General features: G+C 64.1%; 44 protein-coding genes, 1 other RNA gene and 3 pseudogenes (1 of these 48 running past the window's edge). 25 read left to right on the forward strand and 23 right to left on the reverse strand.

The window, feature by feature from the left end:
• A partial coding sequence (locus tag F7R02_RS11355; RefSeq protein ID WP_151210039.1) for a transposase occupies window positions 1-187 on the reverse strand: 187 nt, incomplete at its 3' end.
• A gap of 145 nt (window positions 188-332) precedes the next feature.
• Between F7R02_RS11355 and F7R02_RS11360 the strand changes: the two genes are divergently transcribed.
• Entirely contained in the window at window positions 333-677 is a 345-nt protein-coding gene (locus tag F7R02_RS11360; protein WP_003482129.1) for a hypothetical protein, read from the forward strand.
• A 206-nt stretch (window positions 678-883) separates the two neighbouring features.
• On the opposite strand, the pseudogene F7R02_RS11365 reads toward F7R02_RS11360, so the two are convergent.
• Window positions 884-2,160, reverse strand: a pseudogene (locus F7R02_RS11365) (DNA topoisomerase IB).
• Between the two features lie 56 nt (window positions 2,161-2,216).
• On the opposite strand from F7R02_RS11365, the gene F7R02_RS11370 reads away from it, so the two are divergent.
• The 4 genes from F7R02_RS11370 (at window position 2,217) to F7R02_RS11385 (ending at window position 9,322) form a co-directional block, all read left to right on the forward strand.
• Entirely contained in the window at window positions 2,217-2,597 is a 381-nt protein-coding gene (locus tag F7R02_RS11370) for an I78 family peptidase inhibitor (protein WP_003482133.1), read from the forward strand.
• Between the two features lie 202 nt (window positions 2,598-2,799).
• Entirely contained in the window at window positions 2,800-7,272 is a 4,473-nt protein-coding gene (gene gltB, locus F7R02_RS11375) for a glutamate synthase large subunit (protein ID WP_078589026.1), read from the forward strand.
• A gap of 131 nt (window positions 7,273-7,403) precedes the next feature.
• Window positions 7,404-8,885: an FAD-dependent oxidoreductase gene (locus F7R02_RS11380; protein WP_078589028.1), complete on the forward strand. Its 1,482-nt coding sequence runs from the start codon at window positions 7,404-7,406 to the stop codon at window positions 8,883-8,885.
• Window positions 8,886-8,890: 5 nt separating this feature from the next.
• Window positions 8,891-9,322 carry a nucleotidyltransferase domain-containing protein gene (locus F7R02_RS11385; protein ID WP_139370868.1) on the forward strand — a complete coding sequence of 144 codons (432 nt, stop codon included), beginning with the start codon at window positions 8,891-8,893 and terminating at the stop codon, window positions 9,320-9,322.
• A 98-nt stretch (window positions 9,323-9,420) separates the two neighbouring features.
• Here the strand turns inward: F7R02_RS11385 and F7R02_RS11390 are convergent, their stop codons facing one another.
• Complete coding sequence (locus F7R02_RS11390; RefSeq protein ID WP_003482139.1) at window positions 9,421-10,479, reverse strand: NAD(P)-dependent alcohol dehydrogenase; 1,059 nt, start codon at window positions 10,477-10,479, stop codon at window positions 9,421-9,423.
• A 307-nt stretch (window positions 10,480-10,786) separates the two neighbouring features.
• Here F7R02_RS11390 and F7R02_RS11400 point away from each other — a divergent pair, with 307 nt between their 5' ends.
• The 3 genes and pseudogenes from F7R02_RS11400 (at window position 10,787) to F7R02_RS11410 (ending at window position 13,692) form a co-directional block, all read left to right on the forward strand.
• A complete protein-coding gene (locus tag F7R02_RS11400; protein ID WP_078589032.1) occupies window positions 10,787-11,860 on the forward strand; it encodes a glycoside hydrolase family 5 protein in 1,074 nt (357 codons plus the stop codon).
• Between the two features lie 306 nt (window positions 11,861-12,166).
• A pseudogene (locus F7R02_RS27520) lies at window positions 12,167-12,510 on the forward strand (hypothetical protein).
• 129 nt (window positions 12,511-12,639) lie between these two features.
• Window positions 12,640-13,692, forward strand: coding sequence for a glycoside hydrolase family 5 protein (locus tag F7R02_RS11410; RefSeq protein ID WP_003482146.1), 1,053 nt, complete (start codon window positions 12,640-12,642; stop codon window positions 13,690-13,692).
• Window positions 13,693-13,696: 4 nt separating this feature from the next.
• Here F7R02_RS11410 and F7R02_RS11415 read toward each other — a convergent pair.
• Window positions 13,697-13,769, reverse strand: a non-coding RNA gene (locus F7R02_RS11415) — sX9 sRNA.
• 559 nt (window positions 13,770-14,328) lie between these two features.
• Here F7R02_RS11415 and F7R02_RS11420 point away from each other — a divergent pair.
• Entirely contained in the window at window positions 14,329-15,462 is a 1,134-nt protein-coding gene (locus tag F7R02_RS11420; protein WP_078589034.1) for a glycoside hydrolase family 5 protein, read from the forward strand.
• Window positions 15,463-15,754: 292 nt separating this feature from the next.
• The gene (locus F7R02_RS11425) at window positions 15,755-16,198 is read left to right on the forward strand and encodes a PepSY domain-containing protein (RefSeq protein ID WP_011050031.1); all 444 of its coding nucleotides are present in this window, start codon (window positions 15,755-15,757) and stop codon (window positions 16,196-16,198) included.
• Between the two features lie 319 nt (window positions 16,199-16,517).
• On the opposite strand, the gene F7R02_RS11430 is transcribed toward F7R02_RS11425, so the two are convergent.
• Complete coding sequence (locus F7R02_RS11430; RefSeq protein WP_078589037.1) at window positions 16,518-18,275, reverse strand: M28 family metallopeptidase; 1,758 nt, start codon at window positions 18,273-18,275, stop codon at window positions 16,518-16,520.
• A 161-nt stretch (window positions 18,276-18,436) separates the two neighbouring features.
• Window positions 18,437-19,093 (reverse strand): DUF4097 family beta strand repeat-containing protein, encoded by a 657-nt coding sequence (locus F7R02_RS11435; RefSeq protein WP_003482163.1) that lies wholly within the window; start codon window positions 19,091-19,093, stop codon window positions 18,437-18,439.
• A gap of 97 nt (window positions 19,094-19,190) precedes the next feature.
• Between F7R02_RS11435 and F7R02_RS11440 the strand changes: the two genes are divergently transcribed.
• The gene (locus F7R02_RS11440; RefSeq protein ID WP_172397188.1) at window positions 19,191-20,489 is read left to right on the forward strand and encodes a murein hydrolase activator EnvC family protein; all 1,299 of its coding nucleotides are present in this window, start codon (window positions 19,191-19,193) and stop codon (window positions 20,487-20,489) included.
• A gap of 104 nt (window positions 20,490-20,593) precedes the next feature.
• Window positions 20,594-22,120, forward strand: coding sequence for a S41 family peptidase (locus tag F7R02_RS11445; RefSeq protein WP_078566658.1), 1,527 nt, complete (start codon window positions 20,594-20,596; stop codon window positions 22,118-22,120).
• A gap of 165 nt (window positions 22,121-22,285) precedes the next feature.
• On the opposite strand, the gene F7R02_RS11450 is transcribed toward F7R02_RS11445, so the two are convergent.
• The 3 genes from F7R02_RS11450 to F7R02_RS11460 all read right to left on the reverse strand — a co-directional run bounded on the left by F7R02_RS11450 (window position 22,286) and on the right by F7R02_RS11460 (window position 24,399).
• Window positions 22,286-23,278 carry a D-2-hydroxyacid dehydrogenase family protein gene (locus tag F7R02_RS11450; RefSeq protein WP_078589039.1) on the reverse strand — a complete coding sequence of 331 codons (993 nt, stop codon included), beginning with the start codon at window positions 23,276-23,278 and terminating at the stop codon, window positions 22,286-22,288.
• Entirely contained in the window at window positions 23,278-23,598 is a 321-nt protein-coding gene (locus F7R02_RS11455) for a DUF1820 family protein (RefSeq protein WP_003482171.1), read from the reverse strand. Before F7R02_RS11455 ends, F7R02_RS11450 begins: the two co-directional genes overlap by 1 nt.
• 108 nt (window positions 23,599-23,706) lie before the next feature.
• Window positions 23,707-24,399, reverse strand: coding sequence for a rhomboid family intramembrane serine protease (locus F7R02_RS11460; protein WP_003482177.1), 693 nt, complete (start codon window positions 24,397-24,399; stop codon window positions 23,707-23,709).
• Between the two features lie 218 nt (window positions 24,400-24,617).
• Here F7R02_RS11460 and F7R02_RS11465 point away from each other — a divergent pair, with 218 nt between their 5' ends.
• The 3 genes from F7R02_RS11465 to F7R02_RS11475 all read left to right on the forward strand — a co-directional run bounded on the left by F7R02_RS11465 (window position 24,618) and on the right by F7R02_RS11475 (window position 28,237).
• Window positions 24,618-25,958: an outer membrane protein transport protein gene (locus F7R02_RS11465; protein ID WP_078589041.1), complete on the forward strand. Its 1,341-nt coding sequence runs from the start codon at window positions 24,618-24,620 to the stop codon at window positions 25,956-25,958.
• A gap of 269 nt (window positions 25,959-26,227) precedes the next feature.
• The gene (locus F7R02_RS11470) at window positions 26,228-26,929 is read left to right on the forward strand and encodes a 2OG-Fe(II) oxygenase (RefSeq protein WP_078589043.1); all 702 of its coding nucleotides are present in this window, start codon (window positions 26,228-26,230) and stop codon (window positions 26,927-26,929) included.
• A 180-nt stretch (window positions 26,930-27,109) separates the two neighbouring features.
• Window positions 27,110-28,237 (forward strand): PA0069 family radical SAM protein, encoded by a 1,128-nt coding sequence (locus F7R02_RS11475; RefSeq protein WP_078589045.1) that lies wholly within the window; start codon window positions 27,110-27,112, stop codon window positions 28,235-28,237.
• A gap of 210 nt (window positions 28,238-28,447) precedes the next feature.
• On the opposite strand, the gene F7R02_RS11480 is transcribed toward F7R02_RS11475, so the two are convergent.
• Both F7R02_RS11480 and F7R02_RS11485 read right to left on the reverse strand, forming a co-directional pair.
• Window positions 28,448-29,038 (reverse strand): hypothetical protein, encoded by a 591-nt coding sequence (locus tag F7R02_RS11480; protein ID WP_005912457.1) that lies wholly within the window; start codon window positions 29,036-29,038, stop codon window positions 28,448-28,450.
• Window positions 29,038-29,667 (reverse strand): hypothetical protein, encoded by a 630-nt coding sequence (locus tag F7R02_RS11485; protein ID WP_078589049.1) that lies wholly within the window; start codon window positions 29,665-29,667, stop codon window positions 29,038-29,040. The genes F7R02_RS11480 and F7R02_RS11485 overlap by 1 nt, the downstream gene beginning before the upstream one ends.
• 472 nt (window positions 29,668-30,139) lie before the next feature.
• Between F7R02_RS11485 and cls the strand changes: the two genes are divergently transcribed.
• The 3 genes from cls (at window position 30,140) to F7R02_RS11500 (ending at window position 32,719) form a co-directional block, all read left to right on the forward strand.
• Window positions 30,140-31,600: a cardiolipin synthase gene (cls, locus tag F7R02_RS11490; RefSeq protein ID WP_005912453.1), complete on the forward strand. Its 1,461-nt coding sequence runs from the start codon at window positions 30,140-30,142 to the stop codon at window positions 31,598-31,600.
• 74 nt (window positions 31,601-31,674) lie between these two features.
• Window positions 31,675-31,944: a hypothetical protein gene (locus F7R02_RS11495; protein WP_005912451.1), complete on the forward strand. Its 270-nt coding sequence runs from the start codon at window positions 31,675-31,677 to the stop codon at window positions 31,942-31,944.
• A gap of 7 nt (window positions 31,945-31,951) precedes the next feature.
• The gene (locus F7R02_RS11500) at window positions 31,952-32,719 is read left to right on the forward strand and encodes a pyridoxine 5'-phosphate synthase (RefSeq protein WP_003482190.1); all 768 of its coding nucleotides are present in this window, start codon (window positions 31,952-31,954) and stop codon (window positions 32,717-32,719) included.
• 260 nt (window positions 32,720-32,979) lie between these two features.
• On the opposite strand, the gene F7R02_RS11505 is transcribed toward F7R02_RS11500, so the two are convergent.
• From F7R02_RS11505 to dnaA, 11 genes are all read right to left on the reverse strand, one after another.
• On the reverse strand, window positions 32,980-33,393 hold the full coding sequence (locus F7R02_RS11505; RefSeq protein WP_005912449.1) for an ExbD/TolR family protein: 414 nt from the start codon (window positions 33,391-33,393) through the stop codon (window positions 32,980-32,982).
• Between the two features lie 2 nt (window positions 33,394-33,395).
• Window positions 33,396-33,818 (reverse strand): ExbD/TolR family protein, encoded by a 423-nt coding sequence (locus F7R02_RS11510; RefSeq protein ID WP_005912447.1) that lies wholly within the window; start codon window positions 33,816-33,818, stop codon window positions 33,396-33,398.
• Window positions 33,819-33,864: 46 nt separating this feature from the next.
• Window positions 33,865-34,626 (reverse strand): TonB-system energizer ExbB, encoded by a 762-nt coding sequence (exbB, locus tag F7R02_RS11515; protein ID WP_005912445.1) that lies wholly within the window; start codon window positions 34,624-34,626, stop codon window positions 33,865-33,867.
• Between the two features lie 85 nt (window positions 34,627-34,711).
• Window positions 34,712-35,380, reverse strand: a complete 669-nt coding sequence (locus F7R02_RS11520; protein ID WP_005921855.1) for an energy transducer TonB — start codon at window positions 35,378-35,380, stop codon at window positions 34,712-34,714.
• A gap of 153 nt (window positions 35,381-35,533) precedes the next feature.
• Window positions 35,534-36,727 carry a tetratricopeptide repeat protein gene (locus F7R02_RS11525; protein WP_005912441.1) on the reverse strand — a complete coding sequence of 398 codons (1,194 nt, stop codon included), beginning with the start codon at window positions 36,725-36,727 and terminating at the stop codon, window positions 35,534-35,536.
• A 277-nt stretch (window positions 36,728-37,004) separates the two neighbouring features.
• Window positions 37,005-37,811 carry a M48 family metallopeptidase gene (locus F7R02_RS11530; RefSeq protein ID WP_078588824.1) on the reverse strand — a complete coding sequence of 269 codons (807 nt, stop codon included), beginning with the start codon at window positions 37,809-37,811 and terminating at the stop codon, window positions 37,005-37,007.
• A gap of 183 nt (window positions 37,812-37,994) precedes the next feature.
• On the reverse strand, window positions 37,995-38,831 hold the full coding sequence (locus tag F7R02_RS11535; protein WP_003482209.1) for a CPBP family intramembrane glutamic endopeptidase: 837 nt from the start codon (window positions 38,829-38,831) through the stop codon (window positions 37,995-37,997).
• A gap of 67 nt (window positions 38,832-38,898) precedes the next feature.
• Window positions 38,899-41,343, reverse strand: coding sequence for a DNA topoisomerase (ATP-hydrolyzing) subunit B (gene gyrB / locus F7R02_RS11540; protein WP_078588822.1), 2,445 nt, complete (start codon window positions 41,341-41,343; stop codon window positions 38,899-38,901).
• A 114-nt stretch (window positions 41,344-41,457) separates the two neighbouring features.
• Entirely contained in the window at window positions 41,458-42,564 is a 1,107-nt protein-coding gene (gene recF, locus F7R02_RS11545) for a DNA replication/repair protein RecF (RefSeq protein ID WP_078588820.1), read from the reverse strand.
• Window positions 42,565-43,616: 1,052 nt separating this feature from the next.
• Window positions 43,617-44,717, reverse strand: coding sequence for a DNA polymerase III subunit beta (dnaN, locus tag F7R02_RS11550; protein ID WP_005912436.1), 1,101 nt, complete (start codon window positions 44,715-44,717; stop codon window positions 43,617-43,619).
• Between the two features lie 276 nt (window positions 44,718-44,993).
• Window positions 44,994-46,322, reverse strand: a complete 1,329-nt coding sequence (dnaA, locus tag F7R02_RS11555; protein WP_005912430.1) for a chromosomal replication initiator protein DnaA — start codon at window positions 46,320-46,322, stop codon at window positions 44,994-44,996.
• A 242-nt stretch (window positions 46,323-46,564) separates the two neighbouring features.
• Between dnaA and rpmH the strand changes: the two genes are divergently transcribed.
• The 5 genes and pseudogenes from rpmH (at window position 46,565) to mnmE (ending at window position 53,215) form a co-directional block, all read left to right on the forward strand.
• Window positions 46,565-46,705, forward strand: a complete 141-nt coding sequence (rpmH, locus tag F7R02_RS11565) for a 50S ribosomal protein L34 (RefSeq protein WP_002805908.1) — start codon at window positions 46,565-46,567, stop codon at window positions 46,703-46,705.
• A 38-nt stretch (window positions 46,706-46,743) separates the two neighbouring features.
• Complete coding sequence (gene rnpA / locus F7R02_RS11570; protein ID WP_005912413.1) at window positions 46,744-47,181, forward strand: ribonuclease P protein component; 438 nt, start codon at window positions 46,744-46,746, stop codon at window positions 47,179-47,181.
• Between the two features lie 25 nt (window positions 47,182-47,206).
• Window positions 47,207-48,931, forward strand: coding sequence for a membrane protein insertase YidC (yidC, locus tag F7R02_RS11575; protein ID WP_005921867.1), 1,725 nt, complete (start codon window positions 47,207-47,209; stop codon window positions 48,929-48,931).
• 85 nt (window positions 48,932-49,016) lie between these two features.
• Window positions 49,017-51,717, forward strand: a pseudogene (locus F7R02_RS11580) (polysaccharide deacetylase family protein).
• 157 nt (window positions 51,718-51,874) lie between these two features.
• On the forward strand, window positions 51,875-53,215 hold the full coding sequence (gene mnmE, locus F7R02_RS11585; RefSeq protein ID WP_033484753.1) for a tRNA uridine-5-carboxymethylaminomethyl(34) synthesis GTPase MnmE: 1,341 nt from the start codon (window positions 51,875-51,877) through the stop codon (window positions 53,213-53,215).
• A 162-nt stretch (window positions 53,216-53,377) separates the two neighbouring features.
• Here the strand turns inward: mnmE and F7R02_RS11590 are convergent, their stop codons facing one another.
• Window positions 53,378-54,235, reverse strand: a complete 858-nt coding sequence (locus F7R02_RS11590; protein WP_078588819.1) for an acid phosphatase — start codon at window positions 54,233-54,235, stop codon at window positions 53,378-53,380.
• 192 nt (window positions 54,236-54,427) lie between these two features.
• Here F7R02_RS11590 and F7R02_RS11595 point away from each other — a divergent pair, with 192 nt between their 5' ends.
• Together F7R02_RS11595 and F7R02_RS11600 are read left to right on the forward strand one after the other, a co-directional pair.
• Complete coding sequence (locus tag F7R02_RS11595) at window positions 54,428-56,728, forward strand: TonB-dependent receptor (protein WP_078588817.1); 2,301 nt, start codon at window positions 54,428-54,430, stop codon at window positions 56,726-56,728.
• 251 nt (window positions 56,729-56,979) lie between these two features.
• Window positions 56,980-57,671, forward strand: the 5' portion of a protein-coding gene (locus tag F7R02_RS11600) for a glycerophosphodiester phosphodiesterase (RefSeq protein WP_139370858.1). It continues 403 nt past the right edge of the window; the window shows 692 of its 1,095 coding nt (coding positions 1-692); the start codon lies at window positions 56,980-56,982; the stop codon falls past the right edge of the window.

The raw sequence follows: 57,671 nt of genomic DNA on the forward strand, positions 1-57,671 counted from the left end.
AACGGTTCATGCGTGTGTAGACCGTATGCCAGTTGCCAAAGCGCTTGGGTAGGCCGCGCCATTTGCAGCCATGCTCGGCAACGTAAAGGATGGCGTTGACCACTTGCAGGTTGGTCATGCTGACATTGCCGCGCTGCGCCGGCAGGCAGTGTTCGATCAGAGAAAATTGTGCTGGCGTGATCTCCATGCCCAATAGTTTAATCGCTCGGGCCATTAGTGTTAACAGGCCCTAGCGGCGATGTCTGTTTCTGAAAGGCTGTGGCGCAGCATCTTCATGCCATCCCGACAACGCCACCTTCACGCTTGCGGCATTCTTGCCCTGGAGATTCCCGATGATCCGTATCCTCGCCCCACTCGCTGCCGCTGCGTTGTTGTCGGCCTGTGCCTCCAACCAGGTCGCGCAGATACAGCCCATCGACGGCGCCATCTCCGGCCAGTGCCATAGCGACAAGGTGCGTGGTGCGGTAGGTCTGGCGGCAGCCGCGCAGACAATCGAACGTGCGCGCGTGGATAGCGACAGCCAGACGGTCATCGTCCGTCGCGGCGAGCGCGCAACCGGTGGCACCACCGCCAGCGGCCTGGCCGATCCGGCCCAGGGCGCCAGCGAAAGCGGCGGCGATCAGCTCACCATCGAAACCGGCCCGAACAACAGCATCACGGCGATCTATTGCGGTTGATTGTTGCGACTCGGGATTCGGGAAAGCATTGCGGATTTCCGGCTCACGGGTCTGCCGTTGCATTGACTGACAACGATATCGAGCGATCGCCGGCGGGCGTGGACCGCCGGCAGCGCGGCGTGCGCAGTACATCGCACCGAGCAGCGGCAGCGCTCATCTGCTGGCAAGCGCAGTGGTCGTTGACGGCAATTCTACGGATTCCGCTTCTATGCGGACTTCCGCTTCGACGCCGGCTTTGCCTGTGCCTTGAGCTTGCTACGCGAAGCGCTCAAGAACCTCAGCGTGGCCGCTTCCCACTGGCGCTCGCCACGCACACCGGTGGCCATGGCCTGCAGCTGGCCCGCACGCCAGCCTTCGAAGACGCATGGGTCGATGTAGGCCTTGCGACACACCGAGGGCGTGTTGCCCAAGGCATCGGCTACCTCACGGATGACATCGTTCTGCACCTGCGTCAACGCGCGTTCGCTGCTACGCTCGGGCAATGGCAGGCGTGCCAGCCGCTGCAATGCAGCCAAGGTGCCGCCCCAGGTGCGGAAATCCTTGGCGGTGAAGTCTTGGCCCATCGCCTCGCGTAGATAGTCGTTGACCTCACCCGAATCCACCGGCTGCAACTGGCCATCGTCGTCGCGGTACTGGAACAGCGATTGCCCCGGCAGCTGCTGGCATTGCCGGATCAGTTTGACCAGCTGCTTGTCGTCCACTTCGATATCGTGGTCCTGGCCGCTCTTGCCGCGGAACTTCAGCCGCGCGCGTCCGCCTTTCAGAATTCCATGTGCCGGTTGCGCAGTGTGGTCAGTCCGTACGAGCGATTGCTGCGCGCGTATTCGGCATTGCCGACGCGCACCAGGGTGTCGGCCAGCAACGCCACCACGATCGCCAGCACCTTTTCGCGTGGAAATCCCGGCAGCAGCAGATCGCGACGCAACCGCCGCCGCAGTTTGGGCAGCGCGGTACCGAAGGCGATCACGCGTTCGAACTTGCCTTCGCCACGCACCTGCGCCCAGTCGGCGTGATAGCGGTATTGCTTGCGCCGCCGCGCATCGCGCCCGGTGGCCTGCAGATGGCCATTGGGCTTGGCGCAGATCCACACTTCGGTATAGGCCGGCGGAATCGCCAGCGAACGGATGCGCTGCAAGGTCTCGGCATCGGCAATGCGTTGCCCGTCGGCATCGCGGTAACTGAAGCTCTTGCCGGCCTTGCGGCGGCTGATGCCGGGCTGTTGATCGTTGACATAGGTCAGCCCGGCCGCACGCGCGGTCGCCTTGGCCTGCGCCACCGCTGCCGCGCTTGCCACGGCGGCTGTGGCGACAGCCGCGCCGGTGGCGACCGCCGCGAGCTTGCCGGCAGTACTGGCGGCCACTGTGGCATTGCGAAGAACACGTTTTGCTTTCATTGCGCACAGGTCGAAGGACTGGCCGCGATTGTTGGGTGCAGCAAGACTAGGCTGCGTCAACGCAGCGACAACGCCGTGTGCGCAAGCCATGCCCGTCGCGTGACTTTGTGCTTATGCTTGCGCGTCCCCCTTTGCTGGAGTCATCGATGCGCGCTGTCCTGCCTATTGCCCGCCTGGCTTGCACCCTGGTTGTGCTGACTGCATTGACTGCCTGCAACAAACCGCAACCCGATGAGCAGGAAGCCGTCACCGCCAAGGCCCAGCACGCGGCCGAACAAGCCTCTGCGCCCGCACCGGATGCAGCGCCGGAAGCGCCGCCGATCGGCAGCTGCGATGCCACCCAGGTGCAATCGCTGGTGGGCCAGCCGTTGACCGATGCGGTGGGCGAACAGGCACGCAGCGACGCCGGCGCCAAGTCGGTGCGTGTACTCAAGCCCGGCCAGATGACCACCATGGAATTCAATGGCGAACGGCTCAATCTGGAAGTGGACGCCAAGAACGTGATCAGCTCGGTGCGCTGCGGCTGAGACGGCGTTGGCGCCTGTCGCAAGACCGGCGCCAAGCCTTCTGGCACAAGGGATTGCAGTGTTTCTCGTTGCAGCTGTAACGGTGTATTGCGGCACCGCATCAACTGTGGTCTAGTCGATCATCCGGTGACCTCTTCGAACGCTCCACGGATCGAGCGCTGCAACGTCGTCGCCGCTCTCCTAAGATCGCAAAGAGGCAGACATGGCCCCCCGCACTCGCCAAGGGCTCAACGACGACGGTCTCTACAACAGCGTGCGCGACGAGCGCGACGCCTGTGGTTTTGGCATGGTCGCCCAGTTGGACGACCAACCTTCCCGCGCGCTGGTGGATACCGCGATTGCGGCGCTCTCGCGCATGACCCACCGCGGCGGTGTCGCCGCCGACGGGCTCACTGGCGATGGCTGCGGCCTGCTGATTCGCAAACCCGATGCGTTCTTGCGCGGGCTGGCGCGCGATGCCGGCATCACCCTGGGCACGCGCTACGCAGCCGGTGTGGTGTTCCTGCCGCTGGACGAAGCCGATGCTGCGCGATGTCGGGCCGAACTGGAAGCGCAGCTGCACAGCGCCGGCGTGCACTTCCGCGGCTGGCGCGTGGTGCCCACCGATGACAGCGTGTGCGGCCAGCTGGCACGCGATACCTTGCCGCGCATCGAACAGGTCTTTGTCGATGCCGGTGCCGAACAGACCGAAGACGGCTTCACCCTGGCGCTGTTCCTGGCACGCCGGCGCGCCGAGCAGGCGCTGCATGCGGTCGAACATTTCTACGTCACCACCCTCTCGCCCAACGGCATCAGCTACAAGGGCATGGTGCTGCCGGACAAGCTAAGCACGTTCTACCCGGACCTGCAGCGCAGCGATCTGTCCTCCAGCGCAATTGTCTTCCACCAGCGTTTTTCCACCAACACGCTGCCGCGCTGGCCGCTGGCGCATCCGTTCCGGCTGCTCGCGCACAACGGGGAAATCAACACCATCGAAGGCAACCGGCGCTGGGCGCAGGCGCGCAGCAAGGTATGGCAGACCCCGCGCTTCGACATCGCGCAGTTCGATCCGGTGATCTCCATGCACGGCTCCGATTCGCAGAGCCTGGACAACATGCTGGAGTTGCTGATCGCCGGTGGCATGGACCTGCTGCAGGCGCTGCGCATCCTGGTGCCGCCGGCCACTCAATCGCTGGAGTTTAAGGACGCCGATCTGGCCGCGTTCTACGAGTTCTACGGCCTCAACACCGAACCGTGGGACGGCCCGGCCGGCATCGTCGCCTGCGACAGCCGCTACGCGGCCTGCATGCTCGACCGCAACGGCCTGCGCCCGGCACGCTGGATGCTGACCTCCGACCGCCACTTCCTGGTGGCCTCCGAAGCCGGCGTGTGGGAGCTGCCGGCCGAGCGTATCACCCGCAAGGGCAAGCTGGGCCCGGGCGAGATGATGGCGATCGACCTCAAGCGCGGCGACCTGCTCGATTCCGATGCCATCGACCGCATCAACCGTGCGCGCGCCCCGTACAAGCAATGGCTGCAGCAGGGCGTGACCTATCTGCAGACCGAATTGATCGACCCCTCGCTGGTGGAGGAGCCCTTCAGCGAGCAGACCCTGCGCAGCTATCACAAGCTGTTCCAGCTCAGCACCGAGGAAGTGGAACAGGTGCTGCGCCCGCTGGCAGAAACCGAGCAGGAAGCCACCGGCTCGATGGGCGACGACACCCCGATGGCGGTGCTCAGCCGCCAGACCCGGCCTTTGTACGACTACTTCCGCCAGGCGTTCGCGCAGGTCACCAACCCGCCGATCGACCCGCTGCGCGAAGGCATCGCGATGTCGCTCACCACACAGCTCGGCAGGGAGACCAATATCTTCCACGCCGGTGCGGAGACGGTGAACCACGTCATCCTCAATTCGCCGGTGCTCAGCCAGCGCAAACTGCGCCAGCTGCTGAAGATGGAGCAATACGTCGAGCGCAACCGCCTGATCGACCTGTCCTACAGCCTGGAAGAAGGCCTCAAGGCCGGGCTGGAACGCATCTGCCAGGAGGTGGAAGCCGCAGCGCGCGCCGGTGCGGTGATGCTGCTGCTGTCCGACCGCTACCCGGTGCCGGACCGGCCGATGGCGCATGCGCTGCTGGCCACCGGCGCGGTGCATCACCACCTGTGCAAGGTGGGCCTGCGCTGCGACGTCAACCTGATCATCGAGACCGGCACCGCGCGCGACCCGCACCACATGGCCTGCCTGCTCGGCGTCGGCGCCACCGCGGTGTACCCGTACCTGGCCTACCAGACCCTGTTCGACCTGGGCCGGCGCGGCATCCTGCAGCTGAGCAAGGGCGGTGAGCAGTCGCAGATCGGCCGCCGCTACCGCAAGGGCATCTACAAGGGCCTGTCCAAGATCATCTCCAAGATGGGCATCTGCACCATCGCCAGCTACCGCGGCGCGCAGCTGTTCGAGATCGTCGGGCTGGACCCGGACGTGGTGGACCTGTGCTTTGCCGACACCCCGGCGCGCATCGGCGGCGTGGACCTGGCGCGGCTGGACACCGAGGCGCGCGAGCTGACCGTGCGTGCCTGGAACGACCAGCTCAAGCCGGAGGTGGGCGGCCTGCTCAAGTACGTGCACGGCGGCGAGTACCACATGTACAACCCCGACGTGGTCATGACGCTGCAGCGTGCCACCCGTACCGGCGATGCCGGCGACTGGCAGAAATACGTGGCCGCGGTGCATGCGCGCCCGGCCTCCACGCTGCGCGACCTGGTGCAGCTCAAGCGCGCCCACACCCCCACTCCGCTAGATGACGTGGCACCGGCCGAAGACGTCCTGCGGCGGTTCGACAGCGCCGCCATCAGCCTGGGCGCGTTGTCGCCGGAAGCGCACGAAGCGCTGGCGATCGCGATGAACCGCCTGGGCGGGCGCAGCAATTCCGGCGAAGGCGGCGAAGACCCGGCCCGCTATGGCACCGAGAAGCGCTCCAAGATCAAGCAGGTGGCCTCCGGCCGCTTCGGCGTGACTCCGGAATATCTGGTCAACGCCGAAGTGCTGCAGATCAAGGTCGCCCAGGGCGCCAAGCCCGGCGAAGGCGGCCAGCTGCCCGGCCACAAGGTCAACGAGCTGATCGCCCGGCTGCGCTACGCCAAGCCCGGCATCGGCCTGATCAGCCCGCCACCGCATCACGACATCTATTCGATCGAAGACCTGGCCCAGCTGATCTACGACCTCAAGCAGGTCAACCCGACCGCGCTGGTGTCGGTGAAGCTGGTGGCGCATGCCGGCGTCGGCACGATTGCCGCCGGCGTGGTCAAGGCTGGCGCCGATCTGATCACCGTGTCCGGCCATGACGGCGGCACCGGTGCCAGCCCGGTCAGCTCGATCCGCTATGCCGGCGTGCCGTGGGAACTGGGCGTGGCCGAGTCGCACCAGGCATTGGTGGCCAACGACCTGCGCGAGCGCACCATCCTGCAGACCGATGGCGGCCTGAAGACCGGCCTGGACGTGGTCAAGGCCGCGCTGCTCGGTGCCGACAGTTTCGGCTTCGGCACCGCACCGATGATCGTGCTGGGCTGCAAATACCTGCGCATCTGCCACCTCAACAACTGCGCCACCGGCGTGGCCACCCAGGACGAGCGCCTGCGCGCCGGCTATTTCACCGGCCTGCCGGAACGGGTGGAGCACTTCTTCCGCCTGCTGGCCGAAGAGGTGCGCCAGTGGCTGTCGTATCTGGGCGTGCGCTCGCTGGACGAGATCGTCGGCCGCACCGACCTGCTGGAACAGCTGGACGTCTCGCCGCGCCCGGGCGTCAAGGTCGACCTCTCGCGCCTGCTCACCCATGCGCAGTACGACGGCAGCCACTGCGCCGCCCAGCGCCTGTACGAATCGCCAGACAGCCTGGCTACGCAGATGGACGGCTTGCTGGCCGATGCGATCGCCAACAAGAGCGGCGGCGACCATCGCTTCCTGATCCACAACACCGACCGCTCGATCGGCGCGCGCCTGTCCGGCGCGATTGCGCGCGCGCACGGCAACCACGGCATGAGCGATGCGCCACTGAACTTGCGCTTCCGCGGCACTGCCGGGCAGAGCTTTGGCGCGTTCAACGCCGGTGGCCTGCAGCTGGAACTGGAAGGCGAAGCCAACGACTACGTCGGCAAGGGCATGGCCGGCGGCCGCCTGGTGGTGCGTCCGCCACGCGGCGCGCGCTTCGAGGCACGCAACACGCCGATCGTCGGCAACACCTGCCTGTACGGCGCCACCGGCGGCGAGCTGTTCGCCGCCGGCCGCGCCGGCGAGCGCTTTGCGGTGCGCAACTCCGGCGCACTGGCGGTGGTGGAAGGCGCTGGCGACCACTGCTGCGAATACATGACCGACGGGGTGGTGCTGGTGCTGGGCAAGGTCGGCCTGAACTTCGGCGCCGGCTTCACCGGCGGGCTGGCCTACGTGCTGGATATCGAGCGCGACTTCGTGGACCGCTACAACCACGAGTTGATCGACATCCACCGCGTCTCGGCCGAAGGTTTCGAGAACCATCGCCAGCACCTGCACACTTTGATCAGCCGCCACCGCGAACTCACCGGCAGCATCTGGGCGCAGCAGATCCTGGACGAATTCCGCGACTACATCGGCAAGTTCTGGCTGGTCAAACCCAAGGCCGCCAGCATCGAGTCGCTGACGGAGTCGCTGCGCCGCGCCGCGTGAGTCTTGCTCCCCTCTCCCGCACGCGCGCGAGGGGCTGGGAGTGAGGGCAGTGGCCTGCCATTACCCTCATCCGCCCCTTCGGGGCACCTTCTCCCGCACGCGGGAGAAGGGAATCAGCTACGGATTTCTTTATGAGCCGCAAACAAGCCTTCCAATTCCTCGACCTGCCCCGGACCATGCCCACGCGCATTCCGGTGGAACTGCGCACGTCCGGCGACTGGGGCGAGTTGTACAGCAGGTTCGACAAGGCCGACGCGCAATACCAGGCCGGCCGTTGCCTGGACTGCGGTAATCCGTATTGCAGCTGGAAATGCCCGGTGCACAACGCTATCCCGCAGTGGCTGCAGCTGGTGCAGGAAGACCGCATCATCGAGGCCGCCGCGCTGTGCCATTCCACCAACCCGCTGCCGGAAGTGTGCGGGCGGGTGTGTCCGCAGGACCGCCTGTGCGAAGGCAGCTGCACGCTGGAAGAATTCGGCGCGGTCACCATCGGTGCGGTGGAGAAATACATCGTCGACACCGCCTTCAAGATGGGCTGGCGCCCGGACCTGGGCAACGTGCAGGCCAGCGGCCACCGTGTGGCGGTGATCGGCGCCGGCCCGGCCGGCCTGGCGTGTGCGGACCGCCTGGCGCGCGCCGGTATCGAAGCGGTGGTGTACGACCGCTATGAGCAGATCGGCGGCCTGCTGCAGTTCGGCATCCCCAGCTTCAAGCTGGACAAGTCTGTGATCGGCAAGCGGCGCGAGATCCTCGAAGGCATGGGCGTGCAGTTCCGCCTGGGCGTGGAGGTCGGCCGCGACATCAGCATCGAACAACTGTTGGCCGAGTACGACGCCGTCTTCCTCGGCACCGGCGCCTATCGCTACACCGACGGCGGCCTGCCCGGGCAGGATTTGAAGAACGTGCTGCCGGCGCTGCCGTTCCTGGTGCAGAACAGCCGCATCGTCAGCGGCAACGACCCGCACGGCCGGCCGATCGCCGGCTGGGAAGACCAGCTCGCCCTGCCCGACCTCACCGGCAAGCGCGTGGTGGTGCTGGGCGGTGGCGACACCGGCATGGACTGCGTGCGCAGCGCCATTCGTCTGGGCGCGGCCAAGGTCACCTGCGCGTATCGCCGCGACGAAGCCAGCATGCCGGGCTCGGCACGCGAGGTTGCCAACGCACGCGAAGAAGGCGTGCGCTTCCTGTTCAACCGCCAACCGCTGTCGATCGAATCCGGCGCCGACGACGAAGCCATCGGCGTGACCGTAGTGGAAACCAAGCTGGGCGAACCCGACGCCAGCGGCCGCCGCGATGCGGTGCCGGTGGAAGGCAGCGAATCGCTGCTGGAAGCGGACGTGGTGATCATCGCCTTCGGCTTCTCGCCCACCCTGCCCGACTGGTTGGCCTCGCAAGGCGTGGACGCCGGCAGCAATGGCCGCATCGTCGCCCCGTCCGACGGCAACGGCCGCCTGCCCTACCAGACCAGCAACCCGCGCCTGTTCGCCGGCGGCGACTGCGTGCGCGGTGCCGATCTGGTGGTGACCGCAGTAGCCGAAGGCCGCGATGCGGCGGGAAGCATCGTGCAGCTGCTCGGGGTCAAAGCGCAGGTCAAGGAGCCGGCTGCGGCGTAGCCGTCGTGGGTGCACAAGATATGAGATTGCAGGTACCAGATCAGGCCGTAGCGCTCATTTCCGCTCTGACTTCCTTGCAATCGTCGCCAGACTCGATCTGGCTAATCGGATCTCGCGCTAACGATCGTGCAACTCACCAATCGGATACGGATCTGATTGTATTCGGCTCAGAAGCATTTATTCGCGCTGCAATAGCGCAAATAGCACAGCCGCAGGATGTGGATTGTTTGGTCGTATTCAACGGCGATGACTATCGAGACCCCTGGCAAGAAAAAAGCGGATCACTTAGCAAACTCGAGTGGCGACAGATTGATGCCGACTCGGCACGGTACATCGGCACCAAGTGGATGCCGGACGGCGAGTCCTCGCGAGAGTTTGGTGCTCTTATGGGAGACCTCGTTGATCGTGAAGAACTCGCCATTAGGCTTTGGCCGTAAGCGCATCAAGCTGCGCTGGTAACAAACTGCCGCGCGCCACCGCCTGCGTCTAACAACAACGCAAGCGGTGGCATTTCATACATTTGATGCAATCTTGATCAAGCCGCCTTATCCAAGGTCGCCATATCGATCACGAAGCGGTACTTCACGTCGCTCTTGAGCATGCGCTCGTAGGCCTCGTTGATCTGGTCGGCGCGGATCGTTTCGATGTCCGAGACAATGTTGTGCTTGGCGCAGAAATCCAGCATTTCCTGGGTCTGGCGGATGCCGCCGATCAGCGAGCCGGCCAGCGTGCGGCGCTTCATCACCAGGTTGAACACCGCCGGCGACGGGTGCGACTGCTCGGGCACGCCGACCAGCACCATGGCGCCATCGCGCTTGAGCGCGTTGAGGAACGGGTCCAGGTTGTGCGGCGCGGCCACGGTGTTGAGGATGAAATCCAGGGTGTTGTACTGCGCGGCCATCTGCGCTTCGTCCTTGGAAATCACCACTTCGCTGGCGCCCAGGCGCAGCGCATCGGCGCGCTTGCTTTCGGAGGTAGTGAACAGCACCACGGTAGCGCCCATCGCCTTGGCGATCTTCACCGCCATATGGCCCAGGCCGCCCAGGCCGACCACGCCCACCTTCTGGCCCGGACCTACCTTCCAGTGCGCCAGCGGCGAATAGGTGGTGATGCCGGCGCACAGCAGCGGCGCCACCGCGGCCAGGTTGTCGCTGTGGGTGATGCGCAGCACGTACTTCTGGTCGACCACGATATGGTCGGAATAGCCGCCGTAGGTGTTCTCGCCGCCGCCGAACATCGGCCCGTTGTAGGTGCCGGTGAAGCCGGCTTCGCAATACTGTTCTTCGCCTTCCTGGCAGGAGGCGCAACTGCGGCAGCTGTCGACCATGCAGCCAACACCGGCCAGGTCGCCGACCTTGAAGCCGGTGACCGCATTGCCCACCGCCGTGACGCGGCCGACGATCTCGTGGCCGGGCACCGAGGGGTACAGCGTGTTGTGCCATTCGTTGCGTGCGGTATGCAGGTCCGAGTGACACACGCCGCAGTAGGCGATGTCGATCTGCACGTCGTTGGGGCCGGGCGCACGGCGTTCGAACACGAATGGGGCAAGTGGTTGATCGGCGGCCTGGGCAGCGTAGGCGTGGGCTGTGCTCATGGGAAAACTCCGGGGTGTTGCGTCGTCGGCAAGCTGCGCCAACAACGGAAAAGAAGGATCGCTAGCTTAAAACGCGCAGATGTCGCACTCCTGCGACAGTGCGTCTTACCTGGTCTCTTGCGAACGCGAGCGCAGCGGCATTATGCGCCTTGCGCGTGTTCGCAGGCGGTCAAATCCAGACCTTGCGCGTGAATGGCGCGCTAACGTGCGAGCTCATAGGCTCACGCAGCAGCAGATGGCGCTGCACCATCTGCGCTGGCCGTGCCCTCCCCCGCGGCTGCCCACGTCGATGCCGAAGGAGACTTCCATGTTCCGCACTCCCCCGCACTTTCCCCGCTTGCGCATCGCCGCGCTCGCGTTGACCTTGCTCGCCGCCGGTCCGTTGGTCCAGGCCAAGGAGCCGCCCGGCCCCAGGAGGGAAACCGCCGGCCTGAAGTATGTTGGCGTCAATCTGTCCGGTGCCGAGTTCAACTCGCGCAAGAAACCCGGCACCTTGTTCAAGGACTACACCTATCCTGCCGCCTCGGACTTCAGCTATTTCGCCGGCAAGGGCATGAATACGATCCGATTGCCGTTCCTGTGGGAACGCGTGCAGCCCGAGCTCAATGGCCCGCTGGACCAGGCCCAATTGGGGCTGATCAAGAAGTCGCTCGAGGCAGCCAAGGCCAACAAGCAATACCTGATCCTGGATCTGCACAACTACGTCACGTACAGCGGCAAGCGCATCGGCACCAGCGACGTGCCGGCCGGCGCGTTGGCCGATCTGTGGCGCCGGCTGGCGCTGGAGTTCAAGGACGACAAGGCGGTGATCTTCGGGCTGATGAACGAGCCCAATGGCATTTCCGCGCCCGACTGGGCCAATGCCGCGCAGGGGACGATCACTGCGATCCGCAAGACCGGCGCGAAGAATCTGATTCTGGTGCCGGGCACCGCCTACACCGGCGCACACAGCTGGCGTAGCACCAGCTACGGCGTCTCCAACGCAAAGGCGCTGGAAATCCTCAAGGACCCGGGTAACAACCTTGCCTTCGAAGCGCATCAATACCTGGATAAGGACTACAGCGGCACCAAGCCGGTATGCACCAGCGATTCGGTAGGCCAAGAAAAGCTGCAGGGCTTCACCTCGTGGCTGCGCGAGAACAAGCAGAAGGGCTTCCTGGGCGAATTCGCCACGGCCAACAATCCGGTCTGCGACAAGGCGCTGGAAGGCATGCTGACCTACATGGAAAAGAACAGCGACGTGTGGCTGGGCTGGACCTGGTGGGCGGCGGGCGCGTGGTGGAAGCCGGACTATCCCTTCACCGTGCAACCGGGCAAGGACGGCAGCGACAAGCCGCAGATGGCGATCCTGAGCAAATACGCACGCCGCGCCGGCAAGTAAGCAGCGGCGCAGGCAGAAGGTGGTCGCAACCAGTGTTGCGGCCACCTTTTTTATGTCCATTGCGGTGCACCGCGTTGGAGGACAGGCTGCTTCGGAGAAGAGCAGACCGCCGCTAGCTCGCCGTGGGCGGCGCAGAAGGCAGAAGCAATCCCGCGCCAGCTCAAACGTTTCCGATTGCCGATGTGCGCTCTTCGATGGCGTGCGACAGCCCGGCATCGAGCGCTTGCCATGTCTTCCCTGCACTTGTGCAAGCTGCGGTGCACAGCGGCCGTCTCGACGACGCGCTGACGTAACGCGCTCGCACCAGTGCGTGGGCGACGCGCAAGCGATCTCATCCGTTATCGCGCCACCGCGATTGCGCGCGCCACCTGCGCTCTGTCTGCCGCTGTGGCTGGCACTGCCCGACGACAGCATTGCCAATCAGGCAGCCCATCGCGATGAACAGAGAAGCGCTGCAGTGCAGAGGCATTGCACGCAACGCAGCTGCATTCGCCTGCGATGCGCAGCACGCCATCGCGCAGGTCATGGTGCGTGCCACCGGTTTGAAGCGTGCGCAAACGGTGCGGTGCGCTCGGGCCATGCGAGCGCGCTCTAACACAAGAACTGCGTGTCACTGCACAGCTTGGCCGATTGATCCCTCTCAACCGTAGTTTGTGCGGGCGTATACGCCTAGTCTGGTGATGGACGCGTTGCTGTCGTACATCGAACGAGCTCATACCCGTCTCGGCACGTCGTCCTTGCACACGTCTCTCGCACGCAGAAGTCCCAGGAGTTCCCCCATGAAATCCCTCACCACGCGTACGCGCCGGCTGCGTTGCCGCGCGCTGTCTTTCCTATTGCTGGCCGCCATGCCCCTCGCGCAGGCGCAAAGCGCCACCGGCCTGAAGTATGCAGGCGTCAATCTTTCCGGCGCCGAGATCAAATCCTCGCAAAAGCCCGGCGTGCTCAACATCGACTACCGTTATCCGGCGGCCGATGAATACGCCTACTTCGCCGGCAAGCACATGAACACCGTGCGCCTGCCGATCCTGTGGGAACGTCTGCAGCCAAGGGCGGGGGGCGAGCTGGACCCGGCCCAGCTGGCGTTGATCCGGCAGGCGGTCGCCAACGCCAAGGCGGCCAAAATGTACGTGATCGTGGATGTGCACAACTACGCCAAGTATTACGGCCACACCATCGGCAGCACGAAAGTGCCGATCAGCACCTTCAACGATCTATGGCGACGGCTGGCGATCGCCTTCAAGAGCGACAACGCCGTGATCTTCGGGCTGATGAATGAGCCTTACGACATCGATCCGCAAGCGTGGGCGACGGCCGCGCAGGCGTCCATCGACACCATTCGTAAAACCGGCGCCACCAATCTGATTCTGGTACCCGGTGCGTTGTGGACAGGCGCGCATAGCTGGTACTCCACGGTGGCCGGGCAATCCAATGCAGTGGCGATGGCATCCATTCGCGACCCGCTCAATCGTTATGCCATCGAAGCGCATCAATATTTGGATGCCGATTCCAGCGGCACCAGCGGCGGTTGCGTCAGCGCCACGGTCGGGGTCGAACGGCTGCGCAGCTTCACCGAGTGGCTGCGTCTGAACAAGAAACGCGGGTTTCTCGCCGAATTCGGCACCGGCAATACGGTCACCTGCAATCTCGCGCTCAACGGCATGTTGGGCTACATGGAATCCAACAGCGATGTGTGGATGGGCTGGTCCTGGTGGGCGGCAGGCGCATGGTGGAGTGGGGCGTATCCGTTCAACGTGCAACCGGATGCGCAAGGGCGCGACAAGCCGCAGATGTCGATATTGAGCCCACGTGCGCGCCGGATTACCGATTAAGCACGACCAACACGCCTAGCGAGCAGTCGTCAGGTGGACGTGGATGGCGCAGAAACCACAACGTCCACGTGGTCCATGCTACGCGCCTGCCGCGCCAGCCTGATGGCTGCACGCCGGTGTTTCAGCTGTTGTTCCGCAACGACCGCGCTAGTCAAGGCGAGTGCGGGCGCGGCCAAGCAATCGTCACCACATCACTCTTCTATCCGGTCGTGAGCGCGCGCTTTCTACTGGGCTGAGCATTCCGCTATTGGGCCGCCTTTTCCTCGTACTTTCAGGGGAAAGATCGATGCAGCCTATGCACGCTCCCTGGGTGGCGCTCTAAATGCGGCATAGCGTCATAGACATGACGTCATGCCACTGACGGCAGACGCTTCCATACGACGCAAAATCGACAGCGCGGACACACGCACGCCGCAGTTGCGCGAACACTTCGCGATATCGCGCGCTTTTTTGCGGCCTATCAATCTCGAAAATGCGCCTTGCAGAGTGTGACTGCGATGCAGTTCGCATATTGGCGTTCCATTGGCCACACCCGGCAATTGGGCACGGCTGATGCATTGATTCAGACCGATGCAGCGCATCGCGCGCAACGCGCATGCACTTCGCTGCATCTCCCCCCGTCTGAGGAGTTGTGTCATGTCTGCTGTCTGTTTTTCGTTGCGCGCGCTACTGCGCTCCACGCTGCTTTTCATCGTGTTTGGCAGCCTGCCGTTGGCCCACGCGCAGACGCGCGCGCTCACCTATGCCGGCGTCAATCTGTCCGGTGCCGAATTCGCATCTTCCAAAAAGCCCGGAGTCCTCAACAAGGACTATATGTACGCGGCGGCCAGCGATTACACCTATTTCGCCGGTGTCGGCATGAATACCATCCGCCTGCCGATCCTGTGGGAACGGCTGCAGCCCACCGCGAGCGGCGAACTGGATCCGGCCCAACTCGCGTTGCTGCAACAGGCCGTGGCACGCGCCAAGGCAGCCGGCATGTATCTGGTCATCGATATCCATAACTACGCCAAGTATTACGGCTACAAGATTGGCAGCCCGGAAGTACCGGTGGCCACGTTTACCGATCTATGGCGTCGTCTCGCACTGGCGTTCAACAGCGACAACGCGGTGATGTTCGGGCTGATGAATGAGCCCAACAATATTTCGGCCAGCGAATGGGCCGGCGCAGCGCAGGCCGCCATCGATGCCATCCGCAGGACCGGTGCCAATAACCTGATTCTGGTGCCCGGCGCATTGTGGACCGGTGCGCATAGTTGGTATTCCACCACGACCGATGGCTACTCCAACGCCACCGCGCTGACGTCCATCTACGACCCGCTCGATCGCTACGCCTTCGAAGTGCATCAGTATCAGGATGCCGATTCCAGCGGCACCAGCAGCACCTGTGTCAGCAGCACCATTGGCGCCGAGCGCCTGCGCAACTTCACGCAGTGGCTGCGCACCAACCGCAAGCGCGGCTTTCTGGCCGAATTCGGCACCGCCAACAATGCGGTGTGCAACCAGGCGCTGCAAGGCATGTTGGCGTACATGGAAACCAATGCAGATGTGTGGCTGGGTTGGACCTGGTGGGCGGCCGGTTCGTGGTGGAACCTCAGCTACGCATACAGCGTGCACCCCAACAAGGACGGCACCGACAAGCCGCAGATGGCGATCCTGTCGCCGCAGGCCGCACTCGCCACGCGTGCACCGGTCGCTGCTGCCGCGGCGCGCACTTCCGCTGCATCGACCTCCGCAACAAGCACATCCGTTGCACGCACGGCACGCTGATGCCAGACAAGCCGCCGTAAGGCGGCTTTGTCTTACGCACGCAGCGCGCGGGCAAACGGCGTTGGCACGATGGGATGCACACGCCGATTACTGCGATTCCATCGTGGATAGCCATGTTGCTGCGTGCTCGGCCGCAACAGCCGTTTCGATGTAAACAACGCGTGTAGCGCAGGTGAACTGGCACCTGCGCATTTCAGCTTACTGAACTTTCGTCGCGGCCGCTTGCGGCCTTTCACCTGATGGCGATAAGCCGCCCTCCAGCATGAGCGCACTTCACTGCAGGAGCATTCCCATGACACAGCGATTGATGAAGACCGCACTGATCGGCGTCCTAGCCTTGGTGTCGCAGGGCGCGTTGGCACAAGCGGCCGACAAGCCGGCCAAGGCGCTCACCTCCGGTGAGGTCACCAGCATGCTCACCGCAAAGGGCTACACCAAGGTGCACGACCTCAAGTTCGAGCACGGCGTCTGGACCGCGGATGCGCGTAGCGGCGACGGCAAGGATGTGGACGTGCACATCGACCCGGTGACCGGCCGCGTCTATGGCGACCAGACCACCTCCAAGCTCAGCGAAGCCGACGTGCGCGCATCGCTGTCCACCGGCGGCTATGCCGATGTGCACGACCTCAAGTTCAACGATGGCCTGTGGAAGGCCGATGCCAAGCGCAACGGGCAGAAGGTCGAACTGCACGTGGATCCGGAAGACGGCCACGTGGTGAGCGTGGAGAACGATTGAGTTGGCGCACGTCACGTTGGCCTGCCAGGCGGGTAGGGCAGATCGAGCATCGCAGAGGACGCACGCAGCGTAGCCACGCTGCCGCGCCTTGGGCCGACATGTAGCGTCAGTGCAGCAAGCCACTGATCGCGCAAGATCGCATCTCAGCGATGTTGCATGGCGATGGGCTAGATGCCTGACATGACACAGCAACGCAAAAGGCCTCCGATGGGAGGCCTTTTGCGTAACAGAAGATTCTCACCGATGGTGGCGCGAACCGGAGTGCTGGTGTGCTGGTGCGTTGCTGCTACACCGTGTGGCAGCAGTGGATCGGCAAGCCTCAGCGTGGGGGCTTGGCCATGTTCGTCTGCGTAGCCGTACTGGTGGCGTCGGCCGGCTGCGCGCTCGCCGCACTTGTGCCAGGCCTGCCGGCCATCATGCGATCGCGCGCGGCCTTGAACGGGTTGCCGGGGTACCAGTTGGGCCAACGTTCGCCAGCAGCGACCTCCTTGCCCACGCCATAGACCACCTGCAGATCTTCGATGGTGCCATCGAGCTTCCAGGTGGCGGCGTCGTATTCGTCGCCAGGCGCGTGATAACGATGGCGTCCGTAGTCCTCGGCGACGGCACGCCCGGCGGCAGTGCCGCCCTCGCGCAGGTCTTCGCCGCCATCGGCATACAACGCCGGCACGCCGGCCTTGGCGAAGTTGAAGTGATCCGAACGGAAATACGAGCCGCTTTGCGGGGTGGCTTCCGCGTGCAGGGTGCGCCCCTGCATCGCGGCGATCGGCTTGAGGATGTCCTCCAGCTCCGAGCTGCCCATCCCCACCACGGTGACATCGCGGGCGCGCCCGGCCACCGACATCGCATCCAGATTGATCACCGCCGCGATCTTGTCCAGCGGGAAACTCGGGTTGGCCACGTAGTATTTGGAACCCAGCAGGCCGGATTCTTCCAGCGTCACCGCCAGGAACACCACCGAGCGCGTCGGCTTGGGGTCTTGATGGGCGAATGCGTCGGCGATTTCCAGGATGCCGGCCACGCCGGTGGCGTTGTCCACCGCGCCGTTGTAGATGTTGTCGCCGCGTTCACCCGGATGCTTGCCCAGGTGGTCCCAATGCGCCATGTACAGCACCGCCTCGTCGGCGTGGCTGGTGCCCGGCAGCACGCCGACCACATTGCGCGAGGTCTTCGCCGCGATCGTACTCTTGAGGTCGACCGACCAGCTGGCCTTCAAGGGCACCGGCTTGAAGCCGCGCTTGCTGGCGTCCTTGTAGGCCTGCGTCAGGTCCAGTCCGGCATTGGCGAACAATTGCCTGGCGGTCTCGGCGCTGATCCAGCCCTGCACCGGCAGGCGCGGGTCGGGGTCGTCCTTGGCCGGCAAGTCGTATTGCGGGCCGGACCAAGAATTTTTCACCACGTCCCAGCCATAGCTGGCACCGGGCGTGTCGTGCACGATCAACGCCGCAGCCGCGCCCTTGCGTGCGGCTTCTTCGAACTTGTAGGTCCAGCGCCCGTAGTAGGTCATGCGCTTGCCGTCGAACAACTTGGCATCGTCGGTGTGGAAGCCCGGGTCGTTGACGAACATCACCACCGTCTTGCCCTTCCATTCCTGGCCGGCGTAGTCGTTCCACTGCTGCTCGGGCGCATCCACGCCGTAACCGACGAACACCAGCTCGCTGTTGTCCAGCTTGACCTCGGCTTGGCCGGTGCGGGTGCCGACCACGATGTCGGTGCCGAAGGCGAGGGTGCGGGTCTGCTCGCCGCTGCGCAGGCTGGGGGCGGTGGATGCATCGGCGGTGGTTTCCACCATCGGCACCTCCTGGAACCAGCTGTCGCCATTGCCGGGCTGCAGCCCGATGCGCTGCATCTGGTCGCGAATGTAGGTCACGGTCTTTTCTTCGCCGGGCGTCCCCGGGCCGCGGCCTTCGAAGTCGTCCGACGCCAGTGTCTTGACCAGTTCGGCGAAGTCGCCAGTGGTCATGTCCGGGGAGAAGGTGTGGCGGCTGACCGGCGCGCTGGGCGCATCGGCGGGTTCGCGTTTGCAGCCGGCCAGGGCCAGCGTCGCGGCCAGGCACAACAGGATCTTGCGGGGCATCGGAACTCCTCGTGCGGCGGAATCCCGATCTTAGAGCCTGCGCCGCATGGCGAGGTGAGCGCGTCGCTGCGTGCGCTGCAGTCGCATGGCGGGCCGGGCAGGGCGCCTGGAGCAGGTGCCCTGGATCCGGCGCACGCACCGGCAGGTGCGTGTTGCGTCGGTCAGTCCTTCGGCGCGACGTCGCTGTCGAAGCTGCGCGCGGTGGCGCCGCTCACCGCGCCGATCTTGGCGCTGCGGTGCACGTACAGGTTGACCTCGCGCTCGAAGTGCAACGGCCCATCGACCACTGCATCCGGGCCGATCACCACACGCGGCTTGCGCGAGGGCTGGAACGAAAAACCGAAGCTCGGCTTGCTCACTTCGATGCCGCCGCGCACATGCGAACCTACCCCGACAGTGATGTCGCCATTGACCGTCTCGATGCCCTTGCCGAGCTCGGTTCCCACCAGCCCGATGCTGCCGTTGACCGTTTCCACGCCGCCACTGATCTGGCTGCCGCGCTCGGCGAGGATGCTGCCATTGACCGTTTCCAGCCCGCCGGACACCGTCACTTTCTGGCCCAGCGTGATCGAGCCGTTGACCGTTTCCACGCCACCGGTACGCGCGTTGTCGCCGATGCGGATGCCGCCGTTGACGGTTTCCACGTTCTTGGTTTGGGCACCGGCACCGATCTCGATGGAGCCGTTGACCGTTTCCAGGGCGCCATAGGTCTTGCCGGCATCTGCGCTGATCTTGCCGTTGACCTTGCTGACGTCCTCGTCGGCCCAGGCGCTCGTGCAGACCAGGGACAGTGCCAGGAGAAGAATTTGGGGCTTCATGCTGAACCTCGCGCGGCGGCGGTTGTCTGGGGCGTGGCGGCGATCACATCATGCTTGGCTACAATCGCGCACCTGCCTGAAGTCACTGGATCTTTCGTTGCCCCCTTCGCCCGCACCGCTGCCGCGCCTGCCGCTCGCTCCTGCCACCGGCCGTGGACGGATGTGGCTGGCGGTGGGCGTGCTGGCCTGCACCTTGCTGGGCAGCATGGGCGCAAGCGCGCAGAGCCAGCGCGAGACCGAGCGCAAACTGCAGCAGCTGCGCGATGAGCTCAAGACCATCAGCGCCGATCGACGCGAACTAGAAGGCAAGCGCGGCACCGCCGCGCAACAGTTGCGCCAGGCCGACGAGAAAGTGGCCAAGACCGCACGTGCATTGAGCGAGACCGAAGCGGCGATGCGCGCGCAGGAACAGCATCTGTCCACCCTGCAGCAGGAACGCGCGCAATTGCAGCGCGGCCTGCAGAACCAGCGCGCGCAGCTGGCGGCGTTATTGCGCGCCGCCGATCAGGTGGGCCGCAATGCACCGCTGAAGGTGCTGCTGTCGCAGGACACGGTGGGCGATGCCACGCGCATGCTGGCCGATCACCGCTATGTGCAAAACGCACGCGCGCAGCGCATCCACGCCTTGACCACGCAACTGGATGCCCTGGCGACAGTGGAACAGGACATCGCCACCCGGCGCCAGACGCTGGATGCCGCGCGTGCGCAGCAAAAGGCGCAGGCGGCCACGTTGCAGAAGGATCGCTCGCAACAGGCGGCCACCGTCGCGCAGCTGGACGATCGCTACAAACAGCGCGCCGAGCGCGAAAAGGCAATCGGCCAGGACGCCAAGGCGCTGGAACAACTGCTCGCCAATCTGCGCGCGGCCGCCGCCAAGGCCGAAGCCGAACGGCGCGCTGCCGCCAGACGCGCCGCCGCCGAAGCCGCCGCACAGGCCAAGCGCAGCAAAACCGAGCGTTCCGATCGCCCCGGCAAGACGCCACCCAAGGTAGTCGCCAACGCACCGGCCCCCAAGGTCGGTGGGCTCAGCTGGCCGGTGGCGGGCAATCTGCTGGCGCGCTTCAATGCCACCTTGCCCGATGGCCACACCAGCAAGGGCGTGCTGATCGGCGCGCCTAAGGGCACCACCGTGACTGCAGTGGCCGATGGCACGGTGGTGTTTTCCGACTGGATGACCGGCTACGGCATGATCCTGATCGTGGACCACGGCAACGGCTACATGAGCCTGTACGCGCATAACGACACCTTGCTGCGCGATGCCGGCGCATCGATCAAACGTGGCGACGCGGTGGCCAAGGTCGGCAGTTCGGGCGGGCAGGGCGTGCCGGCGCTGTACTTCGAATTGCGTCGTAACGGGCAGCCGGTGGATCCATCGAGCTGGCTGCAACGCCGCTGAGCGCCGCGCACCGCCCGCGATTCAACGCGGATTTACCGCTGCTTCGCGCATAATCCGGTCAGCTCCGCGCTGCGGGGCGCCTTATCTCTTTGTCGGAGTGCTTCATGCGCGTAGCCGTCCTGTCCGTTGCCCTGTCGCTGGCCCTGTTCGCGTCGCCTGGTTGGGCGCAGAAGGCCGGCCCCGCCGCCGCCCAGGCCAGCGCGGACGATCCGGAAGCCAATGAAGCCGCTGTTTCCAAGGTGCCACTGGATGAGATCCGCCGTTTCGTGGCGGTCTACAACGCGGTCAAGCAGGCCTACGTCGACCCGGTCGAAGACAAGAAGCTGATGCACGCCGCCGTGCGTGGCCTGCTCTCGGACCTGGACCCGCACAGCACCTATTTCGACAAGGAAGATGCCGAAGCCTTCGACGAACAGGCCACCGGCGCCTACGACGGCATCGGCGTGGAATTGCTGCAGCAGCAGGACAACACCCTCAAGGTGATCGCGCCGATCGACGACACCCCGGCCGCGCGCGCCGGCATCCGCGCCGGCGATGTGATCGTGGCCATCGACGGCAAGCCGATCGATGCCAGCAAGGCCATGGAGCCGCTGCGTGGCGAATCCGGCAGCAAGGTCGTGTTGACCATCATGCGCGACAAGACGCCCAAGCCGTTCGATGTGACCCTGCAGCGCGAAACCATCCGCGTGGCCAGCGTGCGCAGCAAGCTGCTGGAGCCGGGCTTTGGCTACATCCGCATCAGCACCTTCCAGGCCGACACCGGCGCCGACTTCCAGAAGAACCTCAAGCAGCTGCAGGCCGGCGGCAAGTTGCGCGGCCTGGTGCTGGATCTGCGCAGCAACCCCGGCGGTCTGCTGACCTCGGCGGTGCAGGTGGCCGACGATCTGCTGGACAAGGGCAATATCGTCAGCACGCGCGGGCGCATCTCCATCAGCGATGCCAAGTTCGACGCCACTCCGGGCGATCTGCTCAATGGCGCACCGGTGGTGGTGCTGGTGGACGCCGGCTCGGCCAGTGCCTCGGAGGTGCTGGCCGGCGCGCTGCGCGACAACAAGCGCGCACGCATCATCGGCAGCCGCACCTTCGGCAAGGGCTCGGTGCAGACCGTGCTGCCGCTGGACAACGGCGACTCGGTCAAGCTCACCACCGCGCGCTATTACACGCCCAGCGGCAAGTCGATCCAGGCCAGCGGCATCGTGCCGGACGTGCTGCTCACCCCCGAACCGCAGCCGGGCGATGCCGATGTGCCGACCAGCCTGACCGACTACAGCGAAGCCACCTTGCCGGGCCACCTGCGCGGCGACGACGAAGGCGAGGAGGGCTACAGCGCCGGCGACGTGCTGCCGGGCGACGGCCCGATCACCGAAGCCTTGGCCGAACTCAAGCAACCCGGCGCCGCCGCCAAGGCGCAGGCTGCACGCAAAGCCAAGGCGCAGGCCGCGCAGAAGGCGAAGGCCGCCAATAAGACCGGTGCCGAGCCCAAGCCCGCCGCAGCGCGCCCGGCGACCACGGACAAGCCCAGGTCGGCCGAACCGGCAGGCAAAGCCAAGCCGGCCACTACACCCCCAGCGCCAGCCGAACCGGTGCAGCCGACGACGCCGACGGACAAGCCTGCCGAGCCGGTCAACTAAGCGTGGGCAACAGACCTGCGCGCGGCGTCGTGACGTAGGTCCGGTCGGCACACAGGAATCGGTGGAGGAGTGGTACATGCCACACCGAACATCGGGCCCCGCTGACCTGGCAGCAGCGCGCGCGGCTTGCTGGCTGCTTCAAGACCGCGCTGACCCAGCGGGGAATCACACCCGCTGCGTTGTTGCCAACACCTCGGGATTGACCAGGTTGCGCGGTGTGCCCGCCGCGAACGCCAGCACATTGTCGAACGCCGCATCGAAATACAGCGCGTAGCTGTCGCGCTCCACGTATCCCAGATGCGGTGTCGCCAGCACGCGCGCATGCCGCAGCAGCGGATCGCGCGGGTCCAGCACCGGCTCGTGCTCGAACACATCCAGCGCGGCCTGCGCCGGCCGGCCCGCGTCCAACGCAGCGAGCAAGGCGCCAGGCGCAATCAACTCGGCGCGGCTGGTGTTGACCAGCAACGCGTCGGCGCGCATGCGCGCCAGATCCTGGGCGGTGACGTCATGCCGTGTCTGCGCAGTCAGACGCCGATGCAGCGACAGCACGTCGCTGCGTTCGAACAGGTCCTCGCGACTGCCCGCAACCGCGAACCCATCGCGCGCTGCCTGCGCACAGGACGCCTCGCCGCCCCACACCACCACCTGCATGCCGAAGGCGCGCCCGAAGCCGGCCACGCGTTGGCCGATTCGCCCGTAACTCCAAATCCCCAACGTGCGCCCATGCAGCACGCGGCCCAAGCCGGGATCGCCAAGCGCCTGCCAGCGTCCCTGTTGCAATGCATGCTGGTAGTCGGTCAGCCGACGGCTGGCCGACAGGATCAGCGCCCAGGTCAGCTCGGCCGGCGCCACCGGCGAGCCGACGCCTTCGGCCACCGCCACACCCAACGCGGTGCACGCCGCCACATCCACATGCGCACCCACGCGCCCGGTCTGGCTGATCAGTTTCAGCCGTGGCAGCCGTTGCCGCAGCGCCGCATCCACCCGCGTGCGTTCGCGGATCAACACCAACGCGTCGGCGTCGGCCAGGCATGCGGCGCGCGCATCGAGCTCCGCATCCAACGCGCCCAGCACCTGCATCTGGTGGCCCTGCAGTTGCTGCAGGCAGGGCAGCCGAGCGACGGCGCCCTGGTAGTCGTCGGGCACCACAATGCGCATCAGCGTGGCTTGATCGGCGAGGGGAACGGGGTGACCACCTTGTCGCCGGTGGTGGCATCGCGAATCACCGACTGGCCCTTTTTCTCGACTTCTTCGATCCGCACGATGCTCTGCATCGGCAGGTGCAAGGTCCTGGTATTGCCGAATTCCTCGCGCAGGCGTTCTTCGGTGGGGTCCACCACCAGCCCGTCGTGCACGTCGAACACCAGCTCGCCGATCTGGTTGAAGCCCCATAGATGGCTGCCGGTGACCTCACGCGCGTAGAGCTCGTACACCTTGCCATGATTGAGGAAGGTGACTTTGTACAGAGACTTGGACATGCCCACGATTATAGGCGCGCGCCTGGACAGCGACATGCGCGGCATCGTGCCGGTACCTGGGCCACGCCCAGGTTGCGGCCTGCGGGTACAGCCGGTGCGCTGCGCGCCTCAGAAGCCGTGGCGCTTGCGCAGCCGCCGCGCGATCGCCGCGCGCACATACAGGCCGTACACGATGCCGAACACGAAACCGGCGATATGCGCCGACCACGCCACCATGCCGAACGCCGGGCCGATGTAGGCGAACACCACCTGCAGCAGTGCCCAGGCGCCGATCAACAGCGGCGCCGGCACCCGGATGAATTCCAGAAACACGCCCAGCGGCAGGACAACGCCCAGCTTGGCGCCCGGAAACAGCGCCAGGTACGTGCCGATCAACGCCGACACCGCACCCGAGGCGCCGATGATCACCCGGTCCGGCGTGCCGATGGCAAAGATCGCCGCCAGGTTGGAGGCCGCGCCGCCAACCAGAAACAGCAGCAACAACCGCCACGGGCCCAGGATACGTTCGGCCGGCAGCCCGAAGATCAGCAGGAACACCAGGTTGCCGAGCAGATGCGACCAGTCGGCGTGCAGGAACAGGGCCGTGAACAGGCGCAGCACGCTGCCGTCGCGCAAGGTGGCCCACCAGTCGCCCAGATTGGAGACGCCGCTGGACAGGGCGCCCCAGTCCAGCCACAACGTATTGCGCGCCTCGCCCGGCCGGCTGATCGACCACAAATACGCCAACCACACCGTGGCGAACAGCAACGGCACCGCCCAGCGCGGGGTGGGTTTCTTGCGGGAAGGAAGAGAGACGAACATCGGACGGGGACAATAGCCGGTCCACGCTGCTGAACCCAGCCCTAACCTGACGGCGCGTTCAGCACAGGCCTTGTTATTGTTCGGTTAATCGTCATGGGTATACTGCGTACGGCGTCGTATGTCGGGGGGGGGTCTCCGGCGCGCTCCGGGCACTGGATTGGTGCTGGACGCGGGCGCTGAACCGACCATTGCAGTCCTTATCCGGAGAGCTACAACTTATGTCTACCGCTTCCACTCTCAGCCGCGCCACCCTCTTGGCCGTCGGTATCGCTGGCGTGCTGGCCGTTGGTCAGGCGCACGGCGCCGCGTTCCAGCTGAAGGAAAACAGCGCCAAGGGCCTTGGCCGCGCATTCGCAGGTTCGGGCAGCGCCCCGGATGATGCCTCCATCATCGCCACCAACCCGGCCGGCATGCGCCAGCTGGACGGCCGCCTGTTCCAGGCCGACGTCAGCGCCATCAGCTTTTCGGCCAAGTTCCAGCCCGACACCGCGGCCTACGCCAACGGCGCGCCGGTGTCCGGCGGCAACGGCGGCGACGCCGGCATGATCGCGCCGGTCCCGGCGATGTACTTCCACGTGCCGTTCGGCGAGAACGACAACATGCACCTGGGCACCTCGCTGACCGTGCCGTTCGGCTTCAAGACCGAATACGACCGCGACTGGGTCGGCCGCTACCACGGCACCAAGACCGAGCTGCAGGCGATCGACTTCAACGTCGCGTTCTCCTATGACGTGAACCCGTACGTGTCCTTCGGTGCCTCGTTGTTCGCCGAGCGTCTGGATATCGACCTGGCCAACGCGGTGGATTTCGGCAGCGTGCTGGCTGCGCGCCGCGTGCCGGGCTTCGCGCCGGGCAGCGCCGATGGCTACTCGCGCATCAAGGGCGACAGCACCGAAGTGGGCTTCACCCTGGGCGGCTTGTTCAGCATCGATGAGAACACCCACATCGGCTTCAGCTACCGCTCGCAGGTGGAACACAAGATCACCGACGGCACCGCCGACTTCACCGTGCCGGGCAGTGCTGCCGCCGTGCTGAGCGTGGCCGCACCGGGTACCTTCGTCGATACCAAGGGCCGCGCCACCGTCAAGCTGCCGGCCAGCGCCACCGCCAGCTTCACGCATAACGTGAACGAGCAGTGGTCGATCATGGCCGACGTCACCCGCACCGCCTGGAGCAAGTTCGACCAGGTGACCGTGGACTTCGCTTCCAACCAGCCCGACAGCGTGCTGGACTTCTCCTACCGCGACACCACCTTCGCCTCGATCGGTGCCGACTACCGCCTGAGCGATACGGTGACCCTGCGCGGCGGCCTGGCGTACGACCAAACCCCGACGACGGCCGAACACCGCGACGTGCGCGTGCCGGACGCGAGCCGCAAGTGGGTTTCGCTGGGTATGAGCTGGCGTCCGTCGGCGCAGACCGAGTACAACTTCGGCTACACCCACCTGTTCACCAGCGACCCGACCAGCGACACCCGCAGCGCCACCGGCGACCGTCTTGCCGGCAGCTACGACGTGAAGGGCGACGTGCTGGCCGCGTCGATCAACTACAAGTTCTGATCGCCGCAGCACGCGTTGAGTGGCCAAAAACCCCGCTTCGGCGGGGTTTTTCTTTGTTGCCTTGCACGCTCCACACACGACACGGGCAGCCATCACACGCAACAAGCGAAGCAGGCAGGACGCATCGCCTCAGCGCAGCGCTTCACCCCCCTGCGCGGTGTCGCCACCTAGCCGCGTACTGGGATGCCAACAACGTCGCGTACCGATCCAGCCTGCGCAATGCATGGCGAACGCTGCAACCGGCGCGACAGATTGCTATGGTCAGGCGCATGAGCCAACCCGACTTCATCCAGATCACCGATAACGCCATCGCGCACGGAGATTGCGTGGCCATCGTGCAGCGCATGCGCCAGAGCCAGCAGCTGCATCCCGGCCGCATCGGTGGCGGCGTCTTTCCCGACCTCAAACACAGCCGCGACCTGCGCATCAGTGGGATGGCCGAATGGGCCGAAGTGGAAAACCGCCTGCAACAGGTGGTGTTCGAGGGCGTGCTCACCTACCTGCGGCAGTATCCGCAGGCGTTGATTTCACCGCTGATGCTGCAGGTCACCACTGCCGATGGCAGACCGCATCGCCTGGTGGCCGAGGACATCGTGCAGATGAGCGACCAGGCACTGGGCGATCTGGCACGCACCTGCCTGCGCCCGGGCGCGATCAATCTGCAGTGGTACACCGCCGACCAGGGCGGCTACCCGTACTGGCATTGCGAGCTGTATCCGCGCGATGCCAATGCCGACACGCTGCATCGGCATCTGCTGTGGACGCTGTATCTCAACGACGACTTCGCGCAAGGCGAAACCGAATTCCTGTTCCAGCAACGCAAGGCGCGCCCACGCACCGGCAGTCTGCTGATCGCCCCCACCGCCTTCACCCATACCCACCGCGGCAACCGCCCGGTCGGCGGCGACAAGTTCATCGCCACCAGCTGGATCCTGTTTCAATCGGCGCAGGCGCTTTACGGCGGGGAATAGGGAATCGGGAATGGGGAATCGCAACGGCGGCGCTTTCTGTTGCTGCTGCTGTTGCTTTACCGATTCCCGATTCTCCATTCCCCCAGTTGCGACTGCGCACCGCATCGCAACGCTTGTGCTCGCTCCTCGGACCAGTACACGTCGCTTGCACCGCGCATCATTAGTAATAATACTAACAGCATGCAGAAGAACTCTTTCCCCAGCGCGAGTGCGGCAGCGGAGCGGGATGTCCACAGCTCGCGCACGGTCATCAAGGGGCGCGGCACCACCGCCTACGTGCCCGGTCGCTTCTCGGTCACCACCGCCGTCGAGATAGACGATGGCTGGGGCGCGCTCGATGCCGATGGCGAGACCGCCATGCGCCCCAAGACCGTGGTGGCCGAGGAAATCGCACGCAGCATCATCAGCCGCAACAACTCGCCCGACATCGGGTTCTCGCAGTCGGTGAACCCGTACCGGGGATGTGAGCACGGCTGCGTGTACTGCTTTGCCAGACCCTCGCACGCGTATCTGGATCTATCGCCGGGGCTGGATTTCGAAACGCGGATCTTCGCCAAGCCGAATGCGGCCGCGCTGCTGCGCGCGGAGATCGCACGCCCGTCCTACCAGTGCTCGCCGATCGCGTTGGGGATCAATACCGACGCCTACCAGCCCGCCGAGCGGCGCCTGCGCATCTCCCGGCAATGCCTGGAAGTGCTTGCGGAGGCCCGTCACCCGGTCAGCTTCGTGACCAAGGCGGCGTTGATCGAACGCGACATCGATGTGCTGGCCGAGATGGCGCAGCACAACCTGGTGTCGGTGTATTTCTCGGTCACCACGCTCGACAATCGGCTTGCGGCGAAGATGGAGCCGCGCGCCGCCGCGTCGCATGCGCGACTGCGCGCCATGCAGGCGCTACACGCTGCCGGCGTACCGGTAGGCGTGCTGGTCGCTCCGGTCATCCCGATGATCAACGACAAGGAACTGGAGCGCATTCTGGACGCGGCCGCAGCCCACGGCGCACGTTCGGCCGGCTACGTGTTGCTGCGCCTGCCGCACGAACTCACCCAGTTATGGCGCGAGTGGCTCGAGTTGCACTATCCGGATCGTGCCAAGCATGTCATGAGCCTGGTCCAGCAGATGCGCGGGGGCAAGGACTACGACAGCCGCTTCGGCAAGCGCATGGTCGGCGAGGGCCCGTTTGCAGAACTGATCGCGCAGCGTTTTTCCATCGCGTATCGGCGCCTTGGATTCGGGCGATTGCCCAGACTCGATACCACGCACTTCCGTCCACCCAGACCGGACACGCCGCAGCTTAATCTTTTCTAATTTTTCTATGCGGTTTGCGATGCTAGTTCGACTCCGGCTAAGAATCGCAGTGTCTCATGTCGTTATGCGGAGATAGGCGGGTATTCCGAGGTCGCGGGTTCAATGACACCTCGCCACGTTGAAACCCTGGATCCGAAATAGCAGTGCACATCCAATCGTTAGGCTACGTGTATTTGCAATGTTGGGCCGATCAACCAGGATTGCTTACTGTCAATCGCCGCCGGAATGAGGAAGGACAACGGAGATAGGTCGCTTGCCATCCGCAGCCTGGAAAGCACCGGGCCAAAAGGCGATGATGCCAGCAGCACAGCTGCCTCTTTCGCAGTTAACTGTGATGTCGCCGGAGTTTTCCGGATGAACTGCTGCCACTGCGATCACGACCGCCAGGCTTCCAGCCAAATACCAATAGAGGCTCACCGATCGTTTCCTAGCGAGCAGCACTGACAAAGAAAAGAGAACGGCAAAGAAGCCTGCTCCCAGAAGCGCTTTAAGCCAGGTGCCCAAAAAATTGTGGGTGTGCACCAAGCCAGAGAAGGCATAGGTGGCGAGGACTGAAAACGTCAGCCAAGCAGCAACAGCCATGATGAAGGCCGCCCCTGCGGTCTTATGTCCACGCCACACCAAATCTGCTTGCAGCACAAAAAACGCTAAAAGCAGAATGGGAGCTACTGCATAGCACAGCAGTCCGATCTGACGTTGAGTCGCCACAAAGAGCACCGAGCAAGCCAACGTGCCCGCAAGCAGAACTGTTTCACGAAAGCGCAGGCCTAACCTGCGCCCCCTGATGCGGAAGGTCCTCATTACTTGACTTGGACCACATCGCCGACAAGGACAGTGCCACTACCTACCGTCACTGTGCCTCCAGAGATGGTGGCTGCACCACTTGACGTGAGCCAGTCTATGCCGCGCTGGTAGTCGGGCCGAGATGCTGCGCCCGGGCTTTCGTAGGAACTGTAATCGACATTGATCGGCTCACTGCTGGACGTCCCAATGAGATTGCCCGCCGAATCGTAGGCTTCAACGTAAACAATGGCGCGCTTTGCGGAATCATAGGCGAAAATCGCTCTGCTCTTGTCGTTGAAAGTGGTATCAATACGGATGCTGTAGTCCTCCGAACTCCTCCATTTATAGGCGTTGGAGAGAACCTGTTGGATGAAGAAGATGAAATTTTCGCCTGTATTGGGCACTTGCCAGTCGTTTTTTTCAAGCCACTGGATGACTTGTTGACGGGTCGCACCTTCCCGGCGTACGTCGAAGGCGCTAGCAAAGGCAGACGACTCGTCGGACGCCACCTCAACCATTCTGCTGACCGAGCTCGGTGCAACAGTTCCATTCGCCAAGTCGATCTTTACGTTGAGCGTGCCGATATTTCCATAGCTCCGATACACCAACGAGTAGATCGCGAATTGGTCGGCATCCGCTTGAGACACGGGCTGCTCTTGAATCCCGGGTGGTGCCACCGAGACGGGGCCGTTTACAGTATTGACTGTGTAGAGGTATGGAACGCCTGTAGTGCGATCACCGATGTAGACTTGGCCAAGACCGGAGGTCAGCTGAGTTGCTAGTACTCCTCGCTGAGTCTGCGTGCACGAATCGCAGAAGTGAATGTCATTTGCAGTGGCTTTTCCGACAAATCCTAAGAGCACCAAGCTGCTGAACATTGCGATCATCTTCATCGTCAAAAGCTCCGTTTCGATCCCCTGCTGCACGAGTGTCACTGCCTTCATGGCTACCGTCAAACCTCAATCCAGGCGTCATTTGCGAAGGTCGAGCTTGATCACATTAGATTGTTGTGATGTCCGAGCACCCTGCGAACAATCACGCGCGATCATCGGAGCTCGAGCAGCACTGCGGCAGTCCAGGCGCCCGTCAGACCGCTGCAGCGGCTCTTAGAATCCGCGCATGCTCGCACTTGCACAGGGCGCGTGGGAGTGGCTGGCCACCATTCCCCACCTCGAAGCGCTCCTCCTCGCCGCCTATGTGCTGTACCTGCTATGGATCGCCGGCTGGATCGTGCTGCAGAAGCGCGAACCGGTGGCCACGCTGAGCTGGGTGTTGTCGCTGGCGGCGCTGCCGTACCTGGGGCTGCTGATCTACTACTGGCTCGGGCCGCAAAAGGTCAAACGGCAGCGGCTGCGGCGCGGGCGCTCGCGCTCGGGCATGGAGAGCTACAGCAGCGTCTGCCCGCCGGATGCCGATTGCACCGAGCTGGCCAAGATCGCCCAGTCCACCACCGGGCTGGCGCCCAGCAGCGCCACCGAAGTGCACTGGCTGGTGGATGGCGCTGCCACGTACGCCGCCATCATCGAAGCGATCCGGGGCGCACGCGACCATATCCATCTGGAGTACTACATCTTCCAGCCCGACCACAGCGGCACCGCGATCTGCGCTGCGCTGATGGAACGTGCCCGTGCCGGGGTCAAGGTGCGGCTGCTGATGGATGCGATCGGCTCATCGGCAATGACCCGACGCGCCTTGCGCACGCTGCGCGAGGCCGGGGTGGAAACCGCCTGGTTCCACCCCTCGCAGTTGCTCAAGCCATTCAAGCGGCCGTGGTTGAACCTGCGCACCCACCGCAAGGTGATCGTCATCGATGGCCGCATCGGTTTCACCGGTGGCATCAACGTCACCGACGACGAGAACGAGCAGGTGCGCAAGCAGGCGTATCGCGATCTGCACGTGCGCCTGCAAGGCCATGTAGTGCGCAGTCTGCAGCTGGTGTTCCTGGAGGATTGGCTCTATGCCACCAGCCAGGGCCGCGCAGCTTTCCACGGCCAGCAGCTATGGCCCGACGATATGCCCACCCGCGCGCAAGGCACGGTCGATGCGCAGGTGCTGGTGTCGGGTCCGGATTCGTCGTGGGAAGCGATCCACCGCCTGATGGTCGCCGCCATCCATGAAGCCAAGCACCGCGTGTGGCTGGTGACTCCATATTTCGTGCCCGGCGAAGCGGCGCGTATGGCGCTGACCTCGGCCGCGCTCGGCGGGCTGGACGTGCGCCTGTTGGTGCCGCGGGTCAGCGATTCGCGCCTGGTCACCTACGCGGCACGCTCATATTTCGACGAGCTGCTGGAAGCCGGTGTCCGCATCTACGAGTACGGGCCGCGCATGCTGCACACCAAGGCGCTGCTGGCCGACGACGATGTCTGCATCGTCGGCAGCGCCAATTTCGACAGCCGCAGCTTCCGGCTGAATTTCGAGCTGTCGATGCTGTTCCGCGACCAGGCCGTGGCGGCAGAGATGGCCGGGCTGATCGGCACCGATCTGCAACAGGCGCAGGAAGTGCAATTCGCGCGACACCGGCCGTTATGGCGCTCGCGCCTGCCCGAAGCGTTTGCCCGGCTGCTGTCGCCGCTGCTCTGACCAACGGTGCGGTGCCCACGTGGAACCGCGCCGGGCGCGGCGCTACACTGCCGCCACTCAACGGGGAGCTCGTCATGCACTGGCTGTTTCTGCTTATGGCACTGGGTGCGCTGGTGCTGGCCTTCAGTACGCCGCACGTGTGGTTGCTGGTGGCCTCGCTGCTGGTGGCGTTGCTGCTGCTGCTGTTGTGGACGCGCGGTTGGTTCGCCTCGCGCATGGGCGACACCCAACGCGATACCAGCAGCATGATCGACCCGGCCGAGCTGCGCCGCCTGCGCGAGCTGGCAGAAGCACGCAAGTCGGCTGCCCTGGCCGCCGCACGCGACAGCGAGCCGCAGGCCTGATCGCCGCATGACCACCCAGCTCAGCGTCAACGTCAACAAGATCGCAGTCCTGCGCAACTCGCGCGGCGGCGCCGACCCGGACGTGGTGCAGGCCGCACGCGCCTGTATTGCCGCCGGCGCGCACGGCATCACCGTGCATCCGCGACCGGACCAGCGGCATATCCGCGCCGACGATGTGCTGGCGCTGAGCGCGCTGACACGCGAGCACGGAGTCGAATTCAATATCGAAGGCAACCCGTTTGCGCCGCCGCGCGGCGATTATCCGGGTCTGCTGGAGTTATGTCGTGCCACGCGCCCCGAGCAGGTCACCCTGGTACCGGATGGCGATGGACAACTGACGTCCGATCACGGTTTCGATTTTGCGCAGGACACCGTCCAACTCGCCGAGCTGATCACAGCGTTCAAGCGGCTGGGCAGCCGTGTCAGCCTGTTCGTCGATGCAGGTAACCCGGACATCGCCCGCGCGGCCACGCTCGGTGCGGACCGTATCGAGCTGTACACCGGCCCGTATGCCCACGCGCATGCCAGCGGCCAGGCCGATACCGCCTTGGCGCTGTTCGCCAACGCCGCGCAGCGTGCCAGTGCCGCAGGCCTGGGCATTAATGCCGGGCACGATTTGTCGCAAGCCAACCTGGGCGATTTTCTCGCCGCTGTGCCGGGTGTGCTGGAAGTCTCCATCGGCCACGCCTTGATCAGCGAAGCCCTGTATCAGGGGTTGGATGCAAGCGTGCGCGCGTACGTCGACATTCTGCGTAGCGGCCACGTTAGCGCTTAAGTTCATGCGGTAACGTCGGCATCGATGATCGATGCCTGGGTTGGCGACAACTACGTTCGCGTAAGTGGATGCTGCGGTGGCGTTGATCGACAGTCTTTCACAGCAATGGCCGCTTTGTTGCTTCGTACCGCACTCACGCTCGTTGGATCGCAGGCATGTCTGCAGGCACGATCACCCACCTAACACATAAAAAAACGCCACCGTTTCCGGTGGCGTTGCAGTCGCGTCATGACTGTTGTGTTGCGGTCTTGCAGATACGTTTACTGCTGCATGAAGCCGATTTTCTTCATCTGCGAGTTCTTCGCAGCGGCCAGCACCTTGGCCATCACCTCGTACTCCGCATCCGGATTTGCATCGATGCGCAGTTCCGGCTGATTGGTCGGATCGGCCTGCACCACTTCTTCCATCTTCTGTTGCAACACATCGACCGGAGTCGGGCTGTTGTTCCAGAACACCTGGTTGCTGGCGTCGATACGCAACTCGATCGGCGGCGGCGGTTCGGTCGTCTGCGGTGGCGGGTTGAGCACCCGCTGCGGCAGATCCACGGCGATCGGGTAGGTCATGATCGGCGCGGTGACGATGAAGATGATCAGCAGCACCAGCATCACGTCCACCAGGGGCGTGACGTTGATGTCGGCCATCGGCCCACGGCTTCCACCAGTACTAAATGCCATGGCTACTGCCCCTTCACTTTGGTTGCAACGAAACCGACGTCCAGCATGCCCTGACCCTGCGCGATCTTGGTGATCTCGTTGATCGTACGCATCTTGGTCGTGCGGTCGCCACGCAGGTTGAGCGGCGGCTGCGGGGTCTGCTGTGCGGCGGTGGACAGGCGCGACTCCAGGGCTTCCTTGGAAATCGGCTCGTCGTTCCAGTACAGCGACCCATCTTCCTTGACGGCCAGAGTGATCGGCGCGGCACGTTTCTCCGCATCTTCCTTCTGGATCAAGTTGGCCTCTGGCAGCTCCACCTTGACCTTATGGGACATCAGCGGTGCCGTAATGATGAAGATGATCAGCAGCACCAACATCACGTCCACGAGGGGCGTCACGTTGATGTCGGCCATCGGGCCACCGCTGTTTCCACTACTGAAGGCCATAACGGGCTCCGTCTAAATCGTTGCGAAGGCGTTCTTGACGACCGGATTAGCGAACGCGCGAACCGGTGGCGAAGAAGTCGTGCAGGTCGTGGGCGAAGGTGTCGAACTTGGCGATCACCGAGCTGTTGACCTTGGAGAAGAAGTTGAACGCAAACACGGCCGGGATCGCGACGAACAGGCCGATCGCGGTCATGATCAGCGCTTCACCCACCGGGCCGGCAACGGCGTCGATGGAGGCCGAACCGGTTGCACCGATCTTGATCAGCGCGCCGTAGATGCCCCACACGGTGCCGAGCAGACCGACGAACGGCGCGGTCGCACCGACGGTGGCCAGCAAGGTCATGCCCGACTGCAGCTTGGTGCTTTCGCGGGTCACGGCCTGACGCAGGGCGCGGTCGACGAACTCCGAACGGCTCAGGCTCTCGCCCAGGCCACCGGTGCTGCCTTCGGCGCGCTGGTGGTGCGCAGCAGCCTGGGCTGCGTCCAGTGCGATCTTGGAGAACGGCTCGGAAGCCGGCTGTTCTTCCATGGCGCGGATGGCGTCCTGTGCATTCGGGGCATCCCAGAACGCGGTGGTGACGCGGTCAGCCGCGCTCTTCAGGCGGGTGGCACGGAAGATGTTGATGACAGTCCAGTACCAGGAGGCAGCGGACATGGCGATCAGGGTGATCAACACGACCCAGGACACGGCGAAGTCGCCGGGGCTGGAGGTCATTTCGGTGATCAAGTGTTCGAAGCCCATCTGCGACAGAGCGGCCGACGGATTGGAGCCCCCTGCAGCGGCGGCGATAAAGAATTCCTGCAGCATGACGCTTACCTTTGTTGTGTGTGGTGATGAAGGGTGGAGCGAAAGGAAGACAGGATCCTGGGCCGACCGTGGCCGGCCCGTGGGATCAGTTCAGAGCAAAGTTGACCGGGACGCGGACACGTCCGGCAGCTTTCTGCCCGTTGACAGTGGAGGCGTTGAACTTCCACTTGCGTGCTGCGTCCATCGCGGCACGGTCAAGGTCGCGGTTGCGGCTGGACTTTTCGACCGACACGTTGGTCACGTTGCCGCTGGCATCCACATCCACGATCAGGATGACCTCACCTTGGACACCGGCACGGAATGCAGCCGGCGGGTACTTCGGCGGGTTCATGTTCTTGGACGAGATATCGACGCTGGCGCCAATGTCGCTCGGCGGAGCCGGAGGGCTCGGCGGGCTCGGCGGCGTGACGATATCGCTCGGACGCGGTTCGGGAACGTCGACCACCGGAGCTTCCGGCGGCGGCGGAACCGGTGACGGCTTCGGCGGCGACAGATTCTTGACCGGCGGCGGCGGCTTGTCTTCCGGCGGCGGCGGCGGCGGCGGCGGCGGGGGAGGCGGTGCATCCACCAAGGTGACCATGGTGGTGCGCTCCTTCTCTGCCGGAGCCTTCGGCGCCACTGCAGGGATCAGCAACATCATCAGTGCAGTGAGGTGCAAAGCAATTACAAAAGCAATGCCGATAATGCGGGCCCAGCTCAGACCCTGGTTCCCGGCATCGTAGTCATGCCTGTGGATAACGAGTTGTTCCGTCATGCGCCAATGGCTCTTTCAGTGGGGGCCCGGATCACTGTGATGATCCCCAGGTTTTCGGACGGCTTTGACACCGCAGGAACTCCCAAGCTTATACCAATCCCGAGGCCTGTAACTACTAAAAACACAGGGATTTCGGGGGTTTATTTTCTTTTTTTACTTCAGGTTGATGATCTTCTTGGCGTCTTCGGGTTTTTTAACACCCTTGGCGATCGCCTGCTGTGCGGCCTGCTTGGCCTCCGGGATGCGACCTTCCGAATGCAGCACCTTGGCCAGATTCAAGTAGGTCTCGCCATCCTTGGAAAGCGGTGCGGCCTTCTGCCAGTTTTCGATCGCCTTCGGTACATCGTCGCTGTAGTAATACGACTGGGCCAGGGCAAGGTATGTCTGATAATCAGGCTTGAGGATGCCTTTTTGCATACCCTCATTGATGACGGCGATGACGTCCTTTTCTTTGTTCTCGGTGTTGGCGTAGATGGAATACAACTGCTTGTATTCCTTTTCTTCGGTCAACTGACCGGAGGCACGCAGCTTGTCCATCACGCCTGCGGCCTTGTCCATCTGGTCGGCCTGCATGTACATGTTGGCCAGGTTGAGCTGGGCCTTTTTGTCGTTGGGCGTCTTGGCGGCCAGCGCCTCGGCGGCCGCAACGGCTTCGCCGGTCTGGCCAGCTTCGGCGTAGGACGCCATCAGCAGCTGGTTCCAGCTGTCCTTGGGCTCGGGCGAGGCAGCGATGGCCTGCTTCAACACCGGGATGGCTTCCTTGTAGCGCTCGGTCTGGTACAGCGCCTGGCCCTTGAGGATCAGATCTTCCGGACGCTGCGACTTGCTCTCCTCCAGATACTTGTCCAGCGTGGCCAGACCCTCGGCCTGCTGGTCGTCCTGCATCTGCAACTGCGCCAGCATCAGCATCGATTGGAAATGGCCGTTGTTGTCCAGCGCGTTCAGGCCGATGGCCTGCTGCAGGTACTTCTTGGCACCGGCGGTGTCGTCCAGGTTGTAGGCAGCCTGCGCGGCTAGCTGGGCCGCCAGCGCCTTGTCGGCGTCGTTCGCCGCGCTGTTGGCCAGGATCTCATCGGCCTGGGTGCGCACGCCTTGGTAGTCCTCGCCCTTGTTGAAGGTTTCGATCAGCTTCTGCAGCTTGCTGCTCAACTTCGAGGACGGCTTGATCGTCGGTGCCTGGCGGGTCGACTGCGGGTACAGCTCCTCGGCCTTGCCGCTCTTGGATTTACGGCTGGCCCGTTCGGAGGAACGGTCCGACTGCGCGACCGCATCGGTGACGACAGCCCCACCCAGCGACGCGGCGATGAACAGGGACAACAGGGCTTGCTTGCGGTTGAGCAGTTTCATGTTTCACCTCGGACGATCCGCCGTCGGGCGGTACGAAAAGCGGAATGGGCGCTGTACGAAAAATCTGAGCCGGCAAACTTAGCAGAAAGTCTCAGTTCCCGAAAACGGTTTCCATGTTGTGTTGCGGCAATCAGAAGCGGGGAACAGCTGTCTTAGCGTCGCTAACGGGCCGTGACCGGTGTGGTTGCGTCTGCGACCCCAGGGTAGGCAGGCATGCGTTGTACGGAATAGGTGTTCGTACGGGTTGACGGCAGCCGCGCGGATGTCGTCAGCGGCTCTAGCCACAACGCGGTGCGCGTCCGCTCTGCTTGGCCTGCTGGTACACCGGCTCGAGCTGGGCAACATCGGCCTGCAGTTCGCGGATGCGGTTGGCAGGATCGGGGTGGGTCGACAGCCACTGCGGTTGGCGATTGCCGCTGGCGGCCATCATGTTCTGCCATAGCGTCACCGCCTGCGCCGGATCGAATCCGGCCTGGGCCATCAGACGTTGGCCGACCACATCGGCTTCGCTTTCCTGGGTACGCGAGCCCGGCAGCAGGAATACTGTCTGGGCGGTTATACCGCCGACCTGATTGACTGCGCTGGCCGCCCCGTCGCCATAGGCGGCACCGGCGAGCGCGCCGATGATGCCCAGGCCCGTCTGCGCGCCGAGCTGACGGGTAATGCGCTCTTCGTGATGGCGCGAAATGACATGGCCGATTTCATGCCCGAGCACGGCGGCGAGCTGATCCTGCGTCTTGGCGACGGTAAAGATGCCGGTGTTGACACCGACCTTGCCGCCAGGCAGGGCGAAGGCATTGGCTTCGTTATCCACGAACAGCGCGGTTTCCCACTTGGTTTCGCGCCATTGCGGCGGCAGTTGCGCCACCAGTGCGTTGACCACGCATTGCACGTAGGCGTTCTGCTTGCCGTCGGTACTGACTTTTTCCTTGGCCTTGGTCTGCGCGAAGGATTGCGCGCCCAACTGGTCCAACTGCTGTTGCGATACGCCGCCCACCACCTGTCGGCGGCCGGTTGGCGAAGTTGTGGTGGCACACGCCGTCAGTGCAAGCACGGCAACAACGATCAACAGCCTAGCTTTCATTCGATCCCCCTAGAACCATGGAGGCATTTTGGCAGGCTCGTCTTAACTTTTCGTCAAACGGTTCCGCGCGGCCGATAACGCGTGCCGGGCCGGAGCGATCGGCTGTCCACGTGTGCGGATCCATTTGATGCCCAAGCGCCGCGCTGCTGCGGCTGGGTTCTCGCAAGCGACCGCTTTTGGGGCTCAGCCAAGCCCGAAAAAATACAGCGCTGCCAGGGCTGTGGCATTGTTGATGCCGTGCGCGGCAATCGGGGCCCACAACGTGCCGGTACGCCAGTACAGCCATGCGAACGCCGCGCCCATGCTGCCGTACACCAGCCACAGCTGCGCGATCGCGGCCGGGCCGTTACCACTGATGCCGGGTACTTCGTGCACCAGCGCGAAAATCGCTCCGCTAAGCACAATGCCCAGCCATGGGCGGGCGGCAGCGAGCAGACGCCCGAACAGCACGCGACGGAACAGCAGTTCCTCGTAAGCCGGCGCGATGATCACCGCAAACAGCGTCAGTGCCAGCGGCCATTGCTGGAGCGCTTCTTTCATCAACGGCAGGTTGGTGGGCACCGGCTTGATGCCCAACGCCGAAGCCGCCACGCTGACCAGATTGCTCAGCAGGAACACGGCGGCGGCGATCAGCGCGGTCCAGCCCCAGGTGGAGGCGCGGCGCGCGGCAGCCCGTGAAGCGGTTTGTTCGGCAGGGGTGGCGCGGCGACGCCAGTAGTACAACAGCAGCGCCGGCGTGGCCGTGCTGACCAGCGCGGTGAGCAGCTGCACCATGACACCGGGTTGGCCAATGGCGGCCATGACCTCGGTGGGCGAGGGGGTCAGCCCCTGCGCCTTGGCCGCCTGTACCTGGCCGAAGCCACGCACCGCGCCCCACAATGCAAAGCCGGCCACGCTGAGGGTCAACAGCAGGCCGCCAGCGATAAGCACGTCGACCCAGAAACCCACGAGCACGGGCAGCAGCGGCGGCTTGCCGGCAACCGTGCGTGGTGCCAGGGGCGGTGGAAGATCGGTGCGCATCGTCGTCCTGCGAGCACCGCACCGGCCGGCACGCCGCGGTTGCGACGTGTCGGCCGGTGCTGGTGACTCAGATATCCAGGTTGGACACCTTCAGCGCGTTGTCCTCGATGAAGTCGCGGCGTGGTTCGACCACATCGCCCATCAAGGTGCTGAAGATCTGGTCGGCGGCCACCGCGTCCTCGATGCGCACCTGCAACAGGCGACGCGTGTCGGGGTTGACCGTGGTTTCCCATAGCTGCTCGGCATTCATTTCGCCCAGGCCCTTGAAGCGCTGCACCTGGCGGCCCTTCTTGGCCTCGTCCAGCAACCAGGCATGGGCCTGCGCGAAGCTGGTGATCGGGTGGCTCTTGTTGCCGCGGACGATCTGGGCGCCTTCGCGCACCAGGTCGTGCAGGGCCAGCGACACCTCACGCAGCGGGCGCAGCTCGCCGCTTTCGAAGGCCCCCATCGGCAGCACCTGGGTGAACTCTTCGCCCATGTGGCGGCGGATGGCCACCAACGTGGCAGGCGCGTTGTCGCTGCCCGGGTCGAAGCGCAACTGATAGCGCGCGGTGCCCAGGGTGCCGCGATTGAGCACGGCCTGCAGCGCATCCAAAGTCGGATGCTGGTCGCCTTCGGCCTGCAGTTTTTCCACATCCAGTGGCGGCAGGTCGATCAGCGCGGTGAGCAGGGCCGGGTCGTAGCGGTGGGCGTTGCGCGCGATCGCTTCGTTGACGCTGGTGAACAGCATCAACAATTTCTCCAGCGCTTCGCCGGTGATCGGTGGCTCGTCGGTGGCCGGAATCAGCGCCGCACCTTCGACCGCATTGCTGGCCAGGTAGGCGTTGAGCGCCGCGTCGTCCTTCAGATACAGCTCGCTCTTGCCCTGCTTGAGCTTGTACAGCGGCGGCAGGCCGATGTAGATGTAGCCGCGCTCGATCAACTCCGGCATCTGCCGGTAGAAGAAGGTCAGCAGCAGGGTGCGGATGTGCGAGCCGTCGACGTCGGCGTCGGTCATCAGGATGATGCGGTGGTAGCGCAGCTTGTCCGGGTTGTACTCGTCGCGGCCGATGCCGGTACCGAGCGCGGTGATCAGCGTGCCGACCTGGTCGGAGGCCAGCATGCGGTCGAAGCGGGCGCGTTCCACGTTGAGGATCTTGCCGCGCAGCGGCAGCACCGCCTGGTTCTTGCGGTTGCGGCCCTGCTTGGCCGAGCCACCTGCCGAGTCACCCTCGACGATGAACAGTTCCGACAGTGCCGGATCCTTTTCCTGGCAGTCGGCCAGCTTGCCGGGCAGGCCGGCGATGTCCAGCGCACCCTTGCGGCGGGTGAGGTCGCGCGCCTTGCGCGCCGCTTCGCGCGCACGCGCGGCATCGACGATCTTGCCGGTGATGGCCTTGGCTTCGTTCGGGTTCTCCTGCAGGAACTCCTGCAGGCGCGCACCGAAGGCGTTTTCCACCGCCGGGCGCACATCCGAACTGACCAGCTTTTCCTTGGTCTGCGAAGAGAAGCTGGGGTCGGGCACCTTGACCGAAAGCACCGCGATCATGCCTTCGCGCATGTCGTCGCCGGTCAGCGCGACCTTGGCCTGCTTGGCGATGCCGTTCTGTTCGATGTAGGTGCTGAGCACGCGCGTCAGCGCCGCACGGAAGCCGGCCAGGTGGGTGCCGCCGTCCTTCTGCGGGATGTTGTTGGTGAAGCAGTACATGGTTTCCTGGTAGGCGTCGGTCCATTGCAGGGCCACGTCCACCATGATGCCGTTGTGCTCGCCGGTCACCGAAATCACATTCGGGTGCAGCGGCGACTTCAGCTGCGCCAGATGCTCCACGAAGCTGCGGATGCCGCCTTCATAATGGAAATCGTCGCGACGGCCTTCGCCGCGCTCGTCGATCAACGTGATCTTGACGCCAGAATTGAGGAAGGACAGCTCGCGCAGGCGCCGCGCCAGGATGTCGTAATGGAACTCGACGTCGCTGAAGATGGCCACGGACGGCTTGAAGCGCAGCGTGGTACCGCGCTTGGTCGAGGCTTCCAGCTGCTTGAGCGGGTACTGCGGCTCACCCAGCGCGTATTCCTGCTGGTAGTGGAAGCCGTCGCGCCAGATATCCAGCCACAGGTGCTCGGACAACGCGTTGACCACCGAGACGCCAACGCCGTGCAGGCCGCCGGAGACCTTGTAGCTGTTGTCGTCGAACTTGCCGCCGGCGTGGAGCACGGTGAGGATCACCTCGGCCGCCGACACGCCTTCTTCCTTGTGGATGTCGACCGGCACGCCGCGCCCGTTGTCTGAGACCGCCACCGAGCCATCGGCCAGGATTTTTACCACGATGTCGTCGGCATGCCCGGCAAGGGCTTCGTCGACCGAGTTGTCGACCACCTCGAACACCATGTGATGCAGGCCGGTGCCGTCATGGACGTCGCCGATATACATGCCGGGGCGCTTGCGGACGGCTTCCAGGCCACGCAGCACGGTGATCTTGCTGGAGTCGTAGGTGCCGTTGGGTGTTGGCGGGGTGTTTTGTTCGTCGGTCATGCGCGTGCCGTTGGCTCCACAACACGGGCGAAGGCAGCGATGACCGCTCCGCGCCGTGGGAAAAGGGGGATAGCGGACAAATTATACCAGTCGGCCCGTACCGGCCGTCGCGGCTCAGTTGACCGTTGCCTGTCGCGCAATCTGGCCGTGTTCCACGTGGAACTGCTGCAATAGTGCAGCTGCGTCTGCAAGGCCCGGTGGGGTCTCGGTTGCGGTGATGAGCACCTGCGCCGGCGCGGAAGCGAGCCGCTGCAGCACGCGCCCCTGATGATGCCGGTCCAGCTCCGAGCCCAGATCGTCCAGCGCGATGACCGGCCATTCGCCGCGTTCGAAGGCGAAGTCCTCGGCCTGTGCGAGCAGACAGGCAAGGGCCGTGAGCTTGGCCTGTCCCCGGGAAAGCGCGTCCTTGCCCGGGAGTGCGTGGAAGCTGGGCATCCAATCTGCGCGGTGCGGGCCTTGCGAGGTATAGCCGTTCTGGCGATCGCGCTCACGCGCAAGCAGGAGGGCGTCTGCCAACGAGACCTCGTGGCGCTTCCAGCCTGGGGCGAACGTCAGCGCAGACAGTCCCAGCGCCGGCGCGATGGCATCTGCCACTGAAACCAGCCGGTCCTGCAGGCGTTCCAGGTAGCGCATGCGCCGGGACGTCAGGGTTTCGCCGGATTCGGCGAGTTCGTTGTCCCATGCGTCCAGCATGCGTGGCTGCGCGCCCTGTTTCAGCAACGCATTGCGTTGTTTGAGGGCTCGCGCGTAGCGGCGCCACAGGGTTAGAAAAGCGGGTTCCACGTGGAACAGGCCCCAATCCAGAAAACGGCGGCGGGGTTCACCACCGCCACTGATCAATACGTGGCTGCCGGGCTCGAACGTCACCACTGCCAGCGCAGCGCAAAGAGAGCCAAGCTGCGCCACGTCTTCCCCGTCCAGGCGCCCTGTCCATTCCTGTCCGCTATGACGCAGGCCAGCCCGACGCGTCCGCTCGACCGCAGCGCCGCCGCCTTCTTTCCACTCCACGAAGACTTCGAGGTCGTTGGCACCTTGTTGGATCAGGCCGTCGCGGACGCGCCCGCGGAAGCTGCGGCCGTAAGCCATCAGGTGTAGCGCTTCGAGCACGCTGGTCTTGCCCGCGCCGTTGTCGCCGGTCAGCAGATTCAAGGCACTGGAGAGATGAAGCTCGACGGTTTGAAACCGGCGAAGCCGATGAATGGACAACCGCACTACATGCATCGATCGGTGTGCTCTGGGCTGTAATCCGGCATGCCGGTCGGTTCGAAGGATACGGGATCGGCATGAAACCGTGCAGACATGGCCGCCAGGAATGACCGGACAGGCAGGGGATAACATGTGGATAAAAACAGGGCCTGTGCAGGTGTTTTCGCTTATCCACAGCTTGTGCGTGAGAAAACAGGGCGGTAAACACAGGGTTTCGTCCCATAAATTTCCTTTACAAACAATCACTTAACATGTTTTTGCGCAAAATCTGGCCCTACCATCACCACAAAGCTCTTAAGTTATTTATAGATTTAAAAGCCAATTGCGATGTGTATAACTCAAAAACACCAGGGAACCGAACACGTGGACCGTGGCTAGCCGACATGCAAGACAGCAACCCGGTTGACCGAGTTTGAATCCTGAACCAATTCAGTTTCAACCTGGGTAACGCTTTACGAACTCAACTTGCTAGTTGGAGTCGATGTATTTCTCCGCTCGCTTTTGCTGCGTCTGGAACCAAGCAAGATCTAGGATCAAAGACCGGGCGAATGAACCCGATCGGCTCCGGCCAGGTCGAGACTGCCGGGGGTGACTGATTCGCAAGTTGCCAACCCCGTCCGAGCTTTTGCAACACTGCAGACGCGTGACGCAGCGATGCGCGCCTGTGGCACAAGTTCCACGATGGCCCCACGCACGCGGGAGCCGCGGTGAATCATGTCCTGACGTTGGCTAGCATGAAGCTCGGTCGCCGGCCGTCACCGGAGAACTTTGGCACTCGACGTGGACCGGTCTCGCCGCTGATGCCGGTGTCTAGCGAACACACAAAACCCGAGTGGCAAGGGGCCGGGGCGCGTTTGGTCGATCAAACGGACGCACAGCCGCGATGACTGCGCCAAGGGCTTTATCGCTGCAAGTCGTGCGCGATTGCAGTCGCTCAGCCTATCGGCGTGTGTGGTCTCCACAGGCGACCTGGCCGCGACAGCTCCCTGCACATAGCAAGCTACGAAACAGCGCAAACAAAAAGCCCGGCATCCGCCGGGCTTCCGTGTTCCACGTGGAACGAGATATCAGAGACGCAACGGCATCACCACATGACGCGACTTCTCGCTGCTGGCCTCACGCACCAATGCAGACGAATTGGCATCACGCAGCTGGATCACCACGTGCTCATCGCGCAATGCCGACAGCGCGTCGAGCAAATAGTTGACGTTGAAGCCAATGGCCAGATCGTCGACCTTGGTATCGGCCTCGATCTCTTCCTGCGCCTCTTCCTGCTCGGGGTTATGCGCGCTGATCTTCAGCTGACCCGGCGACACTTCCACACGGACACCGCGGTACTTCTCGTTGGACAGGATGGCCGCACGCTGTAGCGACGCGCGCAGCGCTTCACGATCCACCTTGACCTCGCGATCGGCGCCGATCGGAATCACTGCCTCGTAGTCCGGGAACCGCCCGTCGATCAGCTTCGAGGTAAAGGTCACATCACCGCGCTTGACGCGGATATGGCTGCGGCCCACTTCCAGCTCGACCTCGCGATCGGCACCTTCCAGCAAGCGCTGCAGCTCGGTCACGCCCTTGCGCGGCACGATGATCTGGCGCTTGGCGCCACCGGCTTTCTCCAGCTCCATCTCACATAGCGCCAGGCGATGACCGTCGGTGGCCACGCAGCGCAGCAAGCCGTCGCGCAGGTCGAACAACAGGCCATTGAGGTAATAGCGCACGTCCTGCTGGGCCATGGCGAACGCGGTGCGCTCGATCAGCTCCTTGAGACCGGCTTCGGGCACCACGACGCGTTCGGTCGCTTCGACTTCGTCCACAGACGGAAAATCGTTGGAAGGCAACGTCGCCAGGGTGAAGCGGCTCCGCCCGGCTTGCACAGTGACCTTGTCGCCGGTCTGCGAAATGGTGACGCGGCTGCCGTCGGGCAGGGCTCGCAGGATGTCGAACAGCTTACGCGCCGGAATCGTGGTTTCGCCGTCCTGCGCGTCCTCCACCAGCGTGCGCGAGATCATTTCCACTTCCAGGTCGGTGCCGGTCAACGAGACCTGTCCATCCTTGACCTGTACCAGCAAGTTGGCCAGGACGGGCAGGGTTTGACGGCGTTCGACCACATTGACCACTTGTGCCAATGGTTTGAGGAAGGCTTCGCGCTGCAGTGTAAAACGCATGTGGTTCCGTGCCCCTATGCTTTAAAAGATATGGAATAAATCAAAAGCTTGGTGGTGATGGTAGGGCCGTTTTCAGCGGATAACCACCATAACTGTTTGTTTCCAAAGACATTTCAGCACCTGAAACGCGTTGGACTAGTGCGCCTGAGCTGGTCGGAAAACCTGTGGATAGTTTTCGAGCCCGACTGCGGCGCAACGTTATCCACAGATTCTCCCGCATTTGACCCCAACGTTTCCACGCTTTTTTCCAGCCTGGCGCCGATGGCAGCCGATGGCTTACTCGCTGAGCTTGCGAATCAGCTTTTCCCAGTCCTCGCGGAGCTTGCCGTCGGCCTCCATCAACGTGCGGATCTGACGGCACGCATGCAGCACGGTGGTGTGGTCGCGGCCAGCGAAGGCATCGCCGATCTCCGGCAGGCTGTGCTCGGTGAGTTCCTTGGCCAGCGCCATCGCCACCTGGCGCGGGCGCGCCAGCGAGCGGGTGCGCCGCTTGGACAGCAGATCCTTCATTTGCAAGCCGTAGTAATCGGCCACAGTCTTCTGGATATTGGGAATGCCGATCGCCTGTTGCTGGGCGCGCAGCAGGTCGCGCAGCGTCTCCTGGGCAAATTCCACCGTGATCGAGCGCCCGGTGAAGTTGGCACGCGCCACCAGCGTGTTGAGCGCGCCTTCAAGGTCGCGCACGTTGGAGCGCATCTTCTTGGCGATCAGGAATGCCACGTCGTCGGGAATTTCGGCGCCGCGCTCGCGCGCCTTGGCCAGCACGATGGCCGCGCGGGTCTCGAAGTCCGGCGGGTCGATCGCCACCGACAGGCCCCAGGCCAGGCGCGACTTCAGCCGCGGCTCCAGGCCTTCGACCTCGCGCGGGTAGCGGTCGCAGGTCAGGATGATCTGCTGGCGGCCATCGAACAGCGCGTTGAAGGTGTGGAAGAACTCTTCCTGGGTGCGGTCCTTGCCGGCGAAGAACTGGATGTCGTCGATCAGCAGCGCATCGATCTGCTGGAACTGGCGCTTGAACTGGTCCATCGCCTTGTCCTGCAGCGCCCGGATCATCGCGCTGAAGAACTGCTCCGAACGCAGATACATCACCTTGGCGGCCGGATTGGCCTGACGCAGCGCATTGCCGGCCGCGAACATCAGGTGGGTCTTGCCCAGACCGGTGCTGCCGTACAGCAGCAACGGGTTGTGTGCACGGTCGCCGGGCTTCTGTGCAGCCTGGATCGCGGCCGCCAGGCCCAACTGGTTGCTGCGGCCTTCCACGAAGTTGGCGAAGGTGTAATGCGAATCCAGGTTGCCGGCGAACGGCACGATCGGTGCAGCCTGCGGCGCGCTCGGCACGGCCACGGGTGCAGGGGCCGGCTCGGGCGCGCGTGGACGCGAACCGACCGCCAGCGCGACGTCGCCATTGCCGGCGAAATACGCCAGCAATTCGCGAATGCGCGGCAGGTAACGTTCGCGCACCTGGTCGACGATGAAGGCGTTCGGGGCGTACAGCACGATGCTGTCGCCGCGATCTTCGGCTTGCAGGGGTTTCAACCAGGTGTGGACATCTTCGGGCGGGAATTCGGCTTCGAGACGTTCCAGACAGCGGGGCCAAGCATCCATCAAAGTATGATCATCTGTTGCTGGCTGCGGCGCGCAGAAAAGCGCCGTGCTCGCAGCCCGGTAGTGAAAAGAGGATGGACCAGCCTAGCACCGAGGGCAGGGTTTTCCCAGAGTTATTCACAGGGCAATCCACAGGCCAATGGTGTCCTTATCGGCGGTAAAGCGAGCAGGGTGTTGACCGCCGCCGCGCAAGGCCTATAGAATTGCCGGTTCTATTCGTCTCCATTCATGCAGAGGGCCCCATGGCCACCAAGCGTACTTTCCAACCCAGCAATCTCAAGCGAGCACGCGACCATGGTTTCCGCGCACGTATGGCAACCGCCGACGGCCGCAAGATCCTGGCTCGCCGCCGCGCCAAGGGCCGCAAGCGCCTGAGCGCTTGATTGCCGCGCCGCTCCCTGCGGCCGAGGCAGTCCCTACCGTGAACGCATCGAACCCGTGCAGGCGATTTCCTCGCTCTGCGCGGGTTCGTACGCGTGCGCAATATACGATCGTATTCGATACTGCACGTCGCACCTCGGACCCACTCCTGAGCCTGCACTGGCGCACCGGCGACACGCCGCCGCGCCTGGGCATGGCGGTGTCGCGCAAGGTCGACACGAGGGCGGTCGGGCGCAACCGCATCAAGCGCGTGTTGCGTGACGCCATGCGGCATCTACTCCCTGAGCTGGCCGGTGGCGATTACGTCATCGTGGCGCGCTCGGCAGCTGCAAAAGCGACCAATCCACAGATTCGCGACGCTTTCCTGCGTCTGCTGCGCCGTGCTGGCGCATTGCCCCTGCCTGCTGCGGCCGGCACAATGCCGCCCGCCAGGACGGTGCACCCATCCTCCCTTTCCCCGACAGAGCCGGAACTGTAGTTCCGACTGAGCGAGTTGCTGCCCGATGAACCAGACCCGTGTTTTCCTGATTTTTGCCTGGCTGATGGTCGCGGCGCTGCTGTGGATGGAGTGGGGCAAGGACAAGGCCGCTGCCAATGCGCCTGTGGTCGCTGCAACGCAGTCGGTTCCGGCGGCCCGTGATCTGGATGCGGCCACGCCGAGTGCGGCCAATGTGCCCGCTGCTCAGGCCATTCCGCAGGCCGGCGCGCCAGGTGCAGTGCCGGCGACCAGCACCACCGCCGCGACACCGGCTGCTGCCGGCGCCGCACCAGTGGTGACCCTGACCTCGGACGTGCTGCGCCTGAAGCTGGATGGCCGCAGCGTGCTCGATGCCGAGCTGCTGCAATTCCCGCAGACCAAGGACGGCACCGCGCCGGTCAGTCTGCTGACCGAAGATCCGGCGCACCCGTATAACGCCACCAGCGGCTGGGCCAGCGAGCATTCGCCGGTGCCGGGCGTGGGCGGCTTCCGCGCCGAGCAGCCGGGCACGACGTTCGACATGGCCAAGGGCCAGAACACGCTGGTGGTGCCATTCGTCTGGAATGGCCCCGACGGCGTCTCGATCCGTCGCACCTTTACCCTGGAGCGCGGCCGCTATGCCATCTCGATCAAGGACGAGGTGATCAACAAGAGTGGCGCGCCGTGGAACGGCTACGTCTTCCGCAAGCTGAGCCGGGTGCCGACCATCCTCAGCCGTGGCATGACCAATCCGGATTCCTTCAGCTTCAATGGCGCGACCTGGTACAGCCCGCAGGAAGGCTATGAGCGCCGTGCGTTCAAGGACTACATGGACGACGGTGGCCTGAATCGCCAGATCACCGGCGGCTGGGTGGCGCTGCTGCAGCACCACTTCTTCACCGCGTGGATTCCGCAGAAGGACCAGGCCTCGCTGTATGTGCTGGCTCAGGACGGCCCGCGCGACGTGGCCGAGCTGCGTGGCCCGGCCTTCACCGTGGCGCCTGGCCAGACCGCCAGCACCGAAGCGCGCCTGTGGGTGGGCCCGAAGCTGGTCAGCCTGATCGCCAAGGAAGACGTCAAGGGTCTGGACCGCGTTGTCGATTACAGCCGCTTCTCGATCATGGCCATCATCGGCCAGGGTCTGTTCTGGGTGTTGAGCCACCTGCACAGCTTCCTGCACAACTGGGGCTGGGCCATCATCGGCCTGGTGGTGCTGCTGCGTCTGGCGCTGTATCCGCTGTCGGCCGCGCAGTACAAGTCCGGCGCCAAGATGCGACGCTTCCAGCCGCGCCTGGCGCAGCTCAAGGAGCGCTACGGCGACGATCGCGTCAAGTACCAGCAGGCGACGATGGAGCTGTTCAAGAAGGAAAAGATCAACCCGATGGGCGGCTGCCTGCCGCTACTGATCCAGATGCCGATCTTCTTCGCGCTGTACTGGGTGCTGGTGGAGTCGGTGGAACTGCGCCAGGCGCCGTGGCTGGGCTGGATCCAGGATCTGACTGCGCGCGACCCGTACTTCATCCTGCCGTTGCTCAATATCTCGATCATGTGGGCGACGCAGAAGCTGACCCCGACCCCGGGCATGGACCCGATGCAGGCCAAGATGATGCAGTTCATGCCGCTGGTGTTCGGCGTCATGATGGCCTTTATGCCGGCCGGCCTGGTGCTGTACTGGGTGGTCAATGGCGGCCTGGGCCTGTTGATCCAATGGTGGATGATCCGCCAGCACGGCGAGAAGCCGAGCAAGATCATCCAGGCCAACGCCAAGTAAGTTCAAGAAGGCCCGCCGCAAGGCGGGCTTTCTGCATGTCAGCGCGCATTTATTGCCTGTTGTCTCTTTCGCCAAGGACGCCGTCGTGACCACATCGCCGTTGCATCGCCTGTTGCTGTGCGCAAGTTGCATGGGAGTGCTGGCGCTGGCCGGCTGCGGCAGGCATGACGCGAGCGATGCTGCCGCCGCTGCCAAGCCCGCTGCTGCAACGAGCGCTGGCACGCAGGCGGGCACGGCCGGGGACGCCACGCCCGCCTTGATCGCGCAACTGCGCCAACAACTGGACCGGCACCGCCGCATCATCGTGCTGCTGGCCGATGAGGGCAAACAAAGGCCACGCGATCGCGCCACCTCCAGCAGCGTGGGCCAGCAGTTGTTCCATGAAAACCTGGAGCAGCGCGAGCGCATTGCCGCATCCTTCGACACCGTGCTGATCTCCCAGGACGCGCGCCGGTTCGCGACGATTGCCGCGGTGCTGGACGAGGCGGAATCTGCGCCGGATCTGTTCGATGCCGACCGCCTGGCATTTGCCGAGGTGCTGCGCGATCTACATGCGCGCATCGGCCGCGATTCTGCATTGCCGGCGGTGAAACTGCATCAGCGCATCGGCGAGGATCTGGAGGCGCTGGACGAGATCGAGCGTAGCTACAACAAGGAGCTGACGCAGATCTTCAGCCGTTTCGACCGCAGCCGCGCCATCGTGCCCAAGCGCGAGAAATGGGACGACTATGTGGCGCATCTGCGCACGCTGTACACGCGCGAGAACATCCTGCGCGACCATGGCGTGGTAGAGCCGTACCCGTTCGCCGCGCGCGACAGCGACAGCGAAGTGTTCGGCCGCGACCTGCCGCCCAAGACGGTGGTGCTCACCTTCGACGATGGCCCGCACAGGGCCTACACCGAAGAGATCGTGGCAATTCTCAAGCGCTACGATGTGCCAGGCGTGTTCTTCGAAGTGGGGCGCAATCTCGGCAGTTTGGATGCCCAGGGCAAAGCGAAACTTGCGCCGCTGTCAAAAATCAGCCACACGCTGATGGAAGAAGGCTACGTCGTGGGAACCACAGCCTGACGCACGCACAGTTGTCCAAAACCACCGGCGATGCACTACGCAGCCAGGTACTGGATGCCGACGCCTTGCTGCGTGCGGTGGACGACAAACGTGCGCCGCTGTTCCGGTTTCCGTATGGCGCACGTAATGCGGAAGGCTTGCAGCTGCTCGGCGAGGCCGGCCTGAAATCGATCATGTGGAACATCGACTCGTTGGACTGGGCCGACCCGGTGCCGGAATCCATCGTGCAACGCGTGCTCGATCAAGTGAACAAGGAGCAGCGCGGCATCGTGCTGTTCCATGACATCCACGACCGCGCAGTGAAAGCGCTGCCGCAGATTCTGGATCGTCTCATCGCCGACGGTTACCAGTTCGCCGGCTGGAATGGCCGCGAGTTTTCGGTGGCGCACGCGCCCAGCGCGTTAGCCGATGCCACGGTGACACCGGCTATGCGAAATCGTGGGCGATCGTGATCGGTATCGACGACTACGCGCACTGGCCCAGGCTCGAATATGCCGCCAACGATGCGCAGGCGATTGCCAGTACCCTGACCGGGCCGTTGGGATTTCCATCCTCGCAAGTGATCGTGCTCAAGAACGGGCAGGCCACGCGCAACAACATTCTGGCCGCATTCCACGACCGCCTCGGCGAAGGCCGTGCACAAACCAACGACCGCGTGTTCGTGTTCTTTGCCGGGCATGGCGCCACACGACGGCTGGCTTCCGGTCGCGATCTTGGCTACATCATTCCGGTCGACTCGGACCCGCAGCATCTGGCCAGCGATGCGATCGCAATGAGCGATTTGCAGAACATCGCCGAAAGCCTGCAGGCCAAGCACGTCTTGTTCATGATGGATGCGTGTTACAGCGGGCTGGGGTTGACGCGTGGCGGGCCGACGTCCGGCGCGTATCTGCGCGAGAACGCGCGGCGTATCGCGCGCCAGATGCTCACCGCCGGCGGCGCCGATCAACAGGTGGCCGATAGCGGGCCCAATGGGCATTCTGTGTTCACCTGGGTGCTGTTGCAGGCATTGGCCGGCAAGGGCGACCTCAATGGCGACGGCTTGATCACCGGGACCGAACTGGCCGCGTACGTGGCGCCTGCGGTGTCGGCAGTCTCGGCGCAGACGCCGGCATTCGGCAGCCTGCCCGGTTCGCAAGGCGGCGAATTCGTGTTCCAGGTTCCCAGCGGCGATGAGTTCCTCACTGCAGAGACCGCGCAGCTGTCGGCCGATGCGATTGCGCTCAACGGACGCGTGGACGCAGCGCGCCCTGCGTCGGCCTCAGCCGGTGCGACAGTGGCTGCGGCGCCGGTGACGGTGAAGACGCTGCAAGGTGGACAAGCTACGCTGGTGTTACCCGCCGCAGTGAAGAGCAGCGATCGCCAACGCGCACAACTGGCCAACGAACGCGGCCTGCAGTTGTACAAGGAAAAGCGCTATGTCGATGCGGCCGAGCAATTTGCCGAAGCACTGAAGCTACGCCCGGATTTCGCGCTGGCGGCCAACAACCTGGGCTTTGTGTATTACCGTCAGGGGCGCTTTGCCGAATCGGCGCGTTGGCTGGAAAATACCTTGAAGATCGATCCCTCGCGCGCAGTGGCCTATCTCAATCTCGGCGATGCATATGCAAAGGCAGGCGATCGCGACAAGGCGCGCAAGGCCTATTCCACGTACCTGGAATTGCAGCCGCAAGGCAGTGGTGCGGAGCAGGCGCGTACGCAGCTGCAATCGTTGTGACTGAAGTAGCGACACGACATGGCGTGCAGATGCCAGACAGCGCGATTGTCGCAACGGTAGGCGACTCAAAAGTGCCCGCAAACATGTGGCTCGGCACTGCTGGCCGCGCCGTTTAAAATCCACGTGTCCTTGTTCAATCCACCATAGAGCAGTGTCCATGTCGTCTTCCACCTCGACCATCGTTGCCATCGCCAGTGCTGCCGGAATCGGCGGCGTGGGCATCGTGCGCTTGTCCGGGCCGCAGTCGGTGCAGATCGCAGCGCACCTTGGAATTGCGCGGATGCAGCCGCGGCATGCGCACTACGCGCGTTTTCGCGATGGGAACGGCGCCGTCATCGACGATGGCATTGCGCTGTGGTTCAACGCGCCGCACAGCTTCACCGGCGAAGATGTCGTCGAGCTGCAAGGTCATGGCAGCCCGGTGCTGTTGCGGCAACTGGTTGCCCGCTGCATCGAACTGGGTGCACGTCAGGCACGCGCCGGCGAATTCAGCGAACGTGCGTTTCTCAACGGCAAGCTCGATCTTGCGCAGGCCGAGGCCATTGCCGACTTGATCGCGGCCGGCGACCTGCGGGCGGCACGCGCCGCGCGGCGCGCACTGGACGGCGTGTTTTCGCAACGGGTCGATGCACTGGCCGAGACCCTGACGCGCCTGCGTATCCATGTCGAGGCAGCCATCGACTTTGCCGATGAGCCGCTCGACACCTTGGGCGGCAATCAAGTACGCGATGGTCTGGGTCAGGCGCGCAACGTGCTCGCACAGCTGCTGCGCGATGCCGAACGCGGGCGTAAGTTGCGCGACGGCCTGCATGCGGTGTTGATCGGTCCGCCCAATGCCGGCAAGAGTTCCCTGCTCAATGCGCTGGCCGGAAGCGACCGCGCAATCGTCACCGATGTTGCCGGCACCACCCGCGACACCTTGCACGAAGCCATCCAGCTGGACGGTTTCGAGTTGACCTTGGTCGATACCGCCGGCCTGCGCGATGGCGGCGATGCGATCGAACGCGAAGGCATGCGCCGCGCACGCGCCGAACTGGAGCGCGCCGACCTGGCGCTGGTGGTGCTGGATGCACGCGACCCGCAGGCCGCCCGCGATGCCATCGGCGATGCCATCGACACGGTGCCGCGTCAGCTGTGGATCCACAACAAATGCGATCTGCTCAGCAATGCCGCATCGCTCGATGCCAACGCGATCGCTGTCTCTGCCGTGACCGGACAAGGACTGGAGCAATTGCACATCCGCCTGCGCGCGCTTGCGCTCGGCGATGGCGTGGACAGCGTCGACGGCGAGTTCTCTGCTCGCACGCGGCATGTTCAGGCGCTGCGTCGCGCCGAACAGCACGCCGATGCTGCCGATCTGGAGCTCGGTTTCGAACAACTGGAACTGGCTGCCGAAGAACTGCGTCTGGCACATGAAGCGCTCGGCGAGATCACCGGAAAGCTCAGCGCCGACGACCTGCTCGGCAAGATCTTCTCGAGTTTTTGCATCGGCAAGTGATGCGGTGGTGCCCAGCGCGATGAGGCGCGCGGAAACCGTTGGAATCAGCCGCACCCAAACGCATCTGCCGCCGCACATCAGCTGCGTGGACGGCGATGCGGGCGCAAACTGTCGCACCTCGTCCGAGCACCGCAGGCGCACCGCCCGTGCGCTTGCCGTGGACTACATCACCCCAGGCAATGCGGTCTTGAGTGCTTCGTTTTCCGCGTTGCACGCAGCCACCGATGACGCGGCCGGCTGCTTGGCCTGCGCCTGTTCGATCTCGCGGCGTGCGGCGGTCAGGTCCTTTTCGAACGCAGGATTGGCGTGCAGGGCGGCAACGGTGGCGGCGCCCACCACGCGGCCCTGGATGACATCGCTCTGCCAGTGCACGTTGCAGGCCAGGCGGCTGTCGCCGAAGGCGCGGCCGCGCGCGAGCAGGGCGTCGCGGTGGGCGGGGGCGATTTCGGACAGGATCAGGCCCCAGGTCCAGCCGATGGCGGTGTGGCCGGAGGGGTAGGAGCCGTTCTTGCGCAGGGCCGCGTCATCGGCCGGAGTGCACATCGGTTGCGCGTTGCGCATGAAAGGACGCGGGCGTTGGTAGCGTGCCTTGGCGGCGCTGGTGGCGGTGCTGGCATCGCGCATGCTGCGTTCGAGCAGACCGATCAGATGCGGGGTGCTGGCCTGGTCGATCTGTATGCCGAGCGCGCAGCTGAAGTGCGTGGCCGCAGCCGGAAAGCTCAGGACCGCGTCCTGCGCGGCCAGCTCCCAGCGCGGTGTCCCGCGCAGGGCGAGCATGGCCTTGGCGACCGCCTCGTCGTTGGCGAGCGCAGCGCTACCATCCTGCGGTGGCGGTGGCACCAGCTGCACGCTGTCGGGCAGTTGTTGTTTCTCTAGATACCCATGCGCGTCGGTGGCGAGCACCGAATCTTTCGAGGCTTCCTTGTCTCGTGCACTTGCGATGCCGCTGCCGATCAACAGTGCGGCGATGGCAACGCTGACCAGCGTCCGATGAGAGTGGCAAGCAATGCGCTGTGACATAGCAACCTCAGACAACACAAATGGAAGAGCTCGCAGATTACGACGGCTCGATGACAGCTGCATGCCAACGCGATGCAGCAACGGCGAGGGATGCGAAACGGTTGTCGTTGCACTGTCATGTTTCGGTCGCATCGACGCAAGACAGCTGTCGCACGCTTGCCGACATCTCTTGACTCGTCACCAACGCCGCTCATGCCCAAGACCCATCAGTTAAGCGCCGCCGTTCTCGCCGCGCTCGTGCTCGCGCCTGCCGCTTACGCCGCCGACCTTGAAGTGTCTGCCGATACCGGTGCGACCGTGCAGCAACTCGATGCGGTGTCGGTGATCGGCCAGGGCGAAACGCGCCAGGTGCAGCGCATCACCCAGCAGGACATTGCGGTGTTGCCGCCGGGCACCAGCATCCAGAAGCTGCTCAACCGCATGCCGGGCGTGAACGTGCAATCCAACGATGCGTTCGGGGCCAACGAAGAATCGCAGACGATCAGCCTGCGCGGCTTCAACGGCACGCGCTTGGGCTATACGCTCGACGGCCTGCCGCTGGGCGACAACGCCTATGGCAATTACAATGGTCTCAACATCAGCCGCGCGTTGATCGCGGAAAACTTCGGCGGCGTGGAGCTGGCCTCCGGCATCGGTGCGTTGGGCACCGCGTCGACCAGCAACCTGGGCGGCACCATCCAGTATTACTCGGCCGATCCGTCCAGCGTGTTCGGCGGGCAGGTGTCGCAGACGGTGGGCTCCGATGCCAACCGCCGCACCTTCCTGCGCGTGGATACCGGCGATTACAACGGGTTTTCGGCGTATGTGTCCGGCATCAATGCCAAAGCCGACATGTGGACGCGCCCGGAATCGCCAACCACCACGCGGCAGTTCAATGCCAAGGGCGTGTACCAGTTCGAAGGCGGCAAGCTGACCGCATTCGCCGATACCTCGCGTACCTCGCAGGCCGACTATGCGTACCTGTCCAAGAGCGGCATGGCGCGTGGCCTGGGCTGGGACTGGAATCTGTACGCGCCGGACTGGAACCGCGCATTGGCCGCAGCGTATTGCGCACCGGCCACGCGCAATGCCGCGCGTTGCGGTTTCAGCGGCGGTGTCGACAACATCGACGATGCGTATTACCAGAGCCGTGCCTTGCGCGACGACGACTTGTTCTATGTGGCCGGCGATTTCCAGCCCAACGATGCGATCAGCCTGCACACGCAGGTCTATCACCATGAAAACAAGGGCCAGGGCCACTGGTGGTCGCCGGGCCAGGCGTCCAATCCGGGCACGCCGGAGGCATTGCCGATCTCGATCCGCAGCACCAATTACTGGATCAAGCGCACCGGCGGCATCGCCTCGCTCGGGTGGCAGTTGGGCCCGCATCATCTGGAAGCCGGCCTGTGGTACGAGCGCAATCACCACGACGTGGAGCGCAACTTCTACTGGATTACCGGCCCGGTCAGCGACGACAAGTTCCTGCAGAATCCCAACCGTCGCCTGTTCTCGCAGAACTACGTCATCACTACCCGCCAGTTCTATGTGCAGGGCAACTTCAAGTTCCTGGATCAGCGCCTGAGCCTGGACCTGGGCATCAAGAGCCCGAGCACCGAAATGACCGCGCGCGAGACGCCGGGCGTGGCGGTGGAAGCGCCGGTGGCCACCGGCTCGCTCAAGGCCAGCGAATCGGTATTGCCGCAGATCGGCTTGGGCTATCGCCTGGCCGACGGCCAGGAAGTGTTCGCCTCGTACGCCGAAAACATTGCAGCGTTCCAGGGTGGCGGCGCGGGCGGTCCGTTACTGGTGACCCAAGCCTCGTTCGATGCCAGCGTCGGCGCATTGGAGCCGGAGAAATCGCGCACGCTGGAAGCGGGCTATCGCGTCGTGCGCGACCGCTTCGAAGCCTCGCTGGTCGGCTATGACGTGACCTTCGACAACCGCCTGCTTTCGCTCAACCCGTGCGCCAGCATCCAGCAGGGCACCACGCCGGCCTGCACCACGCGCTTTTTCAACGTCGGCTCGGTGAGCAGCCGCGGCGGCGAACTGACCGTGATCTGGAAGCCGACCAGCTACCTGCAGTGGTACAACTCCGCTTCGATCAATCGTTCGACCTACGACGACAACTACGTGCAGAACGGCGTGGTGATTCCCACCGCCGGCAAGTACACCGTCGACACGCCCAAGCGCATGTTCGCCAGCGAGCTGGCCTTCAATAGCGGGCCGTGGAATCTCAACCTGCGCGGGAAGTACACCGGCCAGCGCTACTACACCTACACCAACGATCAGGGCTTTGGTGGCTACACCTCATTCGATGCGGGCGGTGGGTATGACTTCGGCCAGGTTGGCGTGCTGCAGGGGCTCAAGCTCTCGCTCAACGTCACCAACCTCACCGACAAGCGTTACGCCTCCAACCTCACCGCGTTCGCCAACACCGACCCGAACGGGCGTCAGCTGGCCTTCCATGCCAGTGCGCCGCGGCAGGTGTTTTTGACGCTGGATGCGAAGTTCTGAGGACGGGAATCGGAAATCGGGAATCGGGATTGGGGAATCGTAAGAGCCGGTCTTGCGATTGCTTACCCATTTCCGGTTTCGATCGACGCAGACAGTTTCAGGCTGGCTAACAAGACCTCGCGAGTGATTTTCCGGCGGGTGCGGACGATGCAGCGGAAGCGGGATGTACAGTCGTACCTCCGCCGCCTATCGACCAGACTTGCCTGGCGGTCATGCGTCGATTCGGTAACTGTTTTTCGTTGGAGAGATGCATGATGCAGTTCGGTCGTACCTGGTTGGTGGGAGCCATGATGGTTGGCATGAGCGGCCCGGCGGTTGCCGAAGCGCCGCTGGCGAAGACAGTGCAGATCTTTGCGCACCGTGGTGCCAGTGCGCTGCGTCCGGAACACACCCTGGCCTCCTATGCCAAAGCCATTGTCGATGGTGCCGATTTTGTCGAGCCGGATCTGGTGTCCACCAAGGATGGCGTGCTGATCGCGCGGCACGAGAATGAGATCGGCGGCACCACCGATGTGGCCAGTCATCCGGAGTTCGCTGCGCGCAAAACGCGCAAGACCATCGATGGTCAGGCGATGGAAGGCTGGTTTACCGAAGATTTCAGCCTGGCCGAGTTGAAGACGCTACGCGCGCGCGAGCGGCTGCCGCAGCTGCGCGGCACGCGCTGGGACGGGCACTTCCAGATCGTGACCTTCGACGAGATCATCGATTTCGTCGCCGCAGAATCGGCAGCGACCGGGCGCCCCATCGGGCTGATTCCGGAGATCAAGCACCCCAGTTATTTCAAGGCGCTAGGCCTGCCGATGGAAGACAAGGTGCTGGCCACCTTGCAGGCGCATGCCTATACGCTGACTGCGCCGGTGATCATCCAGTCGTTCGAGACCGGTAACCTGCGTTATCTGCGCAGCAGGATTGGCCGCACCAGCAACATCCGTCTGCTGCAGTT

Origin of the sequence: Xanthomonas cissicola (assembly GCF_008801575.1) — a bacterium.
In the GTDB taxonomy this organism is placed as follows: Bacteria; Pseudomonadota; Gammaproteobacteria; order Xanthomonadales; family Xanthomonadaceae; genus Xanthomonas; species Xanthomonas cissicola.

What these genes read in the sequence shown, in the direction of transcription:
- F7R02_RS11360 (WP_003482129.1), top strand. Translation starts at nt 333, where the DNA reads ATGATCCGTATCCTCGCCCCACTCGCTGCCGCTGCGTTGTTGTCGGCC.
- F7R02_RS11370 (WP_003482133.1), top strand. Translation starts at nt 2,217, where the DNA reads ATGCGCGCTGTCCTGCCTATTGCCCGCCTGGCTTGCACCCTGGTTGTG.
- gltB (WP_078589026.1), top strand. Translation starts at nt 2,800, where the DNA reads ATGGCCCCCCGCACTCGCCAAGGGCTCAACGACGACGGTCTCTACAAC.
- F7R02_RS11380 (WP_078589028.1), top strand. Translation starts at nt 7,404, where the DNA reads ATGAGCCGCAAACAAGCCTTCCAATTCCTCGACCTGCCCCGGACCATG.
- F7R02_RS11390 (WP_003482139.1), bottom strand. Translation starts at nt 10,479, where the DNA reads ATGAGCACAGCCCACGCCTACGCTGCCCAGGCCGCCGATCAACCACTT.
- F7R02_RS11400 (WP_078589032.1), top strand. Translation starts at nt 10,787, where the DNA reads ATGTTCCGCACTCCCCCGCACTTTCCCCGCTTGCGCATCGCCGCGCTC.
- F7R02_RS11410 (WP_003482146.1), top strand. Translation starts at nt 12,640, where the DNA reads ATGAAATCCCTCACCACGCGTACGCGCCGGCTGCGTTGCCGCGCGCTG.
- F7R02_RS11420 (WP_078589034.1), top strand. Translation starts at nt 14,329, where the DNA reads ATGTCTGCTGTCTGTTTTTCGTTGCGCGCGCTACTGCGCTCCACGCTG.
- F7R02_RS11425 (WP_011050031.1), top strand. Translation starts at nt 15,755, where the DNA reads ATGACACAGCGATTGATGAAGACCGCACTGATCGGCGTCCTAGCCTTG.
- F7R02_RS11430 (WP_078589037.1), bottom strand. Translation starts at nt 18,275, where the DNA reads ATGCCCCGCAAGATCCTGTTGTGCCTGGCCGCGACGCTGGCCCTGGCC.
- F7R02_RS11435 (WP_003482163.1), bottom strand. Translation starts at nt 19,093, where the DNA reads ATGAAGCCCCAAATTCTTCTCCTGGCACTGTCCCTGGTCTGCACGAGC.
- F7R02_RS11445 (WP_078566658.1), top strand. Translation starts at nt 20,594, where the DNA reads ATGCGCGTAGCCGTCCTGTCCGTTGCCCTGTCGCTGGCCCTGTTCGCG.
- F7R02_RS11450 (WP_078589039.1), bottom strand. Translation starts at nt 23,278, where the DNA reads ATGCGCATTGTGGTGCCCGACGACTACCAGGGCGCCGTCGCTCGGCTG.
- F7R02_RS11455 (WP_003482171.1), bottom strand. Translation starts at nt 23,598, where the DNA reads ATGTCCAAGTCTCTGTACAAAGTCACCTTCCTCAATCATGGCAAGGTG.
- F7R02_RS11460 (WP_003482177.1), bottom strand. Translation starts at nt 24,399, where the DNA reads ATGTTCGTCTCTCTTCCTTCCCGCAAGAAACCCACCCCGCGCTGGGCG.
- F7R02_RS11465 (WP_078589041.1), top strand. Translation starts at nt 24,618, where the DNA reads ATGTCTACCGCTTCCACTCTCAGCCGCGCCACCCTCTTGGCCGTCGGT.
- F7R02_RS11470 (WP_078589043.1), top strand. Translation starts at nt 26,228, where the DNA reads ATGAGCCAACCCGACTTCATCCAGATCACCGATAACGCCATCGCGCAC.
- F7R02_RS11475 (WP_078589045.1), top strand. Translation starts at nt 27,110, where the DNA reads ATGCAGAAGAACTCTTTCCCCAGCGCGAGTGCGGCAGCGGAGCGGGAT.
- F7R02_RS11480 (WP_005912457.1), bottom strand. Translation starts at nt 29,038, where the DNA reads ATGAGGACCTTCCGCATCAGGGGGCGCAGGTTAGGCCTGCGCTTTCGT.
- cls (WP_005912453.1), top strand. Translation starts at nt 30,140, where the DNA reads ATGCTCGCACTTGCACAGGGCGCGTGGGAGTGGCTGGCCACCATTCCC.
- F7R02_RS11495 (WP_005912451.1), top strand. Translation starts at nt 31,675, where the DNA reads ATGCACTGGCTGTTTCTGCTTATGGCACTGGGTGCGCTGGTGCTGGCC.
- F7R02_RS11500 (WP_003482190.1), top strand. Translation starts at nt 31,952, where the DNA reads ATGACCACCCAGCTCAGCGTCAACGTCAACAAGATCGCAGTCCTGCGC.
- F7R02_RS11505 (WP_005912449.1), bottom strand. Translation starts at nt 33,393, where the DNA reads ATGGCATTTAGTACTGGTGGAAGCCGTGGGCCGATGGCCGACATCAAC.
- F7R02_RS11510 (WP_005912447.1), bottom strand. Translation starts at nt 33,818, where the DNA reads ATGGCCTTCAGTAGTGGAAACAGCGGTGGCCCGATGGCCGACATCAAC.
- exbB (WP_005912445.1), bottom strand. Translation starts at nt 34,626, where the DNA reads ATGCTGCAGGAATTCTTTATCGCCGCCGCTGCAGGGGGCTCCAATCCG.
- F7R02_RS11520 (WP_005921855.1), bottom strand. Translation starts at nt 35,380, where the DNA reads ATGACGGAACAACTCGTTATCCACAGGCATGACTACGATGCCGGGAAC.
- F7R02_RS11525 (WP_005912441.1), bottom strand. Translation starts at nt 36,727, where the DNA reads ATGAAACTGCTCAACCGCAAGCAAGCCCTGTTGTCCCTGTTCATCGCC.
- F7R02_RS11530 (WP_078588824.1), bottom strand. Translation starts at nt 37,811, where the DNA reads ATGAAAGCTAGGCTGTTGATCGTTGTTGCCGTGCTTGCACTGACGGCG.
- F7R02_RS11535 (WP_003482209.1), bottom strand. Translation starts at nt 38,831, where the DNA reads ATGCGCACCGATCTTCCACCGCCCCTGGCACCACGCACGGTTGCCGGC.
- gyrB (WP_078588822.1), bottom strand. Translation starts at nt 41,343, where the DNA reads ATGACCGACGAACAAAACACCCCGCCAACACCCAACGGCACCTACGAC.
- recF (WP_078588820.1), bottom strand. Translation starts at nt 42,564, where the DNA reads ATGCATGTAGTGCGGTTGTCCATTCATCGGCTTCGCCGGTTTCAAACC.
- dnaN (WP_005912436.1), bottom strand. Translation starts at nt 44,717, where the DNA reads ATGCGTTTTACACTGCAGCGCGAAGCCTTCCTCAAACCATTGGCACAA.
- dnaA (WP_005912430.1), bottom strand. Translation starts at nt 46,322, where the DNA reads ATGGATGCTTGGCCCCGCTGTCTGGAACGTCTCGAAGCCGAATTCCCG.
- rpmH (WP_002805908.1), top strand. Translation starts at nt 46,565, where the DNA reads ATGGCCACCAAGCGTACTTTCCAACCCAGCAATCTCAAGCGAGCACGC.
- yidC (WP_005921867.1), top strand. Translation starts at nt 47,207, where the DNA reads ATGAACCAGACCCGTGTTTTCCTGATTTTTGCCTGGCTGATGGTCGCG.
- mnmE (WP_033484753.1), top strand. Translation starts at nt 51,875, where the DNA reads ATGTCGTCTTCCACCTCGACCATCGTTGCCATCGCCAGTGCTGCCGGA.
- F7R02_RS11590 (WP_078588819.1), bottom strand. Translation starts at nt 54,235, where the DNA reads ATGTCACAGCGCATTGCTTGCCACTCTCATCGGACGCTGGTCAGCGTT.
- F7R02_RS11595 (WP_078588817.1), top strand. Translation starts at nt 54,428, where the DNA reads ATGCCCAAGACCCATCAGTTAAGCGCCGCCGTTCTCGCCGCGCTCGTG.